The sequence below is a fragment of the Thalassospira profundimaris genome, assembly GCF_003326795.1.
GTDB classification, from domain to species: domain Bacteria; phylum Pseudomonadota; class Alphaproteobacteria; order Rhodospirillales; family Thalassospiraceae; genus Thalassospira; species Thalassospira profundimaris_C.
This window is the reverse complement of sequence record NZ_JPWI01000020.1, coordinates 1-46,907: the sequence shown is the minus strand read 5'-3', so window position 1 is coordinate 46,907 and position 46,907 is coordinate 1. Positions and strand designations below refer to the sequence as shown.

The 46,907-nt window shown below is 53.8% G+C and carries 44 protein-coding genes and 1 tRNA gene; 19 read left to right on the top strand and 26 right to left on the bottom strand.

From position 1 onward, the window contains the following. Positions 1-170 precede the first annotated feature (170 nt). The 4 genes from TH30_RS21165 to TH30_RS21150 form a co-directional block, all read right to left on the bottom strand. Positions 171-674, bottom strand: a complete 504-nt coding sequence (locus TH30_RS21165; protein WP_114100073.1) for a peptidylprolyl isomerase — start codon at positions 672-674, stop codon at positions 171-173. A 62-nt stretch (positions 675-736) separates the two neighbouring features. Further along, on the bottom strand, positions 737-1,264 hold the full coding sequence (gene coaD, locus TH30_RS21160; protein WP_114100072.1) for a pantetheine-phosphate adenylyltransferase: 528 nt from the start codon (positions 1,262-1,264) through the stop codon (positions 737-739). 11 nt (positions 1,265-1,275) lie between these two features. After that, complete coding sequence (gene gyrA / locus TH30_RS21155) at positions 1,276-4,086, bottom strand: DNA gyrase subunit A (RefSeq protein ID WP_114100071.1); 2,811 nt, start codon at positions 4,084-4,086, stop codon at positions 1,276-1,278. A gap of 189 nt (positions 4,087-4,275) precedes the next feature. Then, a complete protein-coding gene (locus TH30_RS21150; protein WP_114100070.1) occupies positions 4,276-5,250 on the bottom strand; it encodes a DMT family transporter in 975 nt (324 codons plus the stop codon). 361 nt (positions 5,251-5,611) lie between these two features. Between TH30_RS21150 and TH30_RS21145 the strand changes: the two genes are divergently transcribed. Further along, positions 5,612-5,848: a hypothetical protein gene (locus TH30_RS21145; protein ID WP_114100069.1), complete on the top strand. Its 237-nt coding sequence runs from the start codon at positions 5,612-5,614 to the stop codon at positions 5,846-5,848. Positions 5,849-5,905: 57 nt separating this feature from the next. Here TH30_RS21145 and TH30_RS21140 read toward each other — a convergent pair whose 3' ends face one another. Then, positions 5,906-6,769, bottom strand: a complete 864-nt coding sequence (locus TH30_RS21140; RefSeq protein ID WP_114100068.1) for a DUF547 domain-containing protein — start codon at positions 6,767-6,769, stop codon at positions 5,906-5,908. A 188-nt stretch (positions 6,770-6,957) separates the two neighbouring features. Between TH30_RS21140 and TH30_RS21135 the strand changes: the two genes are divergently transcribed. Continuing rightward, positions 6,958-7,824 carry a putative metalloprotease CJM1_0395 family protein gene (locus TH30_RS21135; protein WP_114100067.1) on the top strand — a complete coding sequence of 289 codons (867 nt, stop codon included), beginning with the start codon at positions 6,958-6,960 and terminating at the stop codon, positions 7,822-7,824. Positions 7,825-7,899: 75 nt separating this feature from the next. Here the strand turns inward: TH30_RS21135 and pyrC are convergent, their stop codons facing one another. Together pyrC and TH30_RS21125 are read right to left on the bottom strand one after the other, a co-directional pair. After that, entirely contained in the window at positions 7,900-8,946 is a 1,047-nt protein-coding gene (gene pyrC / locus TH30_RS21130) for a dihydroorotase (RefSeq protein ID WP_114100066.1), read from the bottom strand. A gap of 146 nt (positions 8,947-9,092) precedes the next feature. Then, positions 9,093-9,169, bottom strand: a tRNA-His gene (locus TH30_RS21125). 338 nt (positions 9,170-9,507) lie between these two features. Here TH30_RS21125 and TH30_RS21120 point away from each other — a divergent pair. After that, complete coding sequence (locus TH30_RS21120) at positions 9,508-10,509, top strand: Gfo/Idh/MocA family protein (protein WP_114100065.1); 1,002 nt, start codon at positions 9,508-9,510, stop codon at positions 10,507-10,509. A gap of 65 nt (positions 10,510-10,574) precedes the next feature. On the opposite strand, the gene TH30_RS21115 is transcribed toward TH30_RS21120, so the two are convergent. Next, the gene (locus TH30_RS21115) at positions 10,575-11,438 is read right to left on the bottom strand and encodes a LysR family transcriptional regulator (RefSeq protein WP_114100064.1); all 864 of its coding nucleotides are present in this window, start codon (positions 11,436-11,438) and stop codon (positions 10,575-10,577) included. A 138-nt stretch (positions 11,439-11,576) separates the two neighbouring features. Between TH30_RS21115 and TH30_RS21110 the strand changes: the two genes are divergently transcribed. Then, positions 11,577-11,927, top strand: coding sequence for a rhodanese-like domain-containing protein (locus tag TH30_RS21110; protein ID WP_114100063.1), 351 nt, complete (start codon positions 11,577-11,579; stop codon positions 11,925-11,927). Between the two features lie 93 nt (positions 11,928-12,020). On the opposite strand, the gene TH30_RS21105 is transcribed toward TH30_RS21110, so the two are convergent. Continuing rightward, on the bottom strand, positions 12,021-13,193 hold the full coding sequence (locus TH30_RS21105) for an aminotransferase (RefSeq protein ID WP_114100062.1): 1,173 nt from the start codon (positions 13,191-13,193) through the stop codon (positions 12,021-12,023). Positions 13,194-13,675: 482 nt separating this feature from the next. Here TH30_RS21105 and TH30_RS21100 point away from each other — a divergent pair, with 482 nt between their 5' ends. From TH30_RS21100 to TH30_RS21090, 3 genes are all read left to right on the top strand, one after another. Beyond that, a complete protein-coding gene (locus tag TH30_RS21100; protein ID WP_007091888.1) occupies positions 13,676-14,014 on the top strand; it encodes a P-II family nitrogen regulator in 339 nt (112 codons plus the stop codon). Between the two features lie 62 nt (positions 14,015-14,076). Continuing rightward, positions 14,077-15,486 (top strand): type I glutamate--ammonia ligase, encoded by a 1,410-nt coding sequence (gene glnA / locus TH30_RS21095; RefSeq protein WP_114100061.1) that lies wholly within the window; start codon positions 14,077-14,079, stop codon positions 15,484-15,486. A 140-nt stretch (positions 15,487-15,626) separates the two neighbouring features. Then, on the top strand, positions 15,627-17,387 hold the full coding sequence (locus TH30_RS21090) for a tetratricopeptide repeat-containing sulfotransferase family protein (protein ID WP_114100060.1): 1,761 nt from the start codon (positions 15,627-15,629) through the stop codon (positions 17,385-17,387). 77 nt (positions 17,388-17,464) lie between these two features. On the opposite strand, the gene TH30_RS21085 is transcribed toward TH30_RS21090, so the two are convergent. Then, positions 17,465-19,120 (bottom strand): diguanylate cyclase domain-containing protein, encoded by a 1,656-nt coding sequence (locus tag TH30_RS21085; RefSeq protein WP_258548815.1) that lies wholly within the window; start codon positions 19,118-19,120, stop codon positions 17,465-17,467. Between the two features lie 186 nt (positions 19,121-19,306). Further along, the gene (locus tag TH30_RS21080; RefSeq protein WP_114100058.1) at positions 19,307-19,642 is read right to left on the bottom strand and encodes a hypothetical protein; all 336 of its coding nucleotides are present in this window, start codon (positions 19,640-19,642) and stop codon (positions 19,307-19,309) included. 201 nt (positions 19,643-19,843) lie between these two features. Between TH30_RS21080 and TH30_RS21075 the strand changes: the two genes are divergently transcribed. From TH30_RS21075 to TH30_RS21065, 3 genes are all read left to right on the top strand, one after another. Then, complete coding sequence (locus TH30_RS21075; RefSeq protein WP_114100057.1) at positions 19,844-20,248, top strand: OsmC family protein; 405 nt, start codon at positions 19,844-19,846, stop codon at positions 20,246-20,248. A 164-nt stretch (positions 20,249-20,412) separates the two neighbouring features. Continuing rightward, positions 20,413-21,720 (top strand): alpha/beta hydrolase, encoded by a 1,308-nt coding sequence (locus TH30_RS21070; RefSeq protein WP_114100056.1) that lies wholly within the window; start codon positions 20,413-20,415, stop codon positions 21,718-21,720. A gap of 40 nt (positions 21,721-21,760) precedes the next feature. Next, positions 21,761-22,675 carry an alpha/beta fold hydrolase gene (locus TH30_RS21065; RefSeq protein ID WP_114100055.1) on the top strand — a complete coding sequence of 305 codons (915 nt, stop codon included), beginning with the start codon at positions 21,761-21,763 and terminating at the stop codon, positions 22,673-22,675. Between the two features lie 21 nt (positions 22,676-22,696). Here TH30_RS21065 and TH30_RS21060 read toward each other — a convergent pair whose 3' ends face one another. Further along, the gene (locus tag TH30_RS21060) at positions 22,697-23,650 is read right to left on the bottom strand and encodes a helix-turn-helix domain-containing protein (RefSeq protein ID WP_114100054.1); all 954 of its coding nucleotides are present in this window, start codon (positions 23,648-23,650) and stop codon (positions 22,697-22,699) included. 143 nt (positions 23,651-23,793) lie between these two features. Here TH30_RS21060 and TH30_RS21055 point away from each other — a divergent pair, with 143 nt between their 5' ends. Next, entirely contained in the window at positions 23,794-24,765 is a 972-nt protein-coding gene (locus TH30_RS21055) for a phytanoyl-CoA dioxygenase family protein (protein WP_114100053.1), read from the top strand. Between the two features lie 83 nt (positions 24,766-24,848). On the opposite strand, the gene TH30_RS21050 is transcribed toward TH30_RS21055, so the two are convergent. The 4 genes from TH30_RS21050 to TH30_RS21035 all read right to left on the bottom strand — a co-directional run bounded on the left by TH30_RS21050 (position 24,849) and on the right by TH30_RS21035 (position 29,729). Beyond that, the gene (locus TH30_RS21050; protein WP_114100052.1) at positions 24,849-25,823 is read right to left on the bottom strand and encodes an adenosine deaminase; all 975 of its coding nucleotides are present in this window, start codon (positions 25,821-25,823) and stop codon (positions 24,849-24,851) included. A 69-nt stretch (positions 25,824-25,892) separates the two neighbouring features. Next, positions 25,893-27,665: a tetratricopeptide repeat-containing sulfotransferase family protein gene (locus TH30_RS21045; RefSeq protein ID WP_114100051.1), complete on the bottom strand. Its 1,773-nt coding sequence runs from the start codon at positions 27,663-27,665 to the stop codon at positions 25,893-25,895. A 215-nt stretch (positions 27,666-27,880) separates the two neighbouring features. After that, positions 27,881-28,789: an aromatic amino acid exporter YddG gene (yddG, locus tag TH30_RS21040; protein ID WP_114100050.1), complete on the bottom strand. Its 909-nt coding sequence runs from the start codon at positions 28,787-28,789 to the stop codon at positions 27,881-27,883. A gap of 121 nt (positions 28,790-28,910) precedes the next feature. Next, complete coding sequence (locus TH30_RS21035) at positions 28,911-29,729, bottom strand: helix-turn-helix domain-containing protein (RefSeq protein WP_114100049.1); 819 nt, start codon at positions 29,727-29,729, stop codon at positions 28,911-28,913. 321 nt (positions 29,730-30,050) lie between these two features. Between TH30_RS21035 and TH30_RS21030 the strand changes: the two genes are divergently transcribed. Then, a complete protein-coding gene (locus TH30_RS21030; RefSeq protein ID WP_114100048.1) occupies positions 30,051-31,121 on the top strand; it encodes an EAL domain-containing protein in 1,071 nt (356 codons plus the stop codon). Positions 31,122-31,130: 9 nt separating this feature from the next. Here TH30_RS21030 and TH30_RS21025 read toward each other — a convergent pair whose 3' ends face one another. Further along, positions 31,131-31,736, bottom strand: a complete 606-nt coding sequence (locus TH30_RS21025) for a TetR/AcrR family transcriptional regulator (RefSeq protein WP_181850423.1) — start codon at positions 31,734-31,736, stop codon at positions 31,131-31,133. A gap of 184 nt (positions 31,737-31,920) precedes the next feature. Here TH30_RS21025 and TH30_RS21020 point away from each other — a divergent pair, with 184 nt between their 5' ends. Beyond that, positions 31,921-32,760 (top strand): NAD(P)H-binding protein, encoded by an 840-nt coding sequence (locus TH30_RS21020; RefSeq protein ID WP_114100046.1) that lies wholly within the window; start codon positions 31,921-31,923, stop codon positions 32,758-32,760. A gap of 76 nt (positions 32,761-32,836) precedes the next feature. On the opposite strand, the gene TH30_RS21015 is transcribed toward TH30_RS21020, so the two are convergent. The 5 genes from TH30_RS21015 to TH30_RS20995 all read right to left on the bottom strand — a co-directional run bounded on the left by TH30_RS21015 (position 32,837) and on the right by TH30_RS20995 (position 37,830). After that, entirely contained in the window at positions 32,837-33,553 is a 717-nt protein-coding gene (locus TH30_RS21015) for a GntR family transcriptional regulator (RefSeq protein WP_114100078.1), read from the bottom strand. A 54-nt stretch (positions 33,554-33,607) separates the two neighbouring features. Beyond that, positions 33,608-34,888, bottom strand: a complete 1,281-nt coding sequence (locus TH30_RS21010; protein ID WP_114100045.1) for a TRAP transporter large permease — start codon at positions 34,886-34,888, stop codon at positions 33,608-33,610. Further along, a complete protein-coding gene (locus TH30_RS21005; RefSeq protein ID WP_114100077.1) occupies positions 34,888-35,340 on the bottom strand; it encodes a TRAP transporter small permease in 453 nt (150 codons plus the stop codon). The genes TH30_RS21010 and TH30_RS21005 overlap by 1 nt, the downstream gene beginning before the upstream one ends. 88 nt (positions 35,341-35,428) lie before the next feature. Further along, entirely contained in the window at positions 35,429-36,409 is a 981-nt protein-coding gene (locus TH30_RS21000) for a C4-dicarboxylate TRAP transporter substrate-binding protein (RefSeq protein ID WP_114100076.1), read from the bottom strand. Between the two features lie 491 nt (positions 36,410-36,900). Further along, positions 36,901-37,830, bottom strand: a complete 930-nt coding sequence (locus tag TH30_RS20995) for an AraC family transcriptional regulator (RefSeq protein WP_258548814.1) — start codon at positions 37,828-37,830, stop codon at positions 36,901-36,903. A 250-nt stretch (positions 37,831-38,080) separates the two neighbouring features. Between TH30_RS20995 and TH30_RS20990 the strand changes: the two genes are divergently transcribed. After that, positions 38,081-38,989, top strand: coding sequence for a DMT family transporter (locus TH30_RS20990; RefSeq protein WP_114100044.1), 909 nt, complete (start codon positions 38,081-38,083; stop codon positions 38,987-38,989). A 41-nt stretch (positions 38,990-39,030) separates the two neighbouring features. On the opposite strand, the gene TH30_RS20985 is transcribed toward TH30_RS20990, so the two are convergent. From TH30_RS20985 to ehuB, 4 genes are all read right to left on the bottom strand, one after another. Next, on the bottom strand, positions 39,031-39,714 hold the full coding sequence (locus TH30_RS20985) for a GntR family transcriptional regulator (RefSeq protein ID WP_114100043.1): 684 nt from the start codon (positions 39,712-39,714) through the stop codon (positions 39,031-39,033). A 21-nt stretch (positions 39,715-39,735) separates the two neighbouring features. After that, a complete protein-coding gene (gene ehuD, locus TH30_RS20980) occupies positions 39,736-40,395 on the bottom strand; it encodes an ectoine/hydroxyectoine ABC transporter permease subunit EhuD (RefSeq protein ID WP_114100042.1) in 660 nt (219 codons plus the stop codon). After that, the gene (gene ehuC / locus TH30_RS20975; protein ID WP_220150350.1) at positions 40,392-41,120 is read right to left on the bottom strand and encodes an ectoine/hydroxyectoine ABC transporter permease subunit EhuC; all 729 of its coding nucleotides are present in this window, start codon (positions 41,118-41,120) and stop codon (positions 40,392-40,394) included. Before ehuC ends, ehuD begins: the two co-directional genes overlap by 4 nt. Positions 41,121-41,188: 68 nt before the next feature. Further along, on the bottom strand, positions 41,189-42,073 hold the full coding sequence (gene ehuB / locus TH30_RS20970; protein ID WP_114100040.1) for an ectoine/hydroxyectoine ABC transporter substrate-binding protein EhuB: 885 nt from the start codon (positions 42,071-42,073) through the stop codon (positions 41,189-41,191). A gap of 205 nt (positions 42,074-42,278) precedes the next feature. Here ehuB and TH30_RS20965 point away from each other — a divergent pair, with 205 nt between their 5' ends. The 5 genes from TH30_RS20965 to TH30_RS20945 form a co-directional block, all read left to right on the top strand. Further along, positions 42,279-43,997: an MOSC domain-containing protein gene (locus TH30_RS20965; protein ID WP_114100039.1), complete on the top strand. Its 1,719-nt coding sequence runs from the start codon at positions 42,279-42,281 to the stop codon at positions 43,995-43,997. A gap of 82 nt (positions 43,998-44,079) precedes the next feature. After that, on the top strand, positions 44,080-44,895 hold the full coding sequence (gene ehuA / locus TH30_RS20960) for an ectoine/hydroxyectoine ABC transporter ATP-binding protein EhuA (RefSeq protein ID WP_114100038.1): 816 nt from the start codon (positions 44,080-44,082) through the stop codon (positions 44,893-44,895). A gap of 109 nt (positions 44,896-45,004) precedes the next feature. Beyond that, positions 45,005-46,099 carry a DMT family transporter gene (locus TH30_RS20955; protein WP_258548813.1) on the top strand — a complete coding sequence of 365 codons (1,095 nt, stop codon included), beginning with the start codon at positions 45,005-45,007 and terminating at the stop codon, positions 46,097-46,099. A gap of 49 nt (positions 46,100-46,148) precedes the next feature. Beyond that, positions 46,149-46,493, top strand: coding sequence for an ArsR/SmtB family transcription factor (locus TH30_RS20950; RefSeq protein WP_114100037.1), 345 nt, complete (start codon positions 46,149-46,151; stop codon positions 46,491-46,493). Continuing rightward, on the top strand, positions 46,483-46,907 hold a 425-nt coding region (locus TH30_RS20945; protein WP_147252107.1), incomplete at its 3' end, for an SRPBCC family protein. The genes TH30_RS20950 and TH30_RS20945, both read left to right, overlap by 11 nt.

Genomic DNA, 46,907 nt, shown 5'->3' with positions numbered 1-46,907 from the left:
CAACTGAGCTACGGGCCCTCAACGTTGGTGAAGCGCGTTTTAATGGCAGACAGGGCGCTGGTCAACACCTGTTTTCCATATTTTCCGTCTTTTTACGGTTTCACGCCCTAAAACGCGAAAGCCGCCCCACAAAGGGACGGCTTTCAGTTGCAAATGATCGGCTGACGCGATTACTGCGCGTCTGCTGCAACCTGCATTTTGACGATGACGTCAGGATCGGCGACGGTGCCATTGGCCCACGGCGCACCCTTCTTGATCATGTCGACATATTCCATGCCCTCAGACACCTGCCCCCAGATGGTGTATTGACCATCAAGATGCGGTGCGTCGGTAAAGCAGATGAAGAACTGCGAATCAGCACTGTTCGGGTTTGCCGAACGGGCCATGGAAACGGTGCCGCGACCGTGATGTTCCTTGGAGAATTCAGCATCAAGCTTCTGACCTGACCCACCGGTGCCATTGCCCTTGGGGTCGCCGGTCTGCGCCATGAAGCCTTCAATAACACGATGGAACTTCAAACCGTCATAAAAGCCCTGACGGGTCAGTTCCTTGATACGGGCAACATGATTCGGCGCAAGGTCCGGGCGAAGCTGGATTACAACGCGGCCATCTTTCAGATCAAGATAAAGCGTGTTTTCCAAATCCTGAGCGACAGCGTCGTTTCCATTGGACATGGTTACAATTCCTAGTACGAGAGCAATTATTGAGAACAGACGAATAAGACGCATGGCCTGCGTTATTCCTTTTCTTCTGCCAGCTTTTCATGCAAGCGTTTGAGCACGTTTGCCGGCACAAATTCACTAACATTACCGCCCAACCGGGCGATTTCCTTAACAAAGCGCGACGAGACAAACTGTTGTTTGTCCGACGCCATAAGGAAGACAGTTTCGACTTCCGGGGACAGCCGGGCATTCATGCCAGCCATCTGGAATTCATATTCAAAGTCCGACACCGCGCGAAGACCACGGATGATCGTGCTTGAACCGTTTTCCTTGGCAAATTCCATCAGAAGCGATGAAAATGGCTTAACTGAGGTACGTGCAGCGACTTCGCCACCCGCAGCCTTCAGGGCCTCTTCCACCAGCTTGCAGCGTTCATCCACCCCGAACATCGGACCTTTGCCGGCGTTGATTGCAACGCCGACAATAAGCTGGTCCACAATGCGGGTCGCACGACGAATAATATCCATATGCCCCTGGGTTACCGGGTCAAAGGTCCCCGGGTAAATCCCGATGCGCGATACGGTAGAAGACATCTCAGTCATCGAACTTCCAATTATTCGTCGCTATCTGCGCCGTCAGATTCCGGTGCATCATCACCGGCATCAACAGCACTGGTTTCAATCGCTTCACCGGCATCGGAAGCACCATCAACGGCACCTTCGACACCCTCGATATCACCTTCCTCGCCTTCGTCGTCACCACCAAGGTTACTTAGTCGCTCGACCGCCACGACCTGTTCGTCATCGGCAGTACGGAACAAGGTCACGCCCTGCGTCTTACGACCGGCAATACGGATATCGTGGGTCGGCATACGGATGACCTTGCCACCATTGGTGACCATCATCAGTTCGTCGCCCTCTTCGATCACGAAGGATGCGGCAACATTGCCGTTACGTTCGGACATCTCGATATTGGCAAAGCCCTGACCGCCACGACCGGTGACACGGTATTCATAGGCAGAGGTACGCTTGCCATAACCGTTTTCGGTCACAGACAGGATCAGCTGATCCCCATCCCTGATTTCCTGATGGCGCTCGGCCGTAAGGATTTCAAGCGGCAGACTGTCTTCGGTGATTTCCTCGCGGCGCAGTTTACCTGCGATCGAAAGGTATTCATCGCGTTCTTCCATCGAGACATGATTGCCAAACAGAACCGACATCGCGATGACGGAATCTTCGTCGGCCAGACGAATGCCGCGCACACCAACCGAGTTACGGCCGGTAAAGACGCGAACGTCACTGACACGGAACCGAATGCATTTGCCCTGACGGGTGGTCAGAAGAATGTCGTCATCATCGGTACAGGTCTGAACCGCAATCAGTTTGTCACCACGATCTTCTTCAAGCTTCATGGCAATCTTGCCGTTGGATTTCACATTCACGAAATCGGCAAGACTGTTACGACGGACGTTACCGGTCGAGGTCGCAAACATCACATGCAGGTTCGGCCATTCTTCCTCGTCGGGAAGCGGCAGCACGGTTGTGATATATTCGCCCTCGGACAGCGGCAGAAGGTTCACAAGAGCCTTGCCGCGTGACTGCGGGGTACCGACCGGCAGACGCCAGACCTTCATTTTGTAGACCATGCCCTCGGAGCTGAAGAACAGAACCGGGGTATGGGTATTGGCAACGAACAGCTTGGAAACGAAATCTTCCTCGCGGGTGGCCATGCCCGAACGGCCTTTGCCACCGCGACGCTGTGCGCGATAGGTCGACAACGGAACACGCTGGATATATCCGCTGTGCGACACGGTCACGACCATGTCTTCGCGGGCAATCAGGTCTTCGATGTCATGTTCGAATTCGGCTTCCTGAATTTCGCTGCGACGTTCGTTGGCGAACTCGTTGCGCATTTCAGTCAGTTCATCCTTGAGGATCGTCAGCTTGCGCTCACGCGAGGCAAGGATATCAAGGAAGTCTTTGATCTTCTCGCCCAATTCGGTCAATTCGGCAGCGATCTTGTCGCGTTCGAGACCGGTCAGGCGATGCAGACGCAGTTCAAGGATCGCACGGGCCTGTGCTTCGGACAGGCGATACATGCCATCGGTCGAACCGATCTGGTTCGGGTCGGCAATCAGTTCGATCAGCGGAACGATATCACCCGCTGCCCAGTCGCGTGCCATCAGCTGTTCACGCGCAATGGTCGGATCGGCCGCATTACGGATCAGCTTGATGACTTCGTCGATATTGGAAACGGCAATCCCCAGACCAACCACGACATGCGCACGTTCGCGCGCCTTTTTCAGAAGGTGGATGGTACGACGGGTAATGACTTCTTCGCGGAACTCGACAAAGGCCTGAATGATGTCCTTAAGGTTCATCAGTTCCGGCTTGCCACGGTTCAGCGCAAGCATGTTTACACCAAACGAGGTCTGAAGGGCGGTAAAGCGGAACAGCTGATTAAGAACAACATCAGAGTTCGCATCACGCTTGAGCTCGATCACCATGCGAACGCCCGAACGGTCGGACTCATCACGCAGATCGGAAATGCCTTCAAGCTTCTTGTCGCGCACCAGTTCGGCGATCTTTTCCATCAGGGTCGCCTTGTTCACCTGATAGGGAACTTCGGTAACAATGATGGCTTCACGGTTCGCACGGACTTCCTCGACATGGGTGCGGGCACGCATGACGACAGAACCACGACCGGTCTTGAACGCGGAATGGATGCCCGAACGGCCCAAAATAAGTGCACCGGTCGGGAAATCCGGACCATGTACAAATTCCATCAGGCCTTCGACGGTGATTGCCGGGTTATCGACATAGGCCATGCAGCCATCGATAACTTCGCCAAGGTTATGCGGCGGAATATTGGTCGCCATACCCACGGCAATACCACCCGCACCATTGACCAGCATGTTCGGGAAACGTGCCGGAAGAACCGATGGTTCCTTGGTGGTTTCGTCGTAGTTATCGCGAAAATCAATCGTGTCTTTGTCAATATCATCAAGCAGGAAATGCGCTGATTTCGCCATGCGGGCTTCGGTGTAACGCATGGCGGCGGCCTTATCGCCATCCATGGAACCAAAGTTCCCCTGCCCGTCAATCAGTGGCAGACGCATGGAGAAGTTCTGCGCCATACGGACCATCGCATCGTAAATCGCGCTATCGCCGTGCGGATGGTATTTACCCATCACGTCCCCGACCACACGGGCCGATTTGCGGAACGGCTTGTTATATTCGAAACCGTTTTCATGCATCGCGTACAGAATACGACGATGTACAGGCTTCAAACCGTCCCGGACGTCAGGCAGCGCACGGCTGACAATCACGCTCATTGCGTAATCGAGGTAGCTGCGGCGCATTTCTTGTTCGATGGAAACCGGGAAAATATCGCGGCTTTCGGAATTGGTCTCTTGGGTGGACAAAGGCCGTGACCTCTTAAACGCTTGATCAGAAATGATTCAATCGGCGTGACATGCAGCTATTTTCAAGCACATGCCGGACCAGAAAGGCGGAAAGTATCAGGTTTATCGACCACAAACAATATTGACAAATCCCATCATTCCGCGTTGGGCAAGAAAGTTCGGAATTTATCATCAATCCGTGGTCCGATCTTACTGTCGGGGCTTGCTTTTTTCGCTCTTTGGAACGTCGAGCACCGGGGCCATCGGATCAGATTTTGCAAGCTTGGGTTCGAGTGATGCCGATTTACGGCCAAACCGCATCTGGGATGCGGCAATCCCGCCCAGAATGATCACAAGTGCGATCAGCGCATTGGGCTGGGGCACTTCACCCAGAACAATGAAACTGATCAGAACACCGACCGCCGGAACAAGGTAATTGTTAAAGACAAGGAAGCTGGCCCCGGCAACGGCAATCAGATGCAGGATCATGAACATGGCAATCCCGGTCGGGAACATGCCCAGATACATGATAGACACCGCCGCTTTCAGATCCCATGTCATCGTCCAGGGCTGATCGATGATCAGGGTAAAGGGCACCAGCATTACGGATGCAAATGTCAGGATAATTGCCGTGGATCCGATGCGCGGCTGATCACGCAGATTGCGCGCCACCAGTGACGAGATGGCGTAACCGACAGCGGCAACCAGAATGGCCAGCTGGAACAGGAATTCCCCGCCCAGCCCCGAAAGGGTTTCCGGCCCGACCAGCACAATCACGCCAATCGTTCCCAGAACAACCCCGACCACCTTGCCTGCTGTCAGCTTTTCATCATGGGTAAAGAAATGTGCAAGCACCACGGTGGTCAGTGGCACCGTCGACATCAGAATGGCGGCAAGCCCGGCATCAACGCGGGTTTCGCCATAACTGATCAAAAAGAACGGAATGGCATTGCCGACCAGTGCGACCATAAAGGTCGAAATCCAGGCCCGCCTGCCCTTGGGCATTTCGGATTTGCGCATCAATGCAAAACACCACAGCACGATTGCGGCAAAGGTCAGCCGCCCTGCAGCCACCACAAGCGGGGAATAGGCATGCACACCAATCTTGATAAAGGTAAACGAGCTTCCCCAGATAATGGCAAGAAGCAACAGCAAGCCATATTCACGAATTCCCGGACGTGTCATGTTCCCAGCCTATTTTCGCCATAGTTATTGGGCTTCATCACAGTCGTGATCAAACCAGCAATCAGCGTTAGAGGCCAAGCACCAATTAATCAAGAAAATAGAACCCGGACCGTCCTTTCATTCCGGGTCAGGACCATCTTGTCGACAGAAAGACACGCAACCGACCGGAGGGATCCTGGATGCGGATAACCATCCTCCAAACAGCCGATATTCCACCTTCATTGTGCTGCCGTCCATAAGGCAGATCAATGAAGCAAAATGGGAAAAGTGGAAAAAAGCACAATCAGCACATGTTTTTAGTTGCGAATGATTTGCAATAGCATTACATTACGCACAACAATAAAAACCGGGATACGAAAAGATGAGCTACGTTGATCAGGAACTGTCGATTGAAGACATGCTTGCCGACCCGATCGTGCAGACATTAATGCGCTATGATGGCATTTCTGCCAGTGACGTTCGTCACACGATTGAACAGGTAACTCAAACCCGTGCCGGAAAATCCGCCTTTGGCGAATTTGGCAGCACCCATCACACCCGCATATCTTGGGGCAGCGAGGCTGCACAGGGCAACAGGTTGCGCCACAAGGCCGCCTGAAAGCCGACACCAGCACCATCCCGCGCCATATGCCGGGAACCATACAGGTAATGTTGTTTAGGGCCGGTCGTCGTTCAGCGACCAGTCATAAACGTCGTCGCTCACATCAAACCGGCCGATGCTGTCGAGCTGACGGGTCAGCTCCGGCCCGGCATAGGTCAGAAGATGGGCAACCAGTTGCGCATCACGCTCACCAAAGTCTTCCCGATACCAGTCATACAGGCTTGAAATCACAAAGCCGCCGTCCCCGTCACTGTGAATGGCGCGCGGGTGATTGATAAAATCACGTGCTGCCTGATCAAGCTGATCATCAAGCAGGTCGGCATCATAGGCCTCGGGTGCGAGTGCCGGACAGCCGACCGATGCACAATTGACCGCATAGTGAATGCGCGGATCAATCCAGATCGGACGCAGAATGCGATGTTCGATATCATTAAGCGACAAGGTCCGCCCTTCGACTGTGATCAGCTTCTTGTCCCATGGCCCCGATGAAAACAGACCCAGCGAAAACAGACCGGGCGAGATATCAATATCGCGGATTGATGCCACCGGATAATGATCAAGCACCACCTTTACGGTCAGCGCATTATAAAGATTGATCCAGTATGCCAGTTGCTGATTGCGATTAAGGTCGCTGACCGGAACCGTGACCATTTTCCCGACATAGCCCGCCACGGCCTCAATCCCGTTGGCCCGATCATCAAGTGCTGCCTTGTAATCAAAGGTGGTGACACCGGGTTCTGGCTGCGCAACGAACCGGTCAAGCACCGCCTGCCAGCCGGAATGATCAATTTTCTGCATGCTGTCAGGATCATGCGCCTGCCAGTCCGGCCAAAGATCGGCTTTGGGGGCGGCATAGGCCCCGACCGGCGCAAAAGCCGATATCAGGACAAGCATCAGAACAGACAGAAACACGCGCATGATCAGCAAACCATTTTTCAGGGCGACGAAGTAACGTACCAGCCGGGAAGACCCGTTTTAGAAATCAGTGTGAGGCACCATATCATCAGTGTTAACCGCATAGGGGCAAAACGACCTCATCAAACCGGCGTGATCACGCAAACCTGCTTTATATACTTTTAACCCCGAGTTGAGATACAATAGCAACCATGATACAGGCCGGTGCAATACAGGTTATCCCCGGAAGTGGCGGGCAACTTGGCCAGATCATAGCCACACGCGCCCTGCCCGGCTCCGGGAGCCAGCCGCCGACCAGCGGGTCGGGCGGAACGGGCGCGTCTGCGCCGCAAACCATGCCTGCCGCCGTGGCGCTTGTCCCGCTTTCAGACACATCGCAGCCCGGCAGCGGATCACTCCCCCGCACCGAACCATCCAGATCAAACAGCACCGGGACGACAGCGGAAAAGACGCCACCGCCACCAGCGCCGCCCGCGCAAACCGCACCGGTCAACCGTGCCGCGTCGGTCATCACGATCATCCAGCAACTCGATCCGCGTGATATTAGTGGTGAACCGGCTGCCCCTGAAACCGACACCACATCCCCGACCGAACGCCAGCAACAGGAACGCGAAGACACGCCCAAAAGCGCGCGCCCGCGCACATCCAACCCGGCCCTTCTGACCGCAAGCGAACGTGAAATCATTCAGCAACTGCGCGCCCGTGATGCGACCGTCCGGACCGAGGAAGAAAGCCACCAGACACTGGCCGGCGCCAATGCCGGCATGATCAGCTACAGCTATACCGCAGGCCCCGACGGGCGACTTTACGCCACGGGCGGGAAAGTCAGTATTCATCCCCTTCAGGGACTTGATGGCATTGCCGCCATCGCCAATCAGGCTGCAATTTCACGTGCTGCGTCGGTTCCGGGTAGCTCGGCTGCGGATTTTAACGTCGCCAAGGGCGCATCCATGAGCATCTCGGCCATGATCGCATCACAGGCCAGTGCCGCAGCAGAAAGCTATCGCATCACCCTTGGCCTTAATGCTGCGCCAAGTACGATTGATCTTAGCGGCTAATTCCCGCTGCATTCACCCAACAAAAAAGCGGCCCGCACGGAGCCGCTTTTGCTTTGTCTGATCCGAAGCTCGATATCAGTCGGCGTAATGCCAGAAGATATCAAAGCCCGGATTAAATACCGTGACCGGACCTTCGCCGGTTTCGATCTTGGCGGCGAATTTCGCCGGTTCCGCACGTTTTTCCAGCGTGATCTGATCACCGTTCAACGGCAAGCCATAGAATTGCGGGCCATTGACCGAGGCAAAGGCTTCGAGCTCATCAAGGGCGTTTTCCTGCTCGAACACATGGGCAAGAAGCTGCACGGTATTATTGGCGGTAAAGATACCGGCACAACCACACGGGCTTTCCTTGCGCTCATCCGTATGCGGGGCGGAATCGGTCCCGAGGAAGAAGCGCGCATCGCCCGACGTGGCGGCGGCACGCAACGCCAGACGGTGCTTTTCACGCTTGGCCACCGGCAGGCAGTACATATGCGGATGAATGCCGCCCACCAGAATGGCATTGCGGTTAATGATCAAATGGTGCGTGGTGATCGTTGCACCCAGATTTTTGTCATTGGCCTTAACGTATTCAACGCCGTCTTCGGTGGTGATATGTTCCATCACCACGCGCAGTTCCGGCAAACGCTTGCGCAGCGGCTCCAGAACCCGGTCGATAAACACCGCTTCGCGGTCAAAGATATCGACATCATGATCGGTGACTTCGCCATGCACACACAGCGGAATGCCAAGCTCTGCCATGCGCTCAAGCGCTGGCATCGCATTGTCAAAATTGCGAACCCCGCTATCGGAGTTGGTGGTCGCCCCCGCCGGATAAAGCTTCAATGCGGTGATCACACCGGCCTTGTAACCTTCCTCGATATCATCGGGATTGGTGCCCTCGGTCAGATACAGGGTCATCAGCGGGGTGAAATCATGGCCTTGCGGAATGGCCGCCGTGATGCGGTCGCGATAGGCAACGGCATCGGCGGTCTTGACCACCGGCGGCACAAGGTTCGGCATGATGATCGCACGGGCAAAATGCGCGGAAGTCTCGCCAATCACACCTTTTAACATCGCGCCATCACGCAGATGCAAATGCCAGTCATCCGGACGGCGAAGGGTAATGCGATGTGTCGACATGTGACGATCTCCTGGCAACCATTGAGCCCCATCTGGGAAATATGGAGCGTTACCTAGCAGATTGGGTGGGAATTGGGAATGTCAAAGCGGGGGAAATGTGACCAGAAAAGACAAAAGGCCAGGCATTTCTGCCTGACCTTTTCACATGGGGCGAGTGATGGGACTTGAACCCACGGCCCCCAGAGCCACAATCTGGTGCTCTAACCACCTGAGCTACACCCGCCATCGTGTGGCGCGGTTTATATGGCCCGTGGCCCGCAACGTCAAGCGCATATTTTCACTTTTTTCCGCTGAATCTCCCCAACCCCTTCAAAGCGCCGAATTTTGCGGGCTTGGGCGGTTTGACACCAAACCAATGGCGTTATTTGTATGATAATTTAACTCACCTACCCGTCTGAACATCTTGCATGTCGGGCCACATGCCTTAATTAATCGGAACCAGGAACTGAACCGCAAAACAATGTGCGAAACCATGCATATACGTCATTGCGGACTGCCCGCACCCAAGGATTGATTTCGGGTTGGCGGGCCACAAAACAGAAAAACAGACGGAGTATCGGAATGAAGTGGGGCGTCATCAGCACCGCCAAGATCGGCACGGAAAAGGTCATCCCGGCCATGCAGGAAAGCGACAAGCTTGAAATCCTTGCCATTGCCGGACGCGATCTTGGAAAGACCCGTGAGGTCGCCGAAAATTTGCGTATTCCGCGCGCCTATGGTTCCTATGAGGAACTTCTGGCAGACCCGTCTATCGAGGCGGTTTACAATCCCCTGCCCAACCATCTGCATGTTGAATGGACGATCAAGGCGCTTGAAGCAGGCAAACATGTCCTGTGCGAGAAGCCGATCGGTCTTGATACCGAGGATGCCAAACGCCTGATCGCCGCCCGGGACAAAAGCGGCAAACAGGTTCTTGAAGCCTTTATGGTGCGCCATCATCCTCAGTGGCTTGAAGCCCGCAAGATCGTTGAAAGCGGCCAGATCGGTGACATCACCACGGTGCAGACCATCTTTACCTATTTCAATGCCGACCCGAACAATGTGCGCAACAAGAAAGATATTGGCGGCGGCGGGCTGCTTGATATCGGATGCTACTGCATTGTCGGCCCGCGCTTTGTCACAGGCAGGGAGCCGGTTCGTGTTGTATCCCTGATGGACAAGGACCCGAAATTCGGAACCGACCGTCTTGTTTCGGGCATGCTTGATTTCGGATCGGGGTTACAGGCAAGCTTTGTCTGCGGCACCCAGTCGGCCGCCGTACAGCGCGTTCATATTCTGGGCACAGAAGGCCGCATCGAAATCATTATGCCGTTCAACCCGATCCCGGAAAATCCGGCGATCATCCGGGTGGCTGGCCAGAAACAGCCAGGCTTTGACGAAGCCCGCGAGATCAAATTCCCGCTTTGCAATCACTATACCCTTCAGGGGGATGCGGCGACTGCGATCTTTAAGGGGGAAAGCCCGGTCGATTATCCGATCGAGGATGCGATCATGAATATGCAAATCCTTGATGCCCTGACGCGCTCGGCCAAGACCGGCAGTTGGGAAATGGTCAAAGCCTGATCTGCTTGGGCCATCAGAGAAGATGACAAAAGCCGGGGAAACCCGGCTTTTTCTTTATGCCCCTCTCAAGCCCCGGCAAACAGGGGGGCCTTTTGTTTCAGGCGCGGAAACATAAAATCGTTAAAGGCCCGCACACGTGGTGTGGCCTTAAGATCGCGATGCATCAGCATCCAGAGATCGTTATCAAGCCCTTCTACCGGATCGCCAATCACAGCTATATTGGCAAATGCTGCAACCAGAAAAGCAGGCAAAACCGCAAAACCGCCTCCGGCATCAACGAGGCGCGCCACATTCAGCAATGAGTTGCTGCGCAAGGCGACATGCTGATCCGCAAAATGTTTGTCGCGCCAGCGCGCAGCCTTGATATGGGCAAGCGTCTCGTCACAGGTAATCCAGGGACCTTTGGCCGGATCATCCAGCCCCGACGGACCACAGATCACCGAGCGGATCGGGGCGATTTTGCGCCCGACCAGATTTTCATTGGGCGCGTTGCTGGGCCGGATCGCGATATCGGCATCATGACGGTTCAGATCATAGAACCGGTTATCGGTGACGACCTGAAGGGTGATTTCCGGATAGGCCTTCCCAAAGGCAGCAAGATCATCAGCCAGCACCGCATGCAACAGCGTATCGGTCGAGGTCAGGCGCAAAATCCCCGACGGCCTGATATCCTGCCCGGCAAGTTTGCGGGCCAATACGGCCATTTCGGCTTCGAGTGTTTCAGCGGTTTCAATCGCTGCCTGTCCGGTACTGGTGGGTTGATAGTCGCCCTGAAGACGCTCAAAAAGCGGTGTCCCCAACCGGGTTTCAATATCAGCGATCCGGCGAAACAGCGTCGAATGATGGATGCCGGTTTGCTTTGCAGCCTGCGTAATGCTGCGCGCACGCGCAATCGCCAGCACCAGTTTCAGGTCATCCCATTCGAGCATTCCCGCAACTCCCCCTTGGCCCTATCCAATCATTCGTATTATTGCACACATTCTTCGAATTTTCCCAAATTTACGTCGCATCATTGCACATCAATACTGATCCCATCAGTCAACGATATTCCAGATGGAGATTGGAAGATGACCAGAACGATTACCCGTGATGAACTCAAGGCCGTGCTTGGCAGTGCAAATGCACCGGTCCTGATCGAAGCGCTTCCGGCGCGTTACTATGTTGATGCGCATCTGCCCGGTGCAATCAACATTCCCCATGATGCCATTGACGAAAATGTCAAAACCATCCTGCCCGATCCTGATGCACCGATTGTGGTCTATTGCGCCAACGGCCCGTGCAAGAATTCCGGCATTGCCCAGATGGCTCTGAGCAAGCTGGGCTATAGCAATGTTCGTGATTATCACGATGGCAAGCAGGATTGGCGCGAAGCCGGTCTTCCGCTTCAGGGTCAGGGCGTGCTTGCAGCCACTGCCTGACCTGTCCCGCGCTGGACAAAACCTGAAACCAGAACGGGCCGATACTGGATCGGCCCGTTCTGGCATGGATATTTGTTAACTGGTCTGGCCAGTTTATTTGGCAAACGCCTTTTTCATGCGTTCAATCGCAGCCGCCATTTTTTCTTCCTGCTTGCAGAAGCAGAACCGCACAAAATGACGCACACCGCCATCTTCGCCCTGATAGAAGGCCGAAACAGGGATGGCAACCACGCCTGCTTCCTTGATCATGATCTGGCAGAACTCGACATCGTCGCAGTCATAGCCAAGCGGTCGGAAATCGCAGGTAATGAAATAGGTGCCCTGGGAATCAAGAACATCAAAGCCGACTTCCTTGAGTCCCTTCATTAAGAAGTCACGCTTGGCCTGCATTTCCGCGGTAAAGGTTTCGAAATATTCGTCATCCTTGTTCAGGCCATAAGCCACACCATGCTGCAATGCCGGTGGCACGGTAAAGACAAGGAACTGATGCGCTTTCTTGATCGGCTCCATCAGTTTTGCACAGGCTGTGATATAGCCGATTTTCCAGCCGGTCAGCGAGAATGTCTTGCCCGCCGATCCGATGCGTACGGTGCGCTCATGCATGCCGGGGAAAGTCATCAGCGGTTTGTGCTTGCGACCATCAAAGACAATATGCTCGTAAACCTCGTCACACAGCGCGATCACATCATGCTTGATGCAAAGATCTGCGATGAATTGCAGCTCGTCATCACCATAGACCTTTGAACACGGATTCTGCGGCGAGTTGATCAGGATCAGCTTGGTCTTTTCGCTAAACGCTGCGGCCAGTTCCTCGCGCGGCAATTCCCAGTGCGGCGGAGTGACGCGCACCAGTTTGGGAATACCACCCGCAAGCTTCACCATGGGAAGATAGCTGTCATAAAGCGGTTCAATCAGGATGACCTCGTCGCCCGGCGCCACCAGACCAAGGATCACATCCGCCAGCCCCTCGGTCGCGCCAACGGCAACCAGCACTTCTTTCTTGGGATCAACCTCGATGCCATAGAAACGCTTGTTATGGTCAGCAACCGCCTGAAGCAGTTCCGGTACACCGGCAAGGGGCGGATACTGGTTGGACAGTTCCATGGTTGCCTTGGCAGCCGCTTCGCGGATATCGGCCGGGCCGTCCGTATCGGGTGCGCCCTGCCCCAGATTGATGGCCTGATATTTCTGAGCCAGTTCGTTCATCACTTCAAAGATCGTGATCCCGCCCGAGGCGAAAAGTGGGTTGCCGACAAATTCGGTCATGAGGCGTCCTTTATATTATATGCGTTCACCGGATGGTGGCCTCCGGCTTTTCCCCGGCCCGTTGGGGCCATATTGTTGTAAATCTGTGCCGTACTATAATCGCGCGGGCATGGTTTGTTCGAGTCTATAAATCAAACAGATCGATTCACACCCATTTGGCAAATATCTGCGAACGAAATCACTCTTTTGCAGCAAATTCTGTCGCATGCGATCCTTTGAGCGTAGGGCCAGAAGCAATCCGGATCACACTGCCTGCCTTCAATGCAGCGCATTTGCATAATTTTTAATCATTTTGCCTAAAACTCAATCACCCTCGCCCCAGAAAATCTCAAAAGTTTCATGGGTTTTGCTGGGTTTTCGCGCAAAGAATCCTTAGAATGCCATCGCGGATCAAACTTGGCATGGTCCGTGCAACAGACACCGTGCGAAGCATTACGCTTTCCGAGTTCTACGCAACTCTCGCAAAAAGCAGAGGGCGCTTAATGAAAAAGATCGAAGCCATCATCAAGCCATTCAAGCTTGACGAGGTAAAAGAGGCCCTTCAAGAGATCGGCCTCAAAGGGATTACCGTTACCGAAGCCAAAGGTTTCGGACGTCAGAAAGGCCACACGGAGCTGTATCGCGGCGCCGAGTATGTTGTGGACTTTTTGCCGAAGGTAAAGCTGGAAATCGTCGTTGAGGACACGCTGGTTGAGCGTGCGATTGAGGCAATCCAGCAAGCCGCTCATACCGGCCGTATCGGCGACGGTAAAATTTTCGTTTCCTCACTTGAGGACGCGATCCGTATTCGTACCGGTGAACGGGGCAACGACGCGATCTGATCGGTCTTGCCTGTCATTGAACACCGTACGGTAACTAATTATGAGTTTTAAAGGGTTGCATCATGTCTGACGCTGCTTCTGTACTTAATCTGATCAAAGAAAAAGGCATCCAGTTTGTTGATCTGCGCTTTACCGATTCCAAAGGTAAATGGCAGCATACCGCGCAGGATATCTGCACGATCGACGAGGACGTCTTTGTTGACGGCATCATGTTCGACGGTTCGTCGATCGCCGGCTGGAAAGAAATCAACGAATCCGACATGATCCTTATGCCGGATCCGTCGACCGCCGTTGTTGATCCGTTCACCGCACAGCCGACCCTGATCATCGTTTGTGACGTTATCGAACCGGCCACCGGCCAGGGTTACGAGCGTTGCCCGCGTTCGACCGCGAAACGCGCACTGGCATACATGAAATCCGCTGGTATCGGCGACACCGCATATTTCGGCGCAGAGCCGGAATTCTTCATGTTTGACGACGTTCGCTGGACCACCGCTGGCGAAGGCATGGGCTACCAGCTCGATTCCGAAGAAGGTCCGTACAACACCGGCACCGAATTCGAAGGCGGCAACCGCGGCCACCGTCCGGGTCCGAAGGGCGGCTACTTCCCGGTACAGCCGGTTGACTCGGCAAACGACATTCGTGCCGAAATGGTCAACTACATCAACGAAATGGGCGTGCGTTGCGAAAAGCACCACCACGAAGTTGCTCCGTCGCAGCACGAACTGGGTATCGCTTTTGGCACCCTGATCGAACATGCCGACGCTGTTCAGATCTACAAATACTGCATCCACATGGTTGCTCACCAGTATGGCAAAACCGCAACCTTCATGCCGAAGCCGGTCTTCGGTGACAACGGTTCGGGCATGCATACCCACCAGTCGATCTGGCACGAAGGCAAGCCGCTGTTCGCTGGTAACGGCTATGCGGATCTTTCTGAAACCGCTCTGTACTACATTGGCGGTATCATCAAGCACGCCAAGGCACTGAACGCTTTCACCAACCCGACGACCAACTCCTACAAGCGTCTGGTCCCGGGATTCGAAGCTCCGGTTCTGCTGGCTTACTCTGCACGTAACCGTTCTGCATCCTGCCGTATCCCGTACACCGCGTCCCCGAAAGGCAAACGCGTCGAGATCCGCTTCCCGGATGCCCTTGCCAACCCGTATCTCGCATTCTCTGCAATGCTGATGGCTGGCCTTGACGGTATCGAGAACAAGATCCATCCGGGCGAAGCAATGGACAAGAACCTCTATGACCTTCCGCCGGAAGAACTCAAAGAAGTTCCGACCGTTTGCCGCTCGCTGCACGAAGCTCTCGACAGCCTCGACGCAGACCGCGACTTCCTGAAAAAAGGCGACGTTATGACCGACGATCTGATCGACGCATACATCGCCCTGAAAATGGAAGAAGTCATCCGCTTCGAACAGTCGCCGCACCCGGTCGAATTCGACATGTACTACAGCGGCTAATTCCTTTCACCGAAAGGAAGACGCATTCGGAAACGCCCGGCCTTCTGGCCGGGCGTTTTCTTTTTTGGGTTTAAACAGTTTACTTACCCTTGCTAGACTAGGCTCATCCTACCCAAACGAGCGTCAAGCAAGGAAAATTGATGAGTTCTGTAAATGCACAAACGCCCGAAGATGTTCTGAAAAAAGCTCAGGAGCTTTGGAAACGAGGCAAGGAGCAAGAAACTTATCAGCTTTGTGCCACCTATTTGCGGACCCATTCGAATGACGGTCAGCTGTTACATTTTTTTGCCGGTGTGCTTGAAAAACAGGGTAATATTTTCGGGGCCTTGAAACATCTGGAATTTGCCTGCAAGGCGCCAAATCCCCAAAACCGGTATTTCCTTGATCTTGCAAAACTGATGATAAAGCAGAACATGTATCTGGAAGCCCAGAATGTTCTGAACGTCGCAATGAAACGCGATCCAGCCGATCCTGAAATTCAGGCCCAGCTTGCCAGCACTCTGATCCTGAACGGACTATTTGATCATGGTGTAAAATTATTCAACCATGTCATGGTGACATCTCCGAGCGATTGGCAACGATGGAACCTGTATGCCCATTCAGTCGCCAAATCGTCGCGCCCCTCACAAGCCGTAGCACTTTTTGAGCAAGCTCTTGAAGTCGCCCATGCCGCGATCAAGAACAAACAAACCTTGCCCGTTCCAGCCCCAAAACCGTCGGAAGTCGCACGTATAGAAATAAACCGGGCAGACCTCCTCAAAACCATTGGGGATAAAAAGGGTTGCGAAGCCGCTATTCGTGCTGCGCTTGGTCATTCCAAATATTTCGCGCGTGCGTGGGCGGAGCTGGCAACCCTCAAGGCCTTTGGGGATGACGATTTTGCTGCCGTTGAAAAGATGATCCGGTCTGAAAAATCAAAGCTGTCAAAGACCGATCTCCAACATCTGCATTACGCACTTGGCCTGGCCTATATGACGCGTGGCGATGGCAAGACCGCCATGGATCATTATTTCACCGCCAACCGGTATCAACGCGAACAGATTGACTACAACGAGGAAAGCACACTTGGTTTCCTCAAAAAACTGCCAGATTTCTTTACGCCCGAAAGTATCGCGCGGAACACCCTGCGCGAAACCGGGGACGAGCAGCAATTCATCTTCATCGTCGGTATGCCGCGTAGCGGATCGAGCCTGCTTGAACAGATTCTGGACAGCCACACGGATGCCTTCGGGGTTGGTGAAATCCGGACACTTCCCAATCTGTTGAAACGCGCCTATGGCGATGCCTTTCCATCTCTGCCAGCCCATGAAAAGCTTCTGGCCGATCCCAAACGCCTTGCGATGTTTGCCAAGGCCTATCGCGATGAAGTTCTTCGTATGTTGCCTCCCGAAGCGATACGCGATGGCAATCCCCCGCGCTATATCGTCGACAAGATGCTCGGGAACTTTGTTTCTGTCGGGTTGATCACAATGGCTTTTCCCAATTCAAAGATCATCCATTCGCGGCGCGATCCGCTTGATACCGGTTTTTCGTGCTTTACCCATTTCTTTGGTGACGGTCACAAATATCTTTGTGACCTCCGCGAGATCGGGCATTTCTATCTCGCCTATCGTGATCTGATGACACACTGGGAAAAGACGCTGCGGCCCGATCAGTTGATCACGATCGACTATGAAAAGGTCATCGCCGACCTTGATCACGAAGCCCGCCGTCTGATCAATTTCCTTGATCTTGAATGGCAGGATGCGTGCCTGCGATTCTATGACAACAAACGCGAAGTGCGCACCCATAGCGCCCTTGAAGTACGCCAACCGGTCTATCAAAGCAGTGTTGAACGATGGCGCCCGTACCAGAAGGAACTTGCCCCTCTAATCGAGGCGCTTGGCATAAAGCCTGACTGATTCTTCAGGAAATTGCTTTCCTTTAGGCCGGATTTGCCTTCGTAGCGGCCCGCAATGACCGAACATGCGGGCGCGTATCAGTCGTCCTGATGAAGTTCGGGTTCCAGATCCGGTGTGTAAAGGCAATATTGCGCCTTGCCTGCTGATTTGGCCTGATACATTGCCTTGTCAGCGCGTCTGAGCTGCTCGCTCATATCGCAATTACCACCATCAAAGACCGAAACCCCGATGGAGGCCGAAACACCGCAATCTTCGCCTTTCCAGAGGAAGGGCTGGCTAAGCTCCCTGAGGATTGCATCGGCGATCTCACCCATTTCCCTGGCACCGCCCTTGTTAATAAACAGCATGGTGAATTCGTCGCCGCCAAGACGGGCGACTTCCTCAGCCCGGCGCCCTGCACGCTTCAGCCTTTTTGACGTTTCGGTCAGCAGCCAGTCCCCTGCCGCATGCCCCTTGGTATCATTGAGATTCTTGAACCCGTCCAGATCAAGAATGAAGATCGAGGCCGGCGTATTGGTCCCGCGCAGAACCGTTTCGCACTGATCAAGTTTTTGCATGAAACGCGCCCGGTTGGCCAATCCGGTCAGCTCATCATTATTGGCCTTGTTTTGCAGCTCGCGGGCGGCGTGCTTTTGTTTGGTGATGTCACTCGTCCACCACAACACGGTGTCTTCACCCTCGAACGACAGCGGTTCCAGCGAGGTCTTGAGCCATTTCGCTTCGGCCATGTTCGGGCGGCGCAGCCTGATTTCAACATCATGGAGCTCGCCGATCATATCCATATCTTGAAGAGACTGCTTGCGATAGCGTTCCGACAACAAAATGGAATCCGTTGGTTCCTTTTCGTCCTTGATGTCGAGCATCTTGGCAAATGTGCTGTTAAAGAACCGGAAGACACCTGTTTCGCGGCTGGAAATCCCCACCCCTACAGGCGCACTTTCCAGAAGCCCTGTCAGGCGCTGCGCAGCTTCGGCAACTTCGGCCTGGGCCTTTTTCAGACTGGTGACATCAACAAGCGATCCGATGGTGCCTGCAATACTGCCGCTTGGTCCCTTAAGGCTCGAGACGGCAAACAGGGCTGACCGTTCCTCGTCATCAAGGACAAAGCTGATCTCGTCGCGCACCTGTCCTTCAGCAATCAGAAGCGGCTTTTCATGGGCGGAAATCGTTTTGGCAAGACTGTCCGGGGCAATTTCGATCAGCTTCTTGCCAATCACATCCCCGACCGCATGGCCGAAAAGTTCGGCAAACACAGCGTTGCAGCGCGTGATCACACCATCAAGATTTTTCAGATAGACCGGTATCGGCAGCACGTCGATCAGATGCTGGATAAAAATCTTGTGGTCGGCCAGCGCGCGGGCAAGTTCCTGCGCCTTGCCACTATCTCGCAGAACCAGCGCGATGGTCTCGCCAGGCCCGACATCGCAATGCCAGGAAAACAGGGTCTTTTCAAGTCGAACACCGGGCAAATCCGCCCGCGTCCCGGATGAAATGGCCCCAAGCGCCTGACGCACAGCGCCAACCGGATCCCCGTCAGAAAACTCGCCATTCTTTGCCAGATAGGCCAGAAACTGTTTGATCTCGGTCCCGGTGCGTAAAACCGTCCTGGCCGCGGCAAACTGCTTTTCTGCAGCCGGATTGACATGAACGATTTTCAGATCGTTCTTATCTAGAAAGACAAGGCTATCACGCGACAACGCCGCGGTCGCCACAACATCTACACTGACAGACAATACACCCCGCGCACCGCTTTGCAGTGCACTCCCTTGGCTATGTTATCATTGATGTCCCAAATCAGACCTGATTGACCGGTCTTGTTTTATATGAGCAACAGCAATTACATATCCTTGAGGATAAGTCATGATTTTTCTCACATGACCGGCGATTGAAAATCCCCTCCCCCCAGATGTTTATGTGTGTTACTTCGCCGGTACCGGCAAATCGATATAACCACGATCAATGCAATGTTCGAGTTCGCGCGCCGCAGCAAGCATTTCCTGATAGGTTTCACGCAAATGTTTGAGCTTTGCCAGTTCTTCTTCGGTCGGGTGTCGTTCGGTACGATCCGCACTTAGCTTGAACGCGTATTTCAGGTAGTCGGCACGCAAGCGGGCAACCGTAATCATCAGCGGCACGGCATTTTCAACCGACATATCCGGGATCGCCGGGCTGATGATTTCATGGTTAATCTCGCGCAGGACGTGCTCCATGCCCATCATGAAACGGCTTTTGCTGCGGTTTTGATCCTGTGTCATGCCCTTTACTCCTACACCATAAGGGACTGAATTCTTACGATAGTATCACGCGGGAAAGTAAAAACACCTATAACAGTTTGCTACCCGAAATGCCCATGCGACAAATTCACAAGTTGCCCGGAAACATGATCTCAACTTGCAGGCAGGCGTCAACCGCGCTAGAGGATGAGGCAATGATTTTTCAAACACAGGAATTCGATCATGGAAGCACGCGTCAAGTGGCTTGAAAACCTTACTTTCACGGGCACCAGCGGCACCGGACACGGGGTTGTCATGGATGGCAACAAGGACACCGGCTTTGGCCCGAGCCCTATGGAAATGCTGCTTTTGGGGCTTGGCGGCTGTTCATCGATCGACGTGGTTCACATTCTGCAAAAAGGCCGCGAGAACGTTCAGGATGTTGAGACAGAGGTCAAGGCAGAACGCGCGGAAACCGATCCCAAGGTCTTCACCAAAATTCACCTGCATTTCAAAGTAAAGGGCGAAAACCTTAATGAAACCAAGGTTGGTCGGGCGGTCGAACTTTCGGCCGAGAAATATTGCTCGGCCTCGATCATGCTCTCAAAGGCTGCCGAAGTAACCCATAGCTGGGAAGTGATCGAATAAACTGGCAGTCCGCAGGCTTTGGCCGGTCATGATGTATGCTTGAAAAAGCGGTCTGTCGCCAGACCGCTTTTTTGTTGCTCGCACCACGGGACCACACGCGCTAACATCACGCGCAAAACGATATCGAATACAATCCCTTGCACCAACCAATATGGAGCCTCCCCATGGTCACACGACGGACAATCCGGACCGGACTGACTTCTCTTGTACTGGGCACCCTGTTGGCAATCGGTGCCTGTTCGGAATCGGATGCGCAGCATGCACCATCGGGCAATGCGATAAGCGCTCCGGTCAGGGGAACCTCGTTTGACGCCTATGTGCAATCAACACGCACACAGCTTTACGATATTCTTTCCAAAGGGCGTTATGCATCGGAAACCAAACCATTCGGCGATTATGACATTGATCAGGTCGTCGATATGCGAAGCCCCTATAGTGTCGCACCGGATCAAGCTGCATGTGATGCGGCGGGAGGTAATCTTGTTCATGGCGAGAAGGTTGGTTTTCTTGCCGTTCACGGCCTTACCGACAGCCCCTACTGGCTGAGCGACGTTCGCGATCAGCTTCGCATGCGGTTCCCTTGCGCAACATTTAATGGCGTGCTGTTGCCCGGACATGGAACAACCCCGGGCGATCTGATTGATGTCAGCTATCAGGACTGGCTTGATACAGTACGATTTGGCATCGGCGCCTTCGGGGATGATATCGAACATATCATTCCTATTGGCTATTCGATGGGGGCAGCCCTGATCGGGCGCGACATTTCCGCCCGTGTCACGGATGCACGCATCAGTGCCATGATCATGCTGTCTCCCGGTCTTGAGGCCAAAAGCGAGATGGCCTGGCTCACCCCCTATGTACGCTATTTCAAGGATTGGGTCGGTCAGGGCCCCGAAAGCGATCCGGCCAAATATGGCTCCATGGCGATGAATGCAGCAGCAGAGTTTCATCTGGTTACCGAACCCTATCGGGATGGTTCGTTGCCCACATCAACGACCCCGGTCTTTATCGCCATCAGCTCCGATGATCAGACAGTCAATCCATTGGCCGCTGTGGATTATTTCTGCAGCAAGGTGAATTCCGGCATCAAAAAAATGATCTGGTATCAGGGTGAGATCAACGAGCTTTCCGGACATCCGAGATGCGATAATATCGACATTATCAGTTCGTCAAATGACGACATGCGCACCATCAATCACGCCCATACCGCGATAACCATGAGCCCGGATAACCCTGTCTATGGCCTCAACGGCACCATTCGCGATTGCGGTCATTATGATGATCCCGCAGAACATGAAGCCTGCGAAACAGGCAGCGACACCGTCTATGGCGAACGCAATCTGCTGCAATCTGCAACCGCTGGCACATTGCGACGCGGGACGTTCAATCCGGATTTCCCCAACATGATCGAAATGATGGCGGCTTTTATTGTTGCATCGCTTGGTGGCGGTCAAACCCCCGCTGCACAATAAAGTCGCCTTTGATAACAGTTTGATCCGGAACAGCCGACCCATGCCTTTTACCATAGATCGCTTTACTGCACCTGACGGGGTCACGCTCAGAGCCGGTATTACACCGCCATGTGCGTCCAAGGGATATGTTCTTATTCTTCAGGGACGTGGCGAGTTCATTGAACGCTATGGCGAAACTGCCCGCGATCTGGCCAAACGCGGATATGGCACCGTAACCTTTGATTTTCGCGGCCACGGCGGATCTACGCGTGAGGCACCTGATATTGCGATGGGCTATGTTCGCGATATCACGCATTACAAAGCCGACACCCGCCACGTTCTGGACCATGTCAGGGAACAGCACGGTATTGTCTGTGACGGTTTGCTGACCCACTCAACCGGCGGGCTGGTGGCAATGTCCATGATGCTGGATCAACCCGATCTTTGGAAAAGTGTCGTCATGGTTGCCCCGTTTTTTGGCCTGGGTGGGCCACGGTGGTTTTCAATTGCCGCACAGATCCTGTCGGGCGAGATGTGCCGATACGGTTTTGACAAACAGTATCTTCCGGGACAACGCGGATATAGCCCGATTGCCGATTTCGATCCTGAAAACATTCTGACATCCGATCCGCATCGTCACGAAAGCAGCCGCAACATCCTTGAAGCTGCTCCCGACCTTGTGGTTGGCGGCACCTCGGCCGGGTGGCTTGATGCGTGTTTTCGCGCCCAGACAGATATCGCTCTGCGCCTTGAACAAACCGATATCGGCCAGAACTTGCCGCCTATTACCATGGTGCTTGCCGGGAATGATCAGGTGGTTTCAAACAAGGTGACCGAAGATCTTTTTGGAAAAAACCCGAATGTAACCATTCGTGAAATTCCCGAAGCACGTCATGAAATCCTGCAGGAAAGAGACATCTTTCGCGATCAGTTCTGGGCGTTCTTCGATGCCCATATGGCGCGTTATCCCGGCTAGTTCGTTGCTGTATTCCACGTCTCAGGTGTTCGCGGGCACAGGATTACGCACAGCCTGCCCCTCAAACCGTGACTTGCGGAATGCACTGGGGGAAACGTTGCGGTGACGACGGAATTGACGATTGAAGTGTGACAGATTCTGAAAACCGGATTCCTCTGCCACCTGATAGACCGGCATGTCAGAAGACAGCAACAGGCTGGCCGCCCGCCCAAGGCGCAACCCCATCAGGTAATCCTGAATGTTCGATCCCATATGGCGCTGGAAAAAACGGCGCAAGGTGCGTTCGCTCATACCGGCGTGACGGGCAATCTCGGCACTGCTGAGTGCATCGAAATAGCTGCCATGAAGCAGATCAAGCACCCTGCCCAACCGGCTGGCATCATCATGATCGGGGATGGCTGCATCAAAACGATCCGACGCAAGTGGCGTAAGTTTCGTGGCATCAAGCAGCGTTCTGAGCACCTCGATCAAAAGCAGCAACTGGTCAGCTGGCGCGCCTTTGTCAAAGGCCGGGGCAAATGCCGCGACCTTGCGCGCAGTTGCTGCGTCAAACTGCACGCCACGCTTGGACAGACCAAGAACCTTTTCCAGCCCGGCGAGTTCCGGCATGGTCTTGCAGACACTATTGATCCAGTCGGCGGTAAACCAGAATACGAACGCCTGATGGCCCTTTGCCCGTCCCTTGACCTGAAGTGCTTCTTCATGGGCGCGTAATCCGCCGTGACTGACCGATGGCGGAGCCGCATTTGATGAATGCCATGTATGGGGCAAATTGGGCCCCAAGAGCACCAGATCATCATCCCCATAATCGCCGATATGGTCGCCAACATAACGCTGCCCCGAACTGCCAAGTGTCAGGGTCAATTCATATTCCGGGTGAAAGTGCCATTCAAACGGGATCGCCAGTAGATTACGATAAAGGCCTTTCCACGACCGGTCTGGCGCGATCTGGACATGTTCAAACAGAAGTTTCATCAGACCGGCACCACGTCTTTACGGAACAAATTATCTAACAATCTGGCCGAATAGTATCATTATTTGTCCGTCCTGTCAGTGTGCAGGACACGGTCTTCCTGCTTTAATTTTAACAGATCAAATCAGAAAGACGGAGGAACCTGATGTCCATGCTCGCAACGCCAAGCGCAACGATGACGCCCAACAGCGACCGCCCGGGAAATGCATCCACCAGGGAAGTCAGCGGCACGCAATTGCGCGACCTTGAAAAGAAACTGCCGCTTCGTGTGTTGTCCGAAGACGACTTTGCCCACTGGCAGACTTATGGCTATGTCGTTGTCCCCAATGCTGTTCCTGCAAAACAGGTCCGCGCTACGGTCGATCTTTTGTGGGAGTTCCAGGAAATGGATCCCGATGATCCGGAAAGCTGGAATCGCCCGCAAATGCGCGACAATGCAATGAAGGAACTCAACAATTCCGGCATGGTCGAGATTTATAATCACCAGACACTTTGGGATAACCGCCAGACCCAGCGTGTTTATGATGCGTTTGTCGATATCTGGGATCGCACCGACCTTTGGGTTTCGATTGACCGCGCCAATCTGAACACCCCGAACAAGGGTTCTCGGACGTTTGACGGTTTCATTCACTGGGATGCAGACACCAGTGCCAACCCGCTGCCAATCAATGTGCAGGGCGTACTGTCACTTGTTGATACCACCGATGACATGGGCGGCTTCCAGTGTGTCCCGGACCTTTTCGCCAATTTCGAAGAATGGCGCAAATCCGCACCGGCCGATCGTGATCCGTTCCGCCCGGACATGGACACGATCCCCTATCAGCCCAAACGCATCGCCATGAAGGCCGGTGATCTGGTGATTTTCAACAGCTTGCTGGCGCACGGCATTCGCGCCAACCGGTCTGATCAGGCCCGCATTGCGCAATATATCTCAATGGCACCTGCGACCCCCGAAGAACAGGACCTTGTGGACTGGCGTGTTAAAAGCTGGTCCGAGCGCCTTCCAGCCCGCGGCTATGCATTCCCCGGAGATCCGCGCAACTGGGAACAGACCCGCTATGAACGCGCCGAACTGACATCGCTTGGCGAGAAAATTCTGGGTAAGACGCCTTGGTAAAACGCGGCACCTGAAAACATCAAGATCGCCCGTTGATCACAGTGGGCGATCTTTTCTTTTTGATTAGGCATACCAACGACAAACTACAGCTTTGCGAGCAATTTCGCCTTGGTGGCATCATCGACAAAAGCAGCCTCAATTGCCGTGCGGGTCACGCCGAGCAACTCGGCGTCACTAAAACCGAACACATCCTTGGCGCGCTGATATTCTTCGGCCAGACTGGTATGGAAGAAGGGCGGGTCATCAGACCCGAGTGTGACCTTCACACCGGAATCATGGAACTTGCGCAGCGGATGGGACGCATAATCGGGATAAACCGACAATGAAATGTTCGATCCCGGGCAAACTTCCAGAACGATACCGCGCTTTGCCAGTGTTTCGACAAGTTTCGGATCCTCGATCGAACGGACCCCGTGTCCGATACGGGTCACAGGAAGCTTGTCAATCGCGTCCCAGACACTTTGCGGACCTTGTACCTCGCCCGCATGGGTGGTGCAGCCCAGCCCCGCATCCGCCGCGATTTTGAAGGCCGGATAGAATGTCTCCTGCGAGAACATGCTTTCATTCCCGCCCATGCCAAATCCGACAATATAGGGATGCCCGCAATCTGCGGTTTCCCTGGCGACCTTGACCGCGATATCGCCGCCGACATGCCGCACACAGGTCATGATGATCCGGCCAATGATGCCGGTTTCTTTCTCGGCACGGTCAATGCCGTCAACCACCGCTTCAAGATGTTCGTCATATGACAAACCGCATTCAGCCGCATGGGTCGGCGAGCAGAACAGTTCGACATAAAGTGCTCCAACCTTGGCCTGTTCAGTCAGATAGAAACAGGTCAGATCCGAATAATCCTGCTTGGTGCGGATTGCAGCACTGGCCTTGTCAAAGCTTTTGAGAAATTCCGGGAAGTCACCCCAAATATAACGATCCTGCGCATCATAAATGTCATCGGGCAGGGTCAGGTTATTGCGCTTGGCAAAGGTTCGCACCAGTGCCGGCGTCAGCGCACCTTCAAGATGAAGATGAAGCTCGGCCTTTGGAATGGACAGGGTCATGGGGTGCTCCGGTTTTGTCGGTATCTTTTTTTATATCAGAATACCTTCTACCCCGAAGCCCCCGTCAGGTCACGCGGCAACCGCTTTGCGCGATGATTTCCGGGCTGTATTGACCTTTGCATCTTCCCCCGCATCGGCAAGCTTGGCCAACGCACCGATATAGGGTTCAAACCGCTGCCATTTGCCCAGCGAGTCTTTGAAGATCGGGCGACGGACCTGGATCATGCTTGCCGTCGCGGCTGTCCGGTCTGTCTTATAGAATTCAAGACATCCGGGATGCCAATCCAGACCACAATGGGCAAGGCAGTCCTTGGCAACAGCAACCGGGTCTGTCACCAGATCCTCATAGGACAGATCATAAAGCATGCCGGTGCGATCTGTTTCAAAGAACACATTCATCAGATCAACATAGGCACGATAGTAATCGGCAAGTTCACCAAGATCGTCCGAGTAGCGCATCGGGATGGCGAATGGCGTCGTATAGATCGACAGACAGGTTGCCAAGGGATGACGATGGGTATGAATAATCGGTGCATCGGGGAAAATGCGCCGGATCATCTCGGTACGCAAAAAGTTGGCGGGCGTCTTGTTGGTCACAAAAGCCTTGTCTGGTGCATAAACTCTTAATGCATCGAGATATTGCTTTCTGATTTTTCGGGCTGCCTTGTCATCGATGCGTGACAACTGCTGGGAAATTGAACCGGTTCCAACTGTTTCGATAACAGCCTTGGCAAAGTCGCCGATTTCGCCCGCCGCATATACATCGGAATGAGCCCCCAGAATACGCTCGGTCAGGGTTGTCCCCGAACGCGGCATGCCAAGAACAAAGATCGGTTTGGGTCCCTTGGCATCAAGCGCAGCAATATCTGCGATACTTATATCATCAGCGGCCCCCTGATGAGCCAGCTCTACCAATGCCTCCATCTCGCGCAATTCGCGATCCATATCAAACGGACGTGCAGCGCGATTGGCGGCATGGCCCTTGCTGTAATAGTCAAAGGCCTTTTGCATATCGCCACCAGTCTCGGCAATCTTGGCCAAAGCATAAGCTGCCCCGTATTTTTCGGCACCACCAGACGTCGGATCATCAAGGATCGCATCAAGCCGAGCCGTCGCATCAGAAGGCATCGCTTGCGGACGGACGAACGAGATAATCACATAGGGTTGCGCGCAATATCCCGGCCGTTTCGCAAGGACAGACAGACTTCTTGCGACAGCCTGTTCAACCTTGCCTGCCATCGCATAGCTCGACGCCAGAAAAATCTGCAAATCCAGATTCTCGGGGGCACGATCGACCGCCTTTTCAAGCAGTTCGAAAGCCTGGTCATGGCGTTCCTGATGCAAGTGAATGCGTGCCAGCAACTTCTGGGCTTCATCAAAATAATGGCTGTGCCCGGAAATTGATTTCAGCACTTCAACAGCGCGATCAAATTTCGGCGCGATACATTTTCCCGGACTTGTAGAAACTTCTCCCCGGAAAATCACATCCCCCAGCATAAAGGCCAGAAAGTCATCCTGCGGCGCAGCACGGAGGCGCTGTTCAATAAGCGACTCGAATGAACAGAAGTCATTTACAATATACGAATATTGCAAAAGATTCTGCGCAATAGCCCCAAACAGTTTGTGATCTGTCGGGACAGTTCGGAACAGCTTGCGCAAACGCGCACCAGCGGCAGCAGGATTTGAACCTTGCAACTCGCTAACAGCGGTCATTATCTGGATGTCAGTCCGTTTGGGATGGCTCCGTAAAATGCGGACGCCAATCCTGGCAGCCTCGTCAAATTCGGCTGCAGACATTGCCTTTTTCAGATCCCTGGCAACATCGTTTTGTAGCTGCGTCATTCGTTTGTCCCTGGATGCGTATCTGAGTTACACGCCCCCTCCCCAAGCACAAACCGACTATAGTTCATTTATAAATGCCGCACAGCACAAATAGCCGCTCTCATGTCGAAAATCACGGAAATGTGACAACATGGCAACAGTAGATACATTTTCTACCTTTAGTTGCTCCGGAAAGCGGAGCCACAGCAGAACGCCTTGCAAAACCGGGTTAAAAATCAAGGTTGCTGAAAATTGGTCCTGCTCTTTGACCGAAACAAAAGTTCCCGGGATGCGAGGACCGCACCCGCAACAATCAGGATGCAACCCGCAATCACAACCGGCGTTGCCAGCGCCTTGCCAAAGATGATCAGGAAGCAAGTGCTCAGCAACGGTGCGCCATAGGATGCAACACCAAGTATCTGGATATCGCCATGCTTGGTGCCGTAATCCCAGACAAAGAATGCCGCACCCACCGGACCAAGACCGAGACCAAGGATCGCCATCCACTGGGAAAAATCCGGCGAGACCCAGACTTCTGACATGCCATGGGTGACAAAGCCAAGCACCGCTGCCCCCGCACAAAATCCGCAGACCGCGTTAACAGGAACGTCACGATAACGCCGGTTCAAAACCGAATAACCAGACCACAGGAATGAACAGACCATCGCCGCACCATAACCCAGCGCAAAAGCCGGATCGAAATATAGCCCCTGCCCCTTGCTGACCAGCAAAACCGCACCCGAAAGTCCCAGGAGGCCACCGGCAACATGATGCCAGCGCAGCTTTTCCCCCGGAAGGAGTGCTGAGAACAAAACGATGAAAAGCGGCCAGAGATAGGCAATCAGGCTGGCTTCAACAGCCGGCGCATTTGCCAGTGCCACAAAATAGAAAAAATGATAGCCAAACAGCCCCGCCACACCAAGCATCCAAGCCCCGACGGGCTGTCGCAATGCCCTGAAAACGCTGCCTCCACGCAGGGTAATCCAGATACAGCTCAGGATACTGGCGATCGAAAAGCACAGACTGACGAGCTGAAAGGGCGGGATCGCGGCAACCACAGTGGTAAATAACGCAAGCAACGACCATAAAAGGACGGCCAGAACACCGATTAATGTTGCCGTTCGTTTTTCAATCCCGTTTGTCATTTTCATCGTCCGGATTTCGTTCAAGGCGAACCGGAAGATGCAGGGAATTTTCAAATCCGTCTTTGCCCAAACTCCGAATTTCGGGCTTCATACACTGTGAAATGACCAAACGCCGGGGAAATCAGGCATCGGCAGCATTGGGGTTCTGACTGCGCACCAGAACCGGTGCACAGCCAAACCGCCGGGAAAACGCACGGGAAAACGCACTTTGATCCTGATATCCGACGGAATTGGCAATGTCGCCAATCGACAGATCAATATCAGCGTCGCGCAGCATCGCCCGCGCTGTCTGCAACCGTTGCTCCGCAAGCCAGCGCATCGGACTGGCCCCGAAATAGCGCTGAAACGCGGCAAACAGGCTGCTTTCCGACTGTGCGGCGATCCGCGCCATGTCGGAGATCGAGATACTATCACCCAACCGCGTTTCAGCCCAGGCGGCCACGCGGACAAGACGTGCCGGAACACCATCCAGTGCCGAATAACTGCCGCCCGGGGCCTGTCGGCTATGAGACAATATCTGACGCAGACGAACGACAATATCGTTCCCCGCATCATTGGCCGCATTCAATGACCTGCCTGACAAACCGATTACATCGCAGTCCTGATAACCGTTTAACAAACCAAGCAGCCCGGACTGATGTCCGGCAAGAACTTCAAGATATGCAGATGCGTGCGCAGTTTTCTGCCAAAGTGCCTCAATCCCGGTTCGACGGGCCAGATCAATATCGACGTCAAGTACAAGAAAACGGTTCAGCCCCTCGGCCCGGAATGCATGGGTCCGGCCAGCTTCGACAAATGCCATCTGACGGCCACAGACTTCACCGCCACGTCCCTCGATCTCAAGCTCAAGCCGCCCGAGATCAGAGATAATGATCTGGTGGAAGTCACTGTGGCTGTGGCTTTCGGCTTGCGCCCGATATTGCCGCAGACTGTATTGCATTACTTTCTCTGATCCTTGGATCGCTATCTGACCAGTACTTGGCTGCCCATCAAACCTGACAAAACAATATCAAGCCAAGAGACGTCAAGCAGCATTAATCGCCTGCCCGTCAGCAGGTTACTCCATCAAATCCCGTCTGAAACTTTCCAGGTCTGCGTGCCGTTTATTGCGACATGACAACCTATAGCCTTGATAATTATATTTATTATATGGACAAACTTTTCGGCCCCCGGTCCCGTATGCTATAAAACACAACATTCAAATGTACGACAAAACGGCAAGTGACGATGTCGTAAGGCGAAAACAACCGGGGAGGATGTGATGACCTATTGCGAAAAGTGTGACTCCATACCCGAAATTGCCCCCCAAACCGGAACGCTGTTTTTGTGGCCGCCTGTTGCCCACACGACGGGAAAAATACTGGCCGGGGCAAAGTCGATCAGTCTGGATGTCGAAAAGTCACCGTCGGTCGCAACACTTTCCATCAAATATAGCCGCCCCGGCCTGCGCGCACTGATTGATGCAATTGCAAAAGACCTCCTGCCCGAGGAGCTTGTTGATACCAAGGCATTGATCATGCCCGAAAACCGGACCCCGGAGATTGACGATATTGCGCGTCTGACCAGCCTCAATGCCATCCGTGCTGCAATCGGGGCCGAATGGCTTGGCGATCTGTTGCGCGACAATCGGCTTAATTCCGTGTTTCAGCCGATTTTCCCGATCAATAACTTCAACGTTCCTTTTGCGCATGAATGCCTTATTCGCGGCGCAGCACCGGATGGAACGGTGATTAATCCGGGTCAGTTGTTTGATGCGGCACAATCAGCAACCTTGCTGTTTCAACTTGACCGCGCTGCACGTGCCGCCAATGTGCGAAATGCCACCAAAGCCGGGATCAACGGCAACCTGTTCATCAACTTCACGCCAAGCTCGATCTATGATCCGGATTCCTGCCTGCGTTCAACAATCGAGGTTGTCGAGGAATGCGAACTTGATCGCAAAAACGTTGTTTTTGAAGTTATTGAAACGGAAAAGGTCCGCAGCACAGCGCATCTGAGCGCCATCCTTGAATCCTATCGCAGTTCGGGGTTCCGGGTCGCACTTGACGATGTTGGCTCGGGGTATTCAACGCTTAATTTGCTGCCGGAATTACGCCCGGATATCATCAAGATTGATCGTGAGCTGGTCGACCATGTCGATCACGACAATTACAAACAGGCCATCGTCAGCAAACTGATCGCGCTTGCAAAGCAGCTTGAAATTGAAGTGATCGCCGAGGGGATCGAACGTCAGGAAGAACTCGATTTCCTGATCGAACATGATGTCGACTATGTTCAGGGTTTCCTGCTTGGCCGTCCGGCAAACGGTCCTTTTGTCGCAAACCCTGCGTGATTTAAGGCCCTAGACCCGCAGCATTTCATCAAATTCCCGCTGCACCATCCGTTTGTAGCTGTTAATGATCTCGCGCCCCTCGTGGGCCGGCACCGAGATCGCAAGCCGCATGGTTGCCTCGCCATTATACATGATCAGAAGACACCGGGCGGCCAGTGCATTGTGGTCACCATCATTGTTGCGAATACGCAGGATGGTTTTGGTCAGCAAGGCCGCATTCGCCCGACTGACTTCAAGTTCCATATCGCGCAGCGTTTTGTCCGCCTGTGTTCCGGTCCAGATATCGCAAATGACCGGTTCGGCCAGAAACAGCTCATAATAGGTATCGATCAGCTGTTCAAAGGCAGCAACAAAGCCCTTTGCATCCATGACATGTGTCAGCGCCTCTTCGATGCAGTGCTGTGATTCCTCGTTATACCGGTCGGCAAGCGCATGAATGATCGATGCCTTGTCGGGGAAATACTGATAGAGCGATCCGATAGAGACTCCCGCCTTTTCTGCGAGCTCCCCCATCTTCATGGCATCACTCCCCTGCGCTGAAATCAGCTCGCAGGCGACCTTGAGGATATTTTCGACCCGCTCGCGACTGCGTTTTTGGGATGGTGCCTTGCGCATTGTTTTCGCGTTTTCCGACAATTGGTTACGCCCTGTTTTCACCTGTGATCTCCGGTAATTTTCGACACCTGACACAGGTTGATGATGACCAAACTCTCTTGACGAACAAAATACGAGGATTTATCACATTTGGCAAATGTGAGGATTACTCACATTTTGAAATCTCACATCAGGAGGAACCACCATGCCCACAAATCCGCGTTTTCTTGTTCTTGGCGCAACGGCCAAAACCGGCCGTCGCGTTGCCGGAAAACTTGCATCCCGTGGCTACGAGGTAAAAGCCGTATCGCGCAGCACGACACCGGCCTTTGACTGGACCAAGCCTGAAAGCTGGGATGATTGCCTGCACGATGTTGATGCCGTTTACATCACATTCCAGCCCGACCTTGCGGTTCCCGGATCAGACAAGGTCATCGCGCAGTTTGCCAAAACCGCCCTCGCCCACGGTGCAAAACGGCTTGTGATGTTGTCTGGTCGTGGCGAAGAAGCAGCACATCTGGCAGAAGCAGCACTTTTGCAATCAGGTGCAGATGCCACGATCCTGCGTGCCAACTGGTTCTTTCAGAATTTCAACGAGGATCTTTTCCTGCCCTATCTTCAGTCAGGTACGCTTGCCCTTCCGGCAGGAAACATCCCCGAACCTTTCATAGATGCCAATGACATTGCCGATTGCGCGGTAACCTGCCTGCTGGATCCGGTGCATATTGGCAAAACCTATGAGCTTTCCGGTTCGCAAGCACTGACCTTTGCCGAGGTGACCGCCATCATCAGCACCGCAAGCAACCGCCCGATTGATTTTGTGTCAATCCCCCTTGAAGACCTTGATCGGGGTCTGGCCAATGACGGGGTTCCCGAAGATTTCCGCGCCCTGATCGGCTATCTGTTTCGCGAAGTTCTGGACGGTCGAAACAGTACGCCGACCAGCGATGTCGAGAAAATTCTTGGGCGGCAGCCAAACACATTGGCGCAATTTGCAGCTGACGTTGCCAAAAGCGGGATATGGCAGCTTGCCAAACGCGCATAAAAAAATGGTGCGTAGCCGGTAAGGCCGCTACGCACCAGTTCAAGCAACACCCTATCCGGGGACAGGGAGGTCTTCACTAGGTAAACAGGGATCTGTTTTCTTCGATAATCAGAGGCAGGCGCTCCATGGTGCCAGAAAGGTGATGGCGCATCTCGGTAACCGCTGTTGCCCCGTCCCCTGACTGAATGGCCTCAATAACCGCCTTGTGGCCATCAAGGACCGAAACCATCTTGCCTGCACGCGGTAGATCAAGCGTCCTGACACGGGCAAGATGGCCGCTGCGCGCGGTGATCTGCAAATGCAGGTTGGACTGGTTCACACCGTTGAACAAAGCCGCATGGAAGCTGTCATCAAGCTGTTTGAACAGATCAATCTGCTCAATATCGCCGACAAGCGCTTCCTGCATTTTCAACAACCCCTTGGCCTTGGTCACGGCCGGGGATTCCTTGATCTCGGCAAGCTGGCGCACCACCTCGCATTCTGCCGCAACCCGAAGAAAATGTTCTTCACGAATGCGGGCTTCGTCGATCTTGGTCACCACAGTGCGCGATTGCGGATAGGAAACCACAAGCCCGTCCTGCTCAAGACGCATGATGGCTTCGCGCACGGGCGACTGGCTAACCTTGAAACTTTCGGCAAGTTCAGCGCGCACAAGTGTTGTTTCGGGCAGCAGCGCCAGTGAAATGATCCGGTTGCGGATATCTTCATAGACCAGTGCCGAGGCCGGAACATGGGCATTGCCCTTGATCCCGCTATCAGAGATCCCAATCAGTCCGCTCGTAGATGTATTCATTTTCATCTATCTCCCTGGCAATTCTATGAATGCCTAAATCCTTGAGATCACTCATTACATTAATGCATTGGGCAGTAACAACGTCAAACTCGGGACCGCTACCATCAGGATGAAAAAGATCACCATCGCGATGAAGAACGGGATTGATGCCTTGGTATAGGCCCCTGTTTTGACATCAAGAATACCGCAGACCGTAAACATGATGACCCCGACAGGCGGTGTAAGACCGCCGAAATTGATCAGAGTCACGATCAGGATCCCCATATGAACCGGGTCATACCCGGCATTGACCAGGACCGGCATGACAATTGGCGTCACCAGCAAGATATTGGCCGCCCCTTCAAGGAACATGCCACTGATCACCAGAACCGCCACAACCAGCATCAGAATCGCGGTCGGATTTTCCGTCAGGGTCGTGACAAATTCGGTGATCTGTTGCGGGGCACGTTCAATGGTCATGGCATAACCAAGAACCGCCGCCATGATGATCAGCAACATCACCATGCCAAGATCGGATACCGAGCTTGTCACGGCCTCTTTGAACTTCGCGAAATCGAGTTCACGATAGGCAAAAAACCCGACCGCCAGCGCATAGAAGACAAGAAACGCGCCAGCCTCGGTCGCCGTAAACAGACCAAAACGGAACCCGACAATCAGGATCACCGGAAAGGCCAGTGCCCAGATGCTTTCACCAAAGCTTTTCAGCAGTTCCTTGCCTGCGGGCATGTGCGGCAGATCAGGCTGATAGCCATTTTTCTTTGCCACAAACCATGACGTGATCATCAAAACAATGGTCAGGCAAATGCCCGGAATGATCCCGGCAAGGAACAGACGACCGATGGAAACTTCATTGACGAAACCAAACAAAATCAACCCGATGCTGGGCGGAATGGTCGCCGTGATCACGGAGCCAAACGCCAGGACCGCCGCAGTCGATGCTTTGGAAAATCCCTGTTTGATCATGCTGGGGCCAAGAAGGCGTGCCTCCATCGAGGCATCGGCAACCGCAGAGCCGGAAATGCCGCCCATCATGAAACTCAGCACAATTGATACCTGTGCCAACCCGCCAGCCATCCAGCCGGTCAGAAGACGGGCAAATTTGACAAGCCGATAGGTAATGCCGGTCACATTCATCAGGTTCCCGGCAAGGATAAAGAATGGCACAGCCAAAAGCGGAAAGCTTTGGGTTGCAGTCACCATTTTCTGGATGACCACGGTCGGCGGCATCGCACCGCTGACAACAAAGACCGGAATGGATGCAAGCCCGAGTGCAAAGGCAACCGGCAAGCCGATAATGAGGAAAACCGTAAACAGAATGGCAATCAGGATCAGCATCAGACGGTCCCCCGGTTTCGAATACGCCGGATCAGCAGGGACACCATGGTCCGCAACATAAGAAGAATGCCGACAACCATCGACGCGTGAATGTAGGAGGCATGAATCTGTGCGGCACCGACAAGACGCGGATGCATCAGGATCATGTTGCCCCATGCGTAATAGAGAAGAAACGCAAGGAAACTGATGACGACAAGAATGTTGAAAATCTCGATCATGCCAACGGTCCGTGCGGAAAAGACTTCCTGAAGAACCTGAAGGCCGAAATGCCGGTCTTCCTGCATGGCAATGTCGGCCGCCAGCATGCAAAGCCATGCAAAGATCAGCTGCGCCATTTCGACCGACCAGATGATCGGCGTTCCCATTGCGCGCGCCACAGACGCGATTGCCACAAGAACAACAACCGCAACCAGAAGCCCCCCGGCACAGGCAAACTCAATTCGCTTGAGCATGTATTCCATTCCATTTTGAAGTTTGATGTGCGTTGCCCTGCAAACAAGGCAACGCACGAAGGCACGGCAGGTGGGTCAAATCCGTCGATTAACGACCGAGAACCTTTTTGACGATGGCGGCCTCTGCTTCGAGATCAAGCATCTGGTAAACCGGGGCAACGGCTTCCTTGAACGGGGCCAGATCGACATCGCTGACGGTAACACCGCTTGCCGCCACATCTGCCAGCGCCTTGTCACCAAGTTCGATGGTCAGCTGCGACGCATAACGGCCATCCTCAACCGCAAGGTCACGAACGATTTTCTGGTTTTCGGGGGAAATTTCGTCCCAGGCCTGTGCGCCGACAACAAGGGCTGTGACCAGCTGAATGTGACCGGTTTTGGTGACATTCTTGATCACTTCATAAAGTTTTGCGTTCCAGATCGCAGTCGGCTGGGCTTCGGCACCATCAATCGTGCCAAGCTGCAAGGCGGTATAGACTTCGCCCCAGGCAATCGGGGTTGGTTCGGCCCCCATTGCACGGATGGTTTCAATCCATACCGGCGCACCGATGGTGCGCATGCGCACACCGGCAAGGTCGGCCGGGCTTGAAATCGGCTTCTGGGTCAAGGCATGGCGTGCGCCCTGATACCAGTTTGACGCAATCATCACGAGGCCGGACTTCTCGCGCAACTCATCCCCCCAGGCGATATATTCAGGCGAAAGCGCAAATTTGTCGGCTTCCTCATAGGCATCGAACAGGAACGGAGCCGACATGATGGCCAGTGACGGCACGAAGCTTGAAAGGCGGGCAACATCGGTCACGGTGCCGATTGCAGCACCGGCACGGGCCTGATCGATCATTTCGGTGGTGTCGCCAAGCTGGGAATTGTGGAAGACCTCGATGATCACATCACCATTGGTCGCCTTTTCCACGTCCGCCTTGAACTTCTCAAGCCCCTGACCCATCGGATCATTGGGTGACAAGACGGTTCCGATCCGAAGCGTGGTTGCAGCCGTTGCTGGCACCGACAGGGCCACAGCCCCGGCCAGCACAGCACAGAGTCCGAGTGTTTTTACCGCTAGTTTCATCTGGATATCCTCCCGTTGGATTGGCATTTTGCCTAAATTGATATTTTAGTTGTTGTGAAATCCTAATTATCAATTGCCAATCTTGTCAACGGAATTCTCAGCTTGTTAATTTATATAAAAAACAATGACTTAAACTAAAAAATTCATTTTCACACGTTCCGCTTGTAATCAACCAGGGCGCAAACATGGCAAAACCGACCCCGATGAAATTGAAAATCAGGGCTCGCTTCAGCCCGACATGACACATCAAGATTGACCACTTTTCGGGCGCTATTTCCGGCAGCAAGAACACAATTTTCCATCACCAGTCGTGACAACTAGTTGCAGAGCAACAACCAGGACATTGAAACCCCTGTCCGGCCGTTACCTGCCAAGTGAGCCAAGCCTGGAACGGCACGCGAAACGGCCCAAGGTGACGGATGCACGCAGAATTAAGATCAGGGAGGGTTTTGGTCAGACTGCAAAAGTAGAGATACAGACGCAGCGTCGCCTTACTGTGCGACGCTTCTGTATTTTGCTGGCGTCAGTCCGGTAAAACTGGCAAACCGGGTGGTCAGATGGGCCTGACTGGAAAAGCCGGTAGCAAGGGCGATTTCGGCAACCGAGGCCGGATCACCGCGCAGCATTTCCATGGCCCGTTCGATCCGGCGACGCAGGACAAATTTATGCGGTGCCTCGCCAAGCGTTTTGCGGAACATCCGGGCAAAGTGATAGGTCGACAAATCCGCCACATCTGCCAGTTCTTCAATCGTCAGCGGCTGATCAAGATTGGCATCGACAAAGTCGATGACGCGGCGTTTGACAATCGGTGACAGACCACCGCGCACCTTGAAATCAAGATCACGACGCGTCGAATAGCTGCGCAGCATATGCCCCATCAACATCTGTCCGGCATTCGACATCGCCATCCGGTCAGCCGCCACATCCCAGTCAAGGGGCAGCATGGCATGACGCACCGTATGCTCGATCAGGGGATCAAGGAAGAAGGTCTTCTCAGGCACTTCGACCGCATTGGGTTCGATGTCAAAAGCCTCGACCACGGCGCGTTCCCAAGCGGCATGCGGGATATAAAGATGAAACAGTTCCACCTCACCCTGCACCAGCCAGTCCGACGTCATGAAAGCCGGCATCAGGCAGCAGCGCCCCGGCCCGCCACCGGTCAATGGATCGGCACCGGCATGGCGCTGGATGCCGGTTCCACCATTCACATAAAGACTGATGGTGTGATGATCGGGATCGGTATAGCGCGTCATCACATCGGCCTTGCGCCGCCAGTGTGCTGCCGAAATGCTGTCGCCAAAATCCCCCGCGCGCAGCAGATTTGCGTCCCCGATCAACTGATTGAAGACTTCAAATTTCTGATAGCGCCCGTTCGGCTGAAAGCCGGACCGGGAAAATTGCGACATATGCGGTTCTGACATCAAGACTTCCTAGAATTCCAGATGTTCATATTCGCACCAGCCCCCGAACTTGCAAAGCATGTTCAACGCATCCCTGCCCTGAATTGCGCAAGAATGTGTAAAACACCGCAAGAACGTGAAAGATGCCGTGGGTTGATTATGGCTTAATCATCAGATCGGATATGCCCCACATATCCGTTGCACAACCTGATCCCGCTCGCGCCACCAGTGAACGGGTTTCACCCCTCGCGCCAATATTGAAAGCCCCGAAATGACTGCCCTCCTGTTTGCCATTGTTACTTTCTGCTGGGGATTTACCTGGTATGCGATCAAGCTTCAGATCGGCCCGATCCCGGTTGAAATTTCCATCTTTTATCGCTTTGCCCTGGCGGCGGTCGTTCTTTGCGGATTTTTGCTGATTGCCCGCAAATGGCGTCCGGTTCCCTTGCGCGCCCATCCTTGGATCGTGCTTCTGGGCTGCGGGCTTTTTGGCATCAACTTTATCCTGATGTATTCGGCGACTGCCTATATCGCGAGCGGCATTGTCGCGGTGATCTTTACCACCTCGACCATTTTCAATGCGCTCGGCAACTGGGCCTTTTATGGCAACCGTCCGGGGATACGCTTTGTCTTTGGCGCGGGTTTTGGCCTTGGCGGGATTGCCTGCCTGTTTGCCAACCAGATTTATGCGCTGTCGCATAATCCCCATGCGATTACCGGCATGTTGCTGGCCCTGTGCGGCACGGCCGTTTTCAGTTGCGGCAACATGGTGTCGGTCAAGCTGCACAGCATGGGCATTCCCAACCGCGATGCGGTCGCACGCGGCATGATTTATGGCACGGTATTGCTGTTTATCTTTGCCACCCTGCGTGGCCAGAGCCCGGTCATGCCAACCGACCCGCTCTATATCGGCGGATTGCTTTATCTTGCCATTCCGGGATCGGTGGTGGCATTCATCGCCTATCTTGCACTGGTCAACCGGGTGGGTGCAGGGCGCGCGGCCTATGTCACCGTTCTGTTCCCGGTCGTGGCATTGACCGTTTCAACCTTCCTGGAAGGCTATGTCTGGACACCGGTTGGTGCGAGCGGCCTTACCATGGTGTTGCTGGGCAATATCACGATCTTTGCCAAACTGCCGAAATTCTTCCGGCTTCCGGGTTGTGCAGCAGCCGTCAAATAACACCGAAGCGTCAGAAGTCCGAGACCTGCATCGCCGTGCCCCTATGATGATCGGCGATGCAGTGCCTTGAGCAATAATTGCTGACCTTTGAAGATATGGTTGCGGATGGCATAGGCCAGACCGACCGGATCTTCGATATCCATGCGCCGTACAACTTCAAGCGGCTCGTCGGAGACCGCAGCAATGGTTTCATCCCACGGCATTTCAGGCAGCAACATCAGCCACATGCGTGATGTCTGGAAGAACAGGTTCTGCTGGATTTCGCTCAATGTCGCATTGCTTGAAAGATCAAGCGTTGCCGTCATATAGCGAATATTGACCTCGGCAAAGCCGATGGTGTCACCGGGGCTCAGCGCCCTGAAATCATCGGCACATTGCACGAAAATCTCGCGTTTTTGCGGATCAAACGGGATCTTGATAGACGGCCCCATTGATTCGGCAAGGATCAAACGCACGGCATAAACCTCGGCCAGCTGATCGGGTTCAATACTGGTGACGATGGTGCCGATGCCGTGTTTTATTTCGACCAGACCTTCATGTTCAAGCATCGAAAACACCCGCCGGATCGGCGACCGACTGACGGAATATTCCTGTGCCAGAACTTCTTCATGCAAAACCGTTTCGGGCGGATACCGATTGGTGCATATGCGATAGCGAACCTGCTCGTAAATGGAGACAATCCGCTGCTGGGCAGTGGTTTTGGCCTGATTACGCACAAGGAGCATCTGGTCGTTTCCTCAATATTCTTATCGGCTTGGCAGGGCCGCTTTTTCACTGACATAGCGTGTCAGCTTGGCTGCCGCCAAACTGAGTAACAGGAAAAACACGCCAGCCAAAGTAATTGGTTCGGTATATTTAAAGGTGTCATTGCCGATGATGCGCGCCGTTGCAACCAGCTCGATTACGGTAATCGCCAGCAAAACCGGCGTTTCCTTGAACATGGTCACAAAGTAATTGCCCAGCGGCAAAATAATCGGCGGAATGGCCTGTGGCAGAATGATGCGCTTTAGCGTCTGCCAGGTCGTCAGATTGATGACCTTTGCGGCTTCCCACTGGCCACGATCCACCTGATCAAATCCTGAGCGATAAACTTCGGAACAATATGCCGAATAATGGATGCCCAGCGTCACAACCCCACACACCATTGCCGGTAACAGAATCCCGAACTGTGGCAGGAAGTAATACATGGCAAAAAGCTGGATCAACATCGGGGTCGTGCGGACAAATTCGACAAACAAGCGCACACAGAATGTCAGACCGGGGATTTCCAAAAGTCCGATAATTCCCCAAACCAGTCCCAGAACCGCAGCAAGAACGAAACCAAGTGCTGTGACCTGAAGGGTGACCAGCGATGCCTCGGCCATTTGCGGCAAAATTTCAAATGTATAAGCCCAGTCCCAGTTCATCGTGCACCTCCCAGACGGATGCCACGGGAGTAACGATGTTCAAGCAATCGCATCCCGATGGTAATGCTGAGCCCTATGGCAAAATAGATAAACAGGATGATGGTAAAGACCTCGACCGTGCGATAGGTGGTCTGGTTCAATTGATAGGCGGTATATGTGAGATCCGAAATCCCGATGAAAGATACAAGTGCAGTCAGTTTGAACAGCTGGATCGCCAGATTGCCAAAGGGCGGGATCATGATCCGGATTGCCTGAGGCAAAATGATCCGGCGCATCCGGTTAAACGGGCTGAGATTAAGGGCAATTGCCGCTTCATATTGTGATCTGGGGACTGCGCGAATGGATGCCTCGACCATGATCGCGCCATAGGCCCCGACATTCAGCGACACGCCCAGCACTCCGGCGGTAAACGGATCAATTTTCGGGCCAAACAGCGGCAGGACATAAAACAGCCAGAACAGTTGAACCAGTGCCGATGTACCCCGAAAAATCTCGATATAGGCAATACTGAGCCAGCGCACCGGCAAAAATTCCGACAACCGGCCAATCCCTGCTGCCATAGATATGGCAAGGGTCACCAGTGCCGACACAATCAGAAGTTCGAGCGTCGTCTGTGCGGCTTCGATAAAGACCGCCGCACTGTCAACAAATGGCGAGTTCCAGAAATAGACAAGCCCCGCCACCACCGTCACAACAAGAATGCAGACCAGCATACGAATGGACATTGATCAATCCGCCCTGAATATGGTCGATCCCCGTTCCTGATTGGCTCGGAAACGGGGATCGCGGTTAATCACAGGCCTTCGCCACACAACTCGGCCATTTTCTTGGATGGCGCATCTTTGGGACCAAAGCCCCATGCGGCGGCCATTTCATGATACCCGCCACCTGCCATCCATTTTTCCAGTTCCTGCTGGAATGCATCCCGGAACGCCATATTGGCCTTAAGCGCATCCCCTTCCCCTTTCGGGAAACCGATTGCGCCATGCCCCTGATAGTTTTCGCCAGCAATTTCGGTAATCGAGCCGGAACTTTCGACCCCGATCAGCTCGCCAGCCGTTCGAACGATGTCATTGATCGCAAATGCCGAAAGCGCAAAGCCATCTGCACGCCCGGACACCACTGCTGAAATCCCCGCGGCCTTATCCCCGACTTTCAAAAGCTTGTCATCGGGAACACCGTCCTTTTTGGCCAGGGTTTCTTCGGTTCCACCGGCCAGCACCGCCAGTTTTGCATCCGGTGTGCTGGCGATATCCTTGAAATTGTGCAGATTTTTAGGATTTCCGGTTTTAACAATATACGCAGCCCCCTGCCCCCAGGTCGGTTCGGCAAACAGGATTTGCTCACAGCGTTTCGGGCGAATATAGATGCCCGCCGCCGCTACATCGATACGCCCGGCAACCAGTGACGGAATCAGGGCCCCGAAATCCATCGCAACGAATTCCAGTTCGCTGACACCCATCTGATTCAGTACATGTTTGACGATTTCAACCTGTTCGCCGGTGAAACTGCCATCGGGCTGTTTGTAGCCATATGGCGCATAACCGGCGATGCCGACAGTTGCGCCTTCGGCGCGGTATTTATCGAGAAGCGGATTTTCAGAAGCAAATCCCGTGGTCGCAGCAAAGAGCGAAGCAGTAACCGCAAAGCCCCCCACCAGCTTTTTGATCATTTTCATACTTGTCTCCAGTGTTGGTTCCCTGATGCAGCCCGACGGATGTGCCCCCGTTTTCTGAGCTGAGGTCCTGAATGGTATAAAATCCCAATGATGGATACAACCAAAACTTTAAAGGATCATTTTTGGCAGTTTTTTCTTCATTAAATCCGATTTTTATCGTTAGATGTATATCTCTTGATAAATCGAGTGAGAACAGAGGGACGAAATGGCGACCAACGGACAGGCTCTTGACCTTTATGTCGGACACAGCAAACCCGTTGAAATTGACGGGCGCCCCGAGGTGACGGCCTTTGTTCGCACCGGGCACGTATCTTCGATCGAACTCGACCTGTCCGGCATCGTTGGAAACGAGCTTGGCACGGCACGCCGTCTGGGGAAGATCAATCATGCGATATATCTGTTCCATGCCGATCACTACCGACACTACGAGGACGTCCTGAAACGCCCGATCAATCCCGGTCAGTTTGCAGAAAACGTTACCTATACCGGGCCCGATGAAAACAGCCTGCGCATTGGCGACCATATTCGCATCGGAACGGCACTTGTCGAACTGACGATACCGCGTATCCCGTGTTACAAAATGGCGCATTTCCTTCAGACGGAGGCCGGTTTTCCAAGCCTGTTTTCCGCATCCGGGCGCACCGGAATCTATGCCCGCGTGATCGAGGCGGGTGTGATCAAACCCGGCGACAGCTTAACCGTCACAAAGTCAGATCCGCGCAACGCCCTGATATCAGAGCTTAATATGGTGCTGACCGGGCCTGCACCAGCGGCCGATCTGCTGGCACGGGTCACATCATCCCCGGCATTATTTGATGCGTTGCGTCTTCAGATTAATGAACGCATGACCATGCTCGGCCTTGATAATGAACCCCGCGCGCAAACGGTCAAAATCCTGGAATGCAAACAGGAATGCGATGACGTCATATCCGTTGCCTTTCGCATGCCATGCCCGTCCGGTCAGCCCCCAAAACCCGGACAATTCGTGACATTCGGGATCGAGGACGAGGACGGAAACCGGCATTTCCGTTGCTATTCGCTGATCGAAGCCCCGTTCACCCCCGACACTGACAACAATGATGACAGTCCTGTCTGGCGCATTGCGGTTAAACGGAGACCTGTGGATGAGAGCACATTTTCGGTTTCCAACTGGATCCATGACCGGGTCGGGATGGACACAACCTGTTTTGTGTTTCCTCCTGCCGGGGACTTCACCCTGCCTGACAACATGACTTCGGGGATCAGCTTCATCGCCGGGGGAATTGGCATCACGCCTATTCTGGCCCAGCTTCGCGAACTGGCCCGACAGCAGTTCGATGGCCCGGTCACGCTGATTTACGTTGTACCGGACAGCAATCACATTCCGTTTCGGGATGACGTGATTGCGCTTGGCGAAAGCCTTGCACAGTTTGACTTGCGGCTTTATCTGACCCGGCAGGAAAACCTTCCTGTCGATGCCCCCGGCACATGGCAAAGCGGCTATCCCGATCTTGTGCGCCACATTTCATCACAGGATGAGACCAGTCATTTGTTTGTATGTGGCCCCGCCCCGATGATCGAGGCCGTGCGCACCATTCACACCACCCTGGACCGTTTGACCAGTCACCTGCATTTCGAACTGTTTGCCAGTGACAGCCCTGCATTGCCGCCGCGCGTCGGGATCAAGCAGGCCAAAATCACCATCGCATCCACCGGATATCAGGGCATCTGGAACCAGAAAGATGGCAGCCTTTTAAACTGGATCGAAAGCCACACCGAATTGCGCCCGCCTGCGGCTTGCCGGTCCGGACTTTGCCGGACCTGCCGAGCAGATCTCAGACGCGGTGAAGTCGCCTATCCGCCAAATGTGTCGCCACCACCGACATCATCGATCCTTTTATGTTGTGCACATCCGGCATCCGATCTTGAAATTGATCTTTCCTGAATTCTCACCCCACAGACTGACTGGAGCATGTTTTAATTCGTGATCGCCACATCCGACAGCAGGTGGCAAGGAGCAAAAAGATATGGATACACAGGTGGAATATCCGCTTTGCCTTAACGGCCCGGACATCCCGATGGTGCAATTTCGCAATGTTTCCAAGCGGTATGGCGGGCTGACGGTTTTGCACGGGCTTGATCTTGATATCAGTGAAGGTGAAATGGTCAGCATCATCGGCCCGTCAGGCTCGGGGAAAACCACCGTGCTGCGGGTATTGATGACCCTGGAGACGATTGATGATGGCGTCATTTATATTGATGGCAAACCACTAACGCATATGACAAGGGACAACCGGCTTGTCCCGGCCAACCAGCAGCATCTTCGTCACATGCGCAAGGATATCGGCATGTGTTTTCAGCACTTCAATCTGTTTCCGCATATGACCGCCCTTGAAAACTGCATGGAAGGCCCGGTCTACTCCCTTGGCATGAACAAAAAGGAAGCCCGGGAACGCGCGCTTGAACTGCTTGATATGGTTGGCGTCGCCGACAAACGTGACCAGCATCCCTCGCGCCTTTCGGGCGGACAGCAACAGCGTGTCGCCATCGCACGCGCCCTTGCCATGCGCCCCAAAGTCATGCTGTTTGACGAAGTAACCTCGGCCCTAGATCCCGAGGTCATTGGCGAGGTGACAAACGTGATCCGCCGCCTTGTGAGCGATCATAAACTGACCATGCTGATGGTGACGCACCAGATGGGGTTTGCCCGCGATATTTCTGATCGCATCTGTTTCTTCTATGACGGAAAGATCGAGGAACAGGGCACCGCCAGCGACGTGTTCGAGAACCCGCAGCGTGAACGCACCCGACAATTTCTGAGCGCGGTAAACGAGGCGCGCTAGCCCCGCCCCCCACCCCCTGTCAGCATTGAAGTCCGAAAGTGGCGAGCAGCAGAAATGTTGCTCGCCTAATCTTTGCGGGTCACCAGATCAGCAAGGAACGGACAAGATCATGCTGCCCACCGAAATCACCCCAAAACGCTTTGCGCTTGAAGAAAATCAGCTTTGCGGCAAACCTGTATCTGCGCGCGATTATCAGAAGCGCTTTGCCACCGCCACCACGGATAATGCAAGCATATCCACAAAGGAAACCCGCCCCATGTCCGCCAAACCCGATCTTAAAATGGATGGCACAAGCTGGGCGATGTTGCTGATCCTTTCCGTGCTTTGGGGCGGATCGTTTTTCTTTACCAAGATCGCCCTTGTCGATCTGCCACCCTTTACGCTGGTTTTGCTGCGGGTGACGATTGCATCGGTTATTCTATGGTGGGTGGTGTTGCTCCGTCATATCCCGATCCCGCAGGACCCGAAATTCTGGGGCGCGATTGTGATCATGGGGGCGTTTAACAATCTTGTGCCCTTCTCGCTCATTGTCTGGGGTCAGACCCATATCGCAAGCGGCCTTGCCGCCATCCTGAATGCCACCACCCCGCTTTTCACCATCGTCATTGCCCATATCGCCACCGAGAATGAAAAGCTTAATCTGCGCAAGGCGCTTGGTGTTCTGACCGGCTTTGGCGGTGTGGTGATCATCATCGGCCTGCCCGGATCGGACGGCATTGCCCAAAGTGCGACCAGATCGACCTCAGGCCTCGCCCCGCTTGCACCCTTCGCCATTCTGCTTGCGACATTTTGCTATGGCTGTACCGGGGTCTTTGGCAAGCGGTTTGGCGCGATGAACCCGATCCTGACCGCGGCCGGAATGACCAGCGCATCAAGCATCATGCTGATCCCGCTTGCCGCCGTCATTGATCAGCCCTGGGCACTTCCCGTCCCCTCGACCGACACCATTCTGGCAATTTTCGGGATTGCCGCCCTTTCGACGTCGCTTGCCTATATTCTTTATTTCGCGATCCTCAAGCGCGCCGGGGCGTCCAACCTGCTGCTTGTTACCTTCCTGATCCCGGTCAGTGCGATCCTGCTTGGTGTCGGTTTCCTTGGGGAATCGCTGCTGGTTCAGCACATTATCGGCATGGGTGTGATCGGGGTTGGGCTGGCGGTGATTGATGGGCGGTTGATTGCTGCGACAGGTACTCGAAACAAATAATAAAACTTAGCCATTGATCTAACTATTGACCTCATCTATAGTTAGCCACATGGATAAGTATAGCACATCACTCGACACCATCTTTCACGCCCTGGCAGATCCAACCCGCAGGGCCGTCGTCCAGCGTCTGGCAAAAGGGCCAGCGCCGGTGAAGGAATTGGCAGAGCCATATGACATGGCCCTGCCGTCCTTCATGAAACATCTCAACGTTCTGGAAGAAGCAGGGTTGATTGCTTCAAAGAAGCAAGGCCGTGTGCGCACCTGCAGCTTCAATCCGGACAAATTCGAAGCAGCAGAAAAGTGGTTCGATGAACAACGCGCCCTTTGGGCAAGCCGCTTCGACAATCTCGATACTTTGCTGTCATCTCTACAGGGAGGAAACGATGAAACCTGATTTGCGCTTCAATTTTATCGCGGACATGCAAAAAAGCACCCTTACCGTCCGCCGCGAGTTTGCAGCCATTCGCCAACTGGTCTGGGATTGCTACACCAAGAGCGAACTGCTCGATCAGTGGTACGCGCCCAAGCCGCTGACGACAAAGACCAAATCGTTTGATTTCCGCGAGGGCGGTCACTGGCACTTTGCCATGATCGACCCGAATGGCACCCATTACTGGAGCCGCACGGATTACGAAACAATCACCCCGATTGACGGTTATACCGGCTATGACAGCTTTACCGATGAAACCGGCATCGCAAATCCTGATTTGCCACGTTCTCACCTTGCGATGACTTTCACCGATCAGGGCAAACATACGCTTACCGAAACAGTGGTGACCTATAACTCTGCAAAAGACCTGCAAACGGT

Excerpts from the sequence above, each read along its gene's own strand:
- TH30_RS21115 (WP_114100064.1), bottom strand. The coding sequence starts at position 11,438 with ATGCTCGAATGGGATGACCTGAAACTGGTGCTGGCGATTGCGCGTGCG.
- TH30_RS21135 (WP_114100067.1), top strand. The coding sequence starts at position 6,958 with ATGATACAGGCCGGTGCAATACAGGTTATCCCCGGAAGTGGCGGGCAA.
- TH30_RS20985 (WP_114100043.1), bottom strand. The coding sequence starts at position 39,714 with ATGCTCCTTGTGCGTAATCAGGCCAAAACCACTGCCCAGCAGCGGATT.
- ehuC (WP_220150350.1), bottom strand. The coding sequence starts at position 41,120 with ATGTCCATTCGTATGCTGGTCTGCATTCTTGTTGTGACGGTGGTGGCG.
- TH30_RS21025 (WP_181850423.1), bottom strand. The coding sequence starts at position 31,736 with ATGCGCAAGGCACCATCCCAAAAACGCAGTCGCGAGCGGGTCGAAAAT.
- TH30_RS20990 (WP_114100044.1), top strand. The coding sequence starts at position 38,081 with ATGACTGCCCTCCTGTTTGCCATTGTTACTTTCTGCTGGGGATTTACC.
- pyrC (WP_114100066.1), bottom strand. The coding sequence starts at position 8,946 with ATGTCGACACATCGCATTACCCTTCGCCGTCCGGATGACTGGCATTTG.
- TH30_RS21015 (WP_114100078.1), bottom strand. The coding sequence starts at position 33,553 with ATGAATACATCTACGAGCGGACTGATTGGGATCTCTGATAGCGGGATC.
- TH30_RS21100 (WP_007091888.1), top strand. The coding sequence starts at position 13,676 with ATGAAAAAGATCGAAGCCATCATCAAGCCATTCAAGCTTGACGAGGTA.
- TH30_RS21035 (WP_114100049.1), bottom strand. The coding sequence starts at position 29,729 with ATGCAATACAGTCTGCGGCAATATCGGGCGCAAGCCGAAAGCCACAGC.
- TH30_RS21165 (WP_114100073.1), bottom strand. The coding sequence starts at position 674 with ATGTCCAATGGAAACGACGCTGTCGCTCAGGATTTGGAAAACACGCTT.
- TH30_RS21110 (WP_114100063.1), top strand. The coding sequence starts at position 11,577 with ATGACCAGAACGATTACCCGTGATGAACTCAAGGCCGTGCTTGGCAGT.
- ehuB (WP_114100040.1), bottom strand. The coding sequence starts at position 42,073 with ATGAAAATGATCAAAAAGCTGGTGGGGGGCTTTGCGGTTACTGCTTCG.
- TH30_RS21005 (WP_114100077.1), bottom strand. The coding sequence starts at position 35,340 with ATGCTCAAGCGAATTGAGTTTGCCTGTGCCGGGGGGCTTCTGGTTGCG.
- TH30_RS21140 (WP_114100068.1), bottom strand. The coding sequence starts at position 6,769 with ATGCGCGTGTTTCTGTCTGTTCTGATGCTTGTCCTGATATCGGCTTTT.
- TH30_RS21075 (WP_114100057.1), top strand. The coding sequence starts at position 19,844 with ATGGAAGCACGCGTCAAGTGGCTTGAAAACCTTACTTTCACGGGCACC.
- ehuD (WP_114100042.1), bottom strand. The coding sequence starts at position 40,395 with ATGAACTGGGACTGGGCTTATACATTTGAAATTTTGCCGCAAATGGCC.
- TH30_RS20955 (WP_258548813.1), top strand. The coding sequence starts at position 45,005 with ATGCTGCCCACCGAAATCACCCCAAAACGCTTTGCGCTTGAAGAAAAT.
- TH30_RS21045 (WP_114100051.1), bottom strand. The coding sequence starts at position 27,665 with ATGACGCAGCTACAAAACGATGTTGCCAGGGATCTGAAAAAGGCAATG.
- TH30_RS20950 (WP_114100037.1), top strand. The coding sequence starts at position 46,149 with ATGGATAAGTATAGCACATCACTCGACACCATCTTTCACGCCCTGGCA.
- TH30_RS21080 (WP_114100058.1), bottom strand. The coding sequence starts at position 19,642 with ATGACACAGGATCAAAACCGCAGCAAAAGCCGTTTCATGATGGGCATG.
- coaD (WP_114100072.1), bottom strand. The coding sequence starts at position 1,264 with ATGACTGAGATGTCTTCTACCGTATCGCGCATCGGGATTTACCCGGGG.
- yddG (WP_114100050.1), bottom strand. The coding sequence starts at position 28,789 with ATGACAAACGGGATTGAAAAACGAACGGCAACATTAATCGGTGTTCTG.
- TH30_RS21150 (WP_114100070.1), bottom strand. The coding sequence starts at position 5,250 with ATGACACGTCCGGGAATTCGTGAATATGGCTTGCTGTTGCTTCTTGCC.
- TH30_RS21020 (WP_114100046.1), top strand. The coding sequence starts at position 31,921 with ATGCCCACAAATCCGCGTTTTCTTGTTCTTGGCGCAACGGCCAAAACC.
- TH30_RS21105 (WP_114100062.1), bottom strand. The coding sequence starts at position 13,193 with ATGACCGAATTTGTCGGCAACCCACTTTTCGCCTCGGGCGGGATCACG.
- TH30_RS21010 (WP_114100045.1), bottom strand. The coding sequence starts at position 34,888 with ATGCTGATCCTGATTGCCATTCTGTTTACGGTTTTCCTCATTATCGGC.
- ehuA (WP_114100038.1), top strand. The coding sequence starts at position 44,080 with ATGGATACACAGGTGGAATATCCGCTTTGCCTTAACGGCCCGGACATC.
- TH30_RS21055 (WP_114100053.1), top strand. The coding sequence starts at position 23,794 with ATGTCCATGCTCGCAACGCCAAGCGCAACGATGACGCCCAACAGCGAC.
- TH30_RS21030 (WP_114100048.1), top strand. The coding sequence starts at position 30,051 with ATGACCTATTGCGAAAAGTGTGACTCCATACCCGAAATTGCCCCCCAA.
- TH30_RS21065 (WP_114100055.1), top strand. The coding sequence starts at position 21,761 with ATGCCTTTTACCATAGATCGCTTTACTGCACCTGACGGGGTCACGCTC.
- TH30_RS21060 (WP_114100054.1), bottom strand. The coding sequence starts at position 23,650 with ATGAAACTTCTGTTTGAACATGTCCAGATCGCGCCAGACCGGTCGTGG.
- TH30_RS20965 (WP_114100039.1), top strand. The coding sequence starts at position 42,279 with ATGGCGACCAACGGACAGGCTCTTGACCTTTATGTCGGACACAGCAAA.
- glnA (WP_114100061.1), top strand. The coding sequence starts at position 14,077 with ATGTCTGACGCTGCTTCTGTACTTAATCTGATCAAAGAAAAAGGCATC.
- TH30_RS21050 (WP_114100052.1), bottom strand. The coding sequence starts at position 25,823 with ATGACCCTGTCCATTCCAAAGGCCGAGCTTCATCTTCATCTTGAAGGT.
- TH30_RS21000 (WP_114100076.1), bottom strand. The coding sequence starts at position 36,409 with ATGAAACTAGCGGTAAAAACACTCGGACTCTGTGCTGTGCTGGCCGGG.
- TH30_RS21120 (WP_114100065.1), top strand. The coding sequence starts at position 9,508 with ATGAAGTGGGGCGTCATCAGCACCGCCAAGATCGGCACGGAAAAGGTC.
- TH30_RS20995 (WP_258548814.1), bottom strand. The coding sequence starts at position 37,830 with ATGTCAGAACCGCATATGTCGCAATTTTCCCGGTCCGGCTTTCAGCCG.
- TH30_RS21070 (WP_114100056.1), top strand. The coding sequence starts at position 20,413 with ATGGTCACACGACGGACAATCCGGACCGGACTGACTTCTCTTGTACTG.
- TH30_RS21090 (WP_114100060.1), top strand. The coding sequence starts at position 15,627 with ATGAGTTCTGTAAATGCACAAACGCCCGAAGATGTTCTGAAAAAAGCT.
- TH30_RS21145 (WP_114100069.1), top strand. The coding sequence starts at position 5,612 with ATGAGCTACGTTGATCAGGAACTGTCGATTGAAGACATGCTTGCCGAC.